A 57333-nucleotide genomic window follows, 5' to 3' on the forward strand; every position below is an offset into this window, starting at 1 on the left:
TCGGTGGCCTTCCGAGTCAGGAGTGCCGGGATCCCGCCCACACACATCATCACTGTGGCCTTCACTGCAGCTAGGGGGTTACCAGGTGGTGGAGGACATCGCCAGCTTCGCGAGCAGTTCGCGGCCGTTCTCGGCGTTACGCGGCTGGCAGAGCACGTCGTACCGGTTGGCCACGAGCTGGCTGTGGGAGACGAAGTCGCGGCGGCCCTTGGTCGCGGCGTACCCCATCGCGGCGAAGGCCAGGCCGAACGCGACACCGGCGACGAGCCCGATCAGGATCGGCAGCAGCCCGGCTCCCGGCGTGAACAAGCTCAGCAGCAGGCCGACGAACAGACCGAACCAGGCACCGGACATCGCGCCGCTGCCGAGCACCTTGCCCCAGGTCAGCCGCGCGGCGACGCGCTCGACGAGCATCGGCTCGACGCCGACGATCGTGACGTCCTGCACGGGGAAGTTCTGGTCGGCGAGGTGGTCCACGGCACGCTGCGCCTCTTCGTAAGTGCCGTAGGAGCCGATGGGCCAGCCGGTCGGCAGGGTCGGCAGCTGCGGCGCCCGCTGTGCCGTGCGGAACGCGGGCTGCGAGAACGCTGTGGTCATGGTGTGCTCACCTCGTGGGCGATACTGGTTGTTGTCCTTACACCCGTTTCAACGTCACGGCGTTCTCGATCAGTGCCCGGTCCGCGAGATTCACAGGGTGCTCTCAGCCACGCTCAGTGCAGTCCCGGCATTCCGTTCGGTGAGCCTGAGGACAGCCACTGGCCGAAGTAGCGCACGGAGAACAGCTCGTCCAGCACCATGTACGCGGCGCCGACGAGCCCGCCCTCCTCGCCGAGGCGCGCACGTTCGATGCGCAGCTCTCGTGTGGACAGTGGCAGCGAACGCCGGTAGATCGTCTCCCTGATCGTGGCGAGGAACAGATCGCCCGCGCCCGCGACCTTGCCGCCGAGCAGGATGATCGAGGGGTTGTAGAAGTTGACCATGGTGGCGAGCATCGCGCCGATGCGCCTGCCCGCCTGCACGAGGAGCTGCACCGCGTGGTGGTCGCCCGCCCTGGCGGCGGCGGTGACGTCCTCGCCGGTGACGGCGCCGTGGTCGTCCAGCGCGGCGGCGAGCGCGGTACTGGCGCCGGAGCGGGCGAGCGCCTCGCCGTCCCTGGCCAGCGCGGCGCCCCCGGCGAGCGCCTCGAGGCAGCCCGTCTTGCCGCAGCGGCAGACCACCGTGCTGTCGTCTGAGACGGCGGCGTGGCCGATGTCGCCGGCGCAGCCCTGCGCGCCCCGGTGCAGGCGGCCCGAGTTGCTGATGCCTGCGCCGATGCCCGTGCCGATCTTGATGTAGAGCAGGTCGCCCGAGGTCGGCAGGCCCGGCGTGCGCAGCTCGCCGAGGCACAGCAGGTTCACCTCGTTGTCCACCCACACCGGCGCGTCGTAGCGCTTGGAGAGACGGTCGCGAACCGGGTAGTTGTTCCAGCCCGGCATGATCGGCGGCTCCGACGGCCGCGCCGTCGCGAACTCGACGGGACCCGGCAGGCCCAGGCCGACGCCCCACACCTCGCCCGGCTCCACTCCGAGGTCGGCCAGCAGCCCGTCGAGGGTGTCCTCCACCTCGGTGAGCACGGGTTCCGGCCCCTGGGCGATGTCGCAGTCGCGGTGGCACATGGTGAGCACGGTGCCCATCAGGTCCGTCACGCCCGCTGTGAAGCTCGTGGCGCCCAGCTCGGCCGTGAGGATGCGCCCGGCGTCGCGGCGGAAGCGGAGCGTTCTCGCCTGCCTGCCGCCGGTGGAGGGGTTGAGGTCGCCCTCCTCGAGCAGCCCGGCGTCGAGCAGCGTCGTGGTGCGCTGCGTGATGGCGGTACGGCCGAGACCGGTGCGCTCGCTCAGCGCCGGTCTGGTGTCCGCCTGGCCGGTCCTGACCAGGTCGAGGAGTCGCGCGTAGCTCTCCAGCAGCTCGGTGCTCGGCTCCTCCACGGGGACCCCCTTATGTGTGATGCCTCGCATCATATATCGGAAAGTGCAAAACTTCTGTTTGTTACATGCATTAGAGGGAAGATCGAAAGCCTAAGAGTCGCCCCCCAAGGCCACCTTTGTTGCGCTCAACGCAACAAAGGTGGCCTTGGGGGCAGTCTGGGGCTGCCTTACCTGAGCGCGACATCCGGGCGAGTGCGCGCGTGGGCGGGCCCACCGTGCGTCAAGGCGGCGTCAACAGACCTCCCCGCCGCGTCAAGGAGCCGTCAGACCCGGTCCGGACCGCCGGGCGCCGGTCGCAGGCTGACCACCGGTCGGGTTCACCAGAAGGGGTGACCCGCGAGGAGGGGTGCATTCATGGCCGATTTCCTGTTCGCCGTTCTGCTGATCGGCGGATTCGTCGTCCTCGCGCTCGCCGTGCGCGGGCTGGAGAAGCTGTGAGCGCCGCGGGCGCCGTGGCCAACGTGGTCGGCGGGCTGCTGGCGCTGGGACTCATCGTCTACCTGTTCGTCGCACTGATCAGGCCGGAGAAGTTCTAGATGCCCGACTCATGGGCCGGCCTCGTGCAGGTGGCCATCCTGCTCGGCGCGCTCGCACTGGTGTACCGGCCGTTCGGCGACTACCTCGCACGCGTTTACACGAGTGAGCAGCACTGGAAGGCCGAGCGCGCGCTATACCGGCTGTTCCGCGTGAATCCTTCTTCCGAGCAGCGCTGGAGCACCTACGCCGTGTCGGTGCTCGCGTTCTCGTTCGTCTCCATCGTGGTGCTGTACCTGCTGCAACGCCTGCAGCCGGTGCTGCCGTGGAACTTCGGCCGCGGCGCGATCGAGCCCGGCATGGCCTTCAACACCGCCATCAGCTTCGTCACCAACACCAACTGGCAGTCCTACGCCGGCGAGGTGGCGATGGGCCACTTCGTGCAGCTGGCCGGGCTGACGGTGCAGAACTTCCTCTCCGCGGCGGTCGGCATCGCCGTCGCGGTGGTGCTGGTCCGCGGGTTCGTCCGGCGCAGCACCGACCGCCTCGGCAACTTCTGGGTCGATCTCACCAGGGGCACGATCCGTGTGCTGCTGCCGATCTCGGTCGTCGTCGCGGTGGTGCTCGTGGCGCTCGGCGTGGTGCAGAGCCTGCGGTCCGGGGTCACCGTGTCCAATCCGGACGGCTCACAGAGCACGATCGCGCTCGCACCCGCGGCGAGCCAGGAGGCCATCAAGGAGCTCGGCACCAACGGCGGCGGCATCTTCAACGCCAACTCCTCGCATCCGTTCGAGAACCCGAGCTCATGGACGAACCTGCTGGAGATCTTCTTGCTGCTGGTGATCCCGGTGTCGATGACGCGTGCGTTCGGCACGATGGTCGGCAGCCGTAGGCAGGGCTACACGCTGCTGTCGGTGATGGGCGTGCTGTGGGGCGTCATGCTCGCGGTCGCCTGGTGGGCCGAGACGCATCCGAACGGACCCGCCGCGCTGCTCGCGGGCGCGAGCCTGGAAGGCAAGGAGCAGCGCTTCGGCATCGGACAGTCGGTGCTGTTCGCCACGAGCACCACGGGAACGTCCACGGGTGCCGTGAACTCCATGCACGACAGCTTCAGCGGGCTCGGCGGCGGCGTCCCGCTGCTGAACATGCTCCTCGGCGAGGTGACGCCGGGCGGCGTCGGCGCCGGTCTTTACGGGATCCTCGTGCTCGCCGTCATCGCGATGTTCCTGGCCGGGCTGATGGTCGGCCGGACCCCGGAGTACCTGGGCAAGAAGCTCGGCCGCCGCGAGGTCACGTGCGCTGCCGTCGCGATGCTGGCCATGCCGACGGTGGTGCTGCTCGGCACCGGCGCGGCCCTGCTGATGCCCGGCGAGCTGGACACGGCGCTCAACAACACCGGCCCCCACGGCCTGTCCGAGGTGCTCTACGCCTACGCCTCGGCGGGCAACAACAACGGCAGCGCGTTCGCCGGGCTCACCGTCACCAGCGACTGGTTCCAGTCGTCACTTGGTATCGCGATGCTGATCGGCAGGTTCATTCCCATCATCGCCGTGCTCTGCCTGGCCGGTTCCCTTGCCGCACAACGGAAGGTCCCCGAAACTCCCGGCACCCTGCCCACCACGAGCCCGCTGTTCGGCTCGTTGCTCGCGGGCACGGTCGTGCTCGTGGCCGCACTGACGTTCATCCCTGCGCTCGCGCTGGGACCCATCGCGGAGGCACTCGCATGACCATCACCACCCAGGACCATCCCGCGCGGGCGAAGCCCGAGCACGCGGGCCGGGTGAGCGCGGGCGTGTTCAGTCCTCGGCAGCTGCTCGCGTCGTTCCCCGACGCGCTGCGCAAGCTCGGCCCCCGTCACCAGCGGCGCAACCCCGTGCTGTTCGTGGTGTGGGTGGGCTCGGTGCTCGTGACCGTCTTCGCGGTCGCGGAGCCGAGCCTGTTCACGATCCTCATCGCCGCGTGGCTGTGGTTCACCGTCCTGTTCGCCAACCTGGCCGAGGCGGTGGCCGAAGGCAGGGGCAAGGCGCAGGCGGAGTCGTTGCGGCGCACCAAGAAGGGGACCGTCGCCAGGCGCCTGCTCGACGATGGCGGCGAGGAGGAGATGCCCGGGGCGCGGCTGCGCGTGGGCGACCGCGTGGTGGTGGAGGCGGGGCAGACGATCCCCGGCGACGGCGACGTGATCGAGGGCATCGCCACCGTGGACGAGTCGGCGATCACGGGAGAATCCGCGCCCGTGGTGCGCGAGTCCGGCGGCGACCGCAGTGCCGTCACCGGCGGCACCACGGTGCTCTCCGACCGCATCGTCGTGCGGATCACCAGCAAGCCCGGCGAGTCCTTCGTGGACCGGATGATCGCACTCGTCGAGGGGGCGTCCCGGCAGAAGACGCCCAACGAGATCGCGCTGACGATCCTGCTCTCGACGCTCACGATCGTCTTCCTCCTCGCCGTGGTGGCGCTGCAGCCCATGGCGGGCTACTCCGGCAGCACGCAGTCGGTGGTGGTGCTGACGGCGCTGCTCGTGTGCCTCATCCCGACCACGATCGGCGCGCTGCTCTCGGCGATCGGCATCGCGGGCATGGACCGGTTGGTGCAGCGCAACGTGCTCGCCACGTCGGGCCGCGCCGTGGAGGCCGCCGGAGACGTGTCGACACTGCTGCTCGACAAGACCGGCACCATCACCTTCGGCAACCGCAGGGCGACCGAGCTGATCCCGTCCTGGTCGTCCACACCGGACCGGCTCGCCGAGGCCGCGCGGCTGGCCAGCCTAGCCGACGGCACCCCCGAGGGCCGCAGCATCATCGAGCTGATCGAACGCGACCACCCCGAGCTGACCGGAGAGCAGGGCGGTGAGTTCGTTCCGTTCACCGCGCAGACGCGGATGAGCGGGCTCGACGTCGGCGGCAGGCAGGTCCGCAAGGGCGCCACCGACGCAGTGCGCGCGTGGGTCGCAAGGCACGGCGGGACCCTGCCCGCGGAGATCACCCACGTGAGCAGGGAGATCGGCGAGCAGGGCGGCACCCCACTCGTGGTCGCCGAGCTGCGCGACGGCACACCCGTGGCGCACGGCGTGATCCGGCTTTCCGATGTGGTCAAACCGGGCATGCGGGAACGGTTCCGGCGGCTGCGCGAGATGGGCATCCGCACGGTGATGATCACCGGCGACAATCCGCTGACCGCAAAGGCCATCGCGGCCGACGCCGGGGTCGACCACTACCTCGCCGAGGCCAAGCCCGAGGACAAGCTGGCGCTGATCCGCAGGGAACAGGAGGGCGGCAGGCTCGTCGCGATGACCGGCGACGGCACCAACGACGCGCCCGCGCTGGCCGCCTCCGACGTCGGCGTCGCCATGAACACCGGCACGTCGGCCGCCAAGGAGGCCGGCAACATGGTCGACCTCGACTCCGACCCCACCAAGCTCATCGAGATCGTCGAGATCGGCAAGCAGCTGCTGATCACCCGCGGCGCGCTGACCACGTTCAGCATCGCCAACGACCTCGCCAAGTACTTCGCGATCCTGCCCGCGATGTTCCTGGCGATCCACCCGCAGCTCGGCGCGCTCAACATCATGCGCCTCGCCACCCCGGAGTCGGCGATCCTCTCCGCGGTGATCTTCAACGCGCTGGTGATCGTGGCGCTGATCCCGCTCGCGTTGCGGGGTGTCCGCTATACCCCGGCCGGGGCTGCCACGCTGTTGCGGCGCAACCTGCTGATCTACGGCCTCGGCGGCATCGTCACCCCGTTCGCCGGGATCTGGCTCATCGACCAGCTCGTCCGTCTCGTTCCCGGAATCGGGTGACTTTTGATGCTGAAGTCCCTGTTCAGCCAGTGCCGCGCGGCCCTGCGGGTGCTGCTGGTGTTCACTCTGCTGCTCGGCGTGGTGTACCCGCTCGGTGTCTGGGCGGTGTCCCGGCTACCCGGGCTGGAGCACCGGGCCGAGGGCTCGCTCATCGAGCGGAACGGCACGGTGGTGGGCTCGTCCCTGATCGGCATCGACCCGGTGTTCGACGGCCCGCCCACGCGCGACCCGTGGTTCCACACGCGGCCCTCGGCGAGCGCGGAGGGCCCGCTGGGCCCCGGTGACCCGTCGGCATCGGGCGGTTCGAACAAGTCCGCGTTCGACCCCGGGCAGGTGGAGCTGGTGCGGCAGCGCAGGCAGCTCGTCGCCGAGCGGGAGAACGTCCCGCCGAGCGCCGTGCCCGCCGACGCGGTCACGGCCTCGGCCTCCGGCGTCGACCCGGACATCAGTGAGGCCTATGCCGACCTGCAGACCGCCAGGGTCGCCCGCAACACCGGGCTGTCCGAGGCGCGCGTGCGCGACCTCGTCGCCGAGCACACGAGCACGCACGGCATCGGCGTGCGGTCGGTGAACGTGCTCGAGCTCAACCTCGCGGTGCGTGACGCGAGGAGCACACTGGTTCCGTGAGCGTGGAGGAAGGCAGCGGTGCGCCGCGCCGGGGAGAGCTGCGAATCTATCTCGGCGCGGCGCCCGGCGTCGGCAAGACCTACGCGATGCTCGGCGAGGCGCACCGCAGGCTCGAACGGGGCACCGACGTCGTGATCGGCTTCGTGGAGTCCCACGGCAGGGCGAAGACGGCGCAGCTGCTCGACGGGCTCGAAGCGGTGCCGAGGCAGACCTTCGTGCACCGGGGCACCGAGCTGCCCGAGATGGACGTCGACGCGGTGCTCGCGCGCAGGCCAGAGGTGGCGGTGGTGGACGAGCTGGCGCACACCAACGCGCCCGGTGCCCGCAACGAGAAGCGCTGGCAGGACGTCGAGGAGCTGCGGAACGCGGGCATCACCGTACTCACCACGGTGAACGTGCAGCACCTGGAGAGCCTGAACGACGTGGTGGAGCGCATCACCGGCGTCCGGCAGCAGGAGACGGTGCCCGACGAGGTGGTGCGCAGCGCCGAGCAGGTGGAGCTCGTCGACATCACGCCAGAGGCCCTGCGCCGCAGGCTCGCCCACGGCAACGTCTACCCGGCCGAGCGGATCGACGCGGCGCTGGGCAACTACTTCCGCGTCGGCAACCTCACGGCGCTGCGGGAGCTGGCGCTGCTGTGGGTGGCCGACCAGGTGGACGTCGCGCTGCAGCGCTACCGCGCCGAGCAGGACATCACCGACACCTGGGAGGCAAGGGAACGTGTCGTCGTCGCCATCACCGGCGGCCCCGAGAGCGAGACGCTGATCCGTCGGGCGCGCCGCATCGCGACGAGGGCGGGTGCGGAGCTGCTCGTGCTGCACGTGCTGCGCGGCGACGGGCTCACCGGCCTTGGGCCGACCGCGGTGGGCAGGTACCGGAAGGTGGCCGACGACGTCGGCGCCACCTTCCACAACGTCGTCGGCGACGACGTGCCGACCGCGCTGCTGGACTTCGCGCGCGGCGTCAACGCCACCCAGCTCGTGCTCGGCACGTCCAGGCGCTCACGGTTCGCGCGGCTGTTCGACGAGGGGATCGGCGCCACCGTGGTGCAGCGATCCGGCCCGATCGACGTGCACATGGTCACCCACGAGGAGGCAGGTGGGCGGCTCCGCGCCCGCTTCGGCCCGAGCGTGCTGAGCGCCGTGCGACGGCTCGGCGGCTGGGCGCTCGCGGTGCTGCTGCCCGCGCTGGCGACCGGGATCGGGGTGCTGCTGCGGGAGGAACTGGACTTCTCCACCGACGTGGTGATGTTCTTCCTCGCGATCGTGATCGTGGCACTGGTCGGCGGGCTCGGGCCCGCCCTGGTGGCGGGGTTGCTCTCGGCGGGACTGCTGAACTTCTTCTTCACCCAGCCGTACCACTCGCTCAAGGTGTCCTCGCCGCGGATCGTCGTGACGCTCGTCGTGATGCTCGTGGTGGCCGTGCTCGTGGCGCTCGTCGTCGGCTCGGCGGCGCGGCGGGCGAGCCTGGCCGCCCGCGCCCGCACCGAGGCGTCGCTGCTCGGCTCCTACGCACGCACGGTGCTCGCCGACCCGAAGCCGCTGGAGCGCCTGCTGGAGAAGGTTCGGGAGAACTTCGGCCAGGTTTCGGTGGGGCTCATGGAGAAACGGGACGGGACGTGGCGGCGCGTCGCTGAGGCAGGGCCGGAACGCTGTCCCGAGCCCGACAAGGCCGACGTCGACATCCCCGTGACCGCCGACGTGCACCTGACCCTGCGCGGCCGCTCGCTGCCAGCCGCCGACCGGGGAGTGCTGGAGGCCGCCGCCGGGCAGGCGCTGCTCGCGCTGCGTCAGCAGCGGATGGCGGTCGCCGCCGCGGCGGCCGAGCGCAAGGCTCACGCCACCGAGCTGCGCACGGCCCTGCTCTCCGCCGTGGGCCACGATCTGCGCACGCCGCTGACCTCGATCAAGGCCTCGATCGGCAGCCTGCGTGCCCCCGACCTCCAGCTGTCCACTGAGGACACCGCGGAGCTGCTGGAGACCATCGAGGTCTCCGCCGATCGCCTCGCGGGGCTCGTCGACAACCTCCTCGACTCCTCGCGCCTGGCGACCGGAGCGGTGCGCCCGCGGCTGCAACCCGTCGGCTACGACGAGGTCGTGGCGCTCGCGCTGTCCAACCTGGACGACGCGGCGGCGGTGCGCGTCGACGTGTGTGAGGACCTGCCGTGGGTGCTGGCCGATCCCGGTCTGCTGGAACGCGTGGTGGCCAACGTCGTGGACAACGCGCTGCGGCACGGCGGGGGAGGCGAGCCGGTGGCGGTGCGGGCCAGCGCGCACGCCGAACAGGTCGAGCTGCGGATCGTCGACCACGGGCGCGGGCTGCCGAAGGGCGCGGCGGACTCGGCCTTCGCGCCGTTTCAGCGGTTGTCGGACCGTACCCCCGGGATCGGCCTCGGGATGTCCGTCGCGAAAGGATTCACCGAGGCGATGGGTGGCACGATCCGTGCCGAGGACACGCCAGGAGGGGGACTCACCGTGGTGATCTCGCTGCCCGCCTACCGCGGAGTGGAGGAGCATGTCTGACAAGGAGCCGAGCAAGGTGCTGGTCGTCGACGACGATCCGCAGATCGCGCGAGCGCTGCGGATCAACCTCTCGGCGCGCGGCTACCAGGTGGTGACGGCGCACGACGGCACGGCCGCGCTCAAGGCCGTGGCCGAGACGCGGCCGGATGTCGTGGTGCTCGACCTTGGCCTGCCCGACCTGGACGGCGTCGAGGTGATCGAGGGCCTGCGCGGCTGGAACAAGGTGCCCATCATCGTGCTCTCGGCGAGGGACGACTCCACGGACAAGGTGCAGGCGCTCGACGCCGGCGCCGACGACTACGTGACCAAGCCGTTCGGGATGGACGAGCTGCTGGCGCGGCTGCGGGCGGCGGTGCGCCGCTCGGGCCTGTCGGCGGCCGACGCGGACGCACAGGTGGAGACCGCGTCGTTCACGATCGATCTCGCGGCGAAGAAGGTGCGACGCGACGGCGCCGAGGTGCACCTGACCAAGACCGAGTGGCGGCTGATGGAGCTGCTGGTGCGCAACCGCGGCCGGCTGGTCACCCAGAAGCAGCTGCTGCACGAGGTGTGGGGGCCGTCGTACGACACCGAGTCGCACTATCTGCGCGTCTACGTGGCGCAGCTGCGCCGCAAGCTGGAACCCGAGCCCTCCCGGCCCCGCCACCTGCTGACCGAGCCGGGAATGGGCTACCGCTTCGAGCCGTGAGGCTCAGGAGGTGGAGGAGCTGCTCCCCGAGCCGCTCGTGCCGGGCGGGTTCTCCGGGTCCGTCGGCGACGAATCGTCCGGCGGAGTGGTGGAGTCCGGCGGGGGTGTCGTCGAAGGCGGAGGCGTCGTGGCCGGAGGGGTGGTCGGGTCAGGCGGGTTCGTGGTCGGCCTGGTGGTCGGGGGTAGCTCGCTGTCCGAACCGCCCGGGGGCGTGTTGCCCGGCCGGGTGTTGGAGGAGGTGCCCCTGGTCGGGGTGATGACGGTGGTCGTGGTCATGCCGTCGGGGCCGACGCTGACGACCGTGGTCGGGGAGGTGGTCGCGGGCGGCAGTGTGCCCGTCACGGCGACGCCGTCGACCATGATCTGCGTCTGGCCGGGGATGGCCTGGCCGGGGACCAGCTCGGGTCCGCCGTTGCCGCCGGAGCTGCCGGTGCTCTGCGAGGCCGTCCGGTCGACGGCGTCCGTGGAGCCGGGCGTGCCGCCCATGACCTGCGCGACGGCGCCGAACGCGGTGGCCAGCACGAGCCCGCTGGCCGCGAGTGCGATGTAGCCCGTGCGCTGGAGTTTTCCGGTGGATTCGCGGGGTGGAGCAACCTCGGCGCGAGGCCGTGACCCTGGGGACGGGGTCATGCATGACTCCTTCGGAGGTGCTGATTGTTCGCCCGTTTGGCGGACCCGGCGGGCACAGTACCACCGCTGGGTGACGAGCTGCGAACCACTCTGTGCTAAAGGGCTCACGCACAGCGACGGCTGGTCCGTGCGGCACGATGGAGCCGTGGCTGACGAACAGGAGACGGCCCGGCTCACCGCGTGGGTCCACGGGACGGTGCAGGGTGTCGGTTTTCGCTGGTGGACGCGGAGCAAAGCGCTGGAGCTGGGGCTTGTCGGCAGCGCGACCAACCTGAGGGACGGCAGGGTCGAGGTCGTCGCGGAGGGGCCCAAGGACAACTGTGAGCGGCTCCTGGCGGCGCTGCGCTCGGATACCTCACCCGGTCGAGTGGATCATGTCGCGGAGCGCTGGTCGGCTCCCCGAGGCGGCCTCCAGGGCTTCGTCGAACGCTGACCCCGCCACCGCACCCCAGCCCCCAGGAAGAGAGCAAGGGAGCTTTACTCCCGTGAAACGAGAGCAAAGCTCCCTTGCTTCGCACTACTGGGGCACGTGTGACGACTGGGGCCAGTGTGGTCACCGCCGAGAAGGATCACGGGCGCGCCCGGCCCCGCGTCCCACGGCCGCGACGGCGCCTTGGGTAGCATCGGCCGACTGAAGAGGGAGTCTCGCCAGTAGGGGAAGGTCGACAGCGCGTGCACCTGAAAAGCTTGACGCTCAAAGGCTTCAAGTCCTTCGCGTCGGCGACCACCCTGCGCTTCGAGCCCGGCATCACCTGCGTCGTCGGCCCGAACGGCTCCGGCAAGTCGAACGTGCTCGACGCGCTCCGCTGGGTGATGGGCACGCAGGGCGCGAAGGACCTGCGCGGCGGCAAGATGGAGGACGTCATCTTCGCGGGGACGGCGGGCCGCGCCCCGCTCGGCCGCGCCGAGGTGACCCTCACGATCGACAACACCGACGGCGCGCTGCCCATCGAGTACACCGAGGTCTCCATCACGCGCCGGATGTTCCGCGACGGCGCCAGCGAGTACGAGATCAACGGCAAGGGCTGCCGCCTCCTCGACGTGCAGGAGCTGCTCTCCGACTCCGGCATCGGCCGCGAGATGCATGTCATCGTCGGCCAGGGCCAGCTCTCCGAGATCCTCCAGGCCAAGCCCGAGGAGCGGCGCGCCTTCATCGAAGAGGCCGCGGGCGTGCTCAAGCACCGCAAGCGCAAGGAGAAGGCCCTCCGCAAGCTCACCGCCATGCAGGGCAACCTCGACCGCCTCAACGACCTCACCGCCGAGCTGCGCCGCCAGCTCAAGCCGCTCGGCAAGCAGGCGGAGATCGCCCGCCGAGCGCAGGTGGTCCAGTCCGAGCTGCGCGACGCTCGCCTGCGTCTCTACGCCGACGACCTGGTCACCCAGCGCGCCGACATCGCCAAGGAGGAGGCCGACGAGAACGCCGCCCGCGCCCGCCGTGCGGAGGTGGAGCAGGCGCTCGAGGTCGCAACCACCGAGGAGACCGAGCTGGAGAGCTCGCTCGCCGAGGACGCGCCGCGCCTGGCCGCGGCGCAGGACACCTGGTACAAACTCTCCGCGCTGGCCGAGCGGCTCCGGGGCACCGTGCGCCTCGCGGTCGAGCGTCAGCGGCACCTCTCCACGGAGGTCGAGACCGGCGGTTCCGGCCGCGACCCCGAGGAGCTGCTGGCCGAGGCCGAGCGCGCCGCGGAGCGGGAACAGGAGCTGAACGAGGCCGTCGTCGAGGCCAGGGCCATCCTCTCCGACGCCGTCGAGCGCCGCGAGCACCTCGAACGTGCCGTGCAGGCAGCCGAACGCGCTCACATGGCCGCCGTGCGCGCCATCGCCGACCGCCGCGAAGGCATCGCGAAGCTCACCGGCCAGGTCGAGGCGCTGCGCAGCAAGAGCGGCGCCACCGCCGAGGAGATCGAGCGCCTCACCACCGGTATTGAGGAGGCCGCCGCCCGCGCCGAGGCCGCCGCGGAGGACCTGGAGCAGGCCCGCGCCGATGGCGGGGTCGAGGAGTCCGACGACGCCGGGCTCCAGGAACGCCACGACCGCGCCGTCGCCGCCAACGACGCCGCCAAGGCCCGCGTCGAGGAGCTCGTCAAGGCCGAACGCGCCGCCGAGCGCGACATCGCCTCCGAGAAGGCCAGGGTCGACGCCCTGTCGATGGGCCTCAGGCGCAAGGACGGCGCGGGCGCCCTGCTCGGCGCAACCGACGAGCTGCCCGGCCTGCTCGGCTCGGTCGCCGCTCTGCTCACCGTCGAAGCAGGCTACGAGGTCGCGCTCGCCGCGGCGCTCGGCCCCGTCGCCGACGCGGTCGCGGTCGCGGCGGGCAACGACGCGCTGGCCGCGCTGAAGTACCTGAAGGACAACGAGTCCGGGCGCGCGGGACTGCTACTCGGCGGCGCCCGGACCACTGTGGACACCACGGGCTGGCCTGCGCTGCCCTCCGGGGCGCGCTGGGCGCGCGAGGTCGTCGCTTCTCCCGAGCCGTTGCGGCCCGCCGTCGAGCGCGCACTGGAGCGCGTCGCCGTCGTGACTGGACTGGACGAGGCCCGCGACCTCGTCGCCACACACCCCGACGTCACCGCCGTGACCACCGACGGCGACGTCTTCGGCAGCCACTGGGCCGCCGGCGGTTCCGCCCGCGACGAGAGCGTCATCGAGGTGCAGGCCGCCGTCGACGAGGCACAGGACCGGCTCGCCGCCGCCGAACGGGCACTGCAGCGCACCATCGCCGAGCTCGAAGGCGCCCGCGCCGAGCAGCAGGATCGGCGCGCCGAGGTCGGGCAGGCCAAGGAGGCGCTCAACGAGGCCAAGGTTCGGCGCGCCCGCTCCTCGGAGCGGCTCAGCAGCCTCGAGCACGCCGCACGCTCGGCGTCTTCGGAGGTCGACCGCCTGCGCAACCAGCGCGCCAAGGTGGAGCAGAACCGCGAGGAGGTCCTCGCCAAGCTCAGCGAGTTCGAGGAACGACTCGCGGCGGTCGCCGACCAGCCCGTCGACGAGGACCCCGACACCACCGAGCGCGACGAGGCCGCCGAGTCGCTGTCCGAGGTCCGCCAGGAGGAGGTCGACGCGCGCCTGTCGCTGCGCACCGCCGAGGAGCGGGCGCGGGGCATCGCGGGCAAGGCCGACTCGCTGCGCCGGGCCGCCGAGGCCGAACGCCAGGCGCGCGAGCGCGCCGAGAAGGCGCGCATCGCGAGGGCCCGGGGCGCCGAGATCGCCGCGGCCGTGGTCAACGGCGGCGAGGTGGCGCTGGAGCGCATCGAGACCTCGTTGCAGCGGGCCGCCGCCGAGCGCGACGCCGCGCAGGCGCAACGGGAGCAGCGGGAGACCGCGCTCGCACAGGTGCGCAGCCGGGTCAGGGAGCTGACCGGTGAGCTGGAGAAGCTCACCGACGCCGTCCACCGCGACGAGGTGCTGAGGGCCGAGCAGCGGCTGCGGCTGGAACAGCTCGAAACCAAGATCACCGAGGAGTTCGGCATCGGGCTCGACGACCTGATCGCCGAGTACGGCCCCGAGGTGCCCGTGCCGCCCGGCGCGGGCGAGCTGGCGGAGTACGAGGCCGCGAAGGAGCAGGGCGAGACGGTGATGGCGCCGCAGCCCATCCCGTACGACCGCGACACACAGGCCCGGAGGGCCAAGCGCGCGGAGAAGGACCTCGCGCTGCTCGGCAAGGTCAACCCGCTGGCGCTGGAGGAGTTCGCCGCGCTGGAGGAGCGCTACAAGTTCCTGTCCACGCAGCTCGAGGACCTCAAGGCGACCCGCAAGGACCTGCTCACGGTGATCAAGGAGGTCGACGACAAGATCCTCGAGGTCTTCACGTCCGCCTACCACGACGTGGCCCGCGAGTTCGAGACCGTGTTCTCCGTGCTCTTCCCCGGCGGTGAGGGCCGCATGGTGCTCACGGAGCCCGACGACATGCTCGCCACCGGTGTCGACGTCGAGGCCCGCCCGCCCGGCAAGAAGGTCAAGCGGCTCTCGCTGCTGTCCGGCGGGGAGAAGTCGCTGGTCGCGGTGGCAATGCTCGTGGCGATCTTCCGCGCGCGGCCCTCGCCGTTCTACGTGATGGACGAGGTCGAGGCCGCGCTGGACGACACCAACATGCGGCGTCTCATCGGCCTGCTGGAGCAGCTGCGTGCCAGCTCGCAGCTGATCATCATCACGCACCAGAAGCCGACGATGGAGATCGCCGACGCCCTTTACGGCGTGAGCATGCAGGGCGACGGAATCACCAAGGTGATCTCCCAGCGCATGCGCGCGGAACAGATCGAGCAGGACGAACCGGCCCCGACCCCGGCGTAACCGCCGCGAGTCCCCCGCCCAGCCCCGCGAGTTGCCCGCCCAGGCGCGCGAGTCCCCCGCCCAGGCGCGCGAGTTCCCCGCCCAGGCTCACGAGTTGCCCGCCCAGGCTCACGAGTTGCCCATTCAGGCGCTCGAGTTGCCCGCTCGGGTTCGCGAGTTGCCCGCGCTCCCGCGTCCGCCGCGCCGATCAAGAGCGCAGCACTCACCGTCCGGAACGCGACACTCAGCGTCCTGAGTGCAGAACTCGCGGGCGGGAGCGGGGGACTCGCGGGCTGGAGCGGGGGACTCGCGGGCCGGAGCCCGCTTCGTCGGCTCCGTCGCGACTGGACTCCCTGCCTAGGACTGGACCGGCGAGCTACCGTCCCACGTGCAGTCGTCGCCGGTCCGGCGCAGCGTGCTCACGTCCATGTCAGGCCGTCTCCTGTGTGCGCTCCGGCGGCGCCGAGGACTCGGCCGCCCGTGGGTCCGGCGTGGAGTGCCGCAGCGACAACAGGCCGCCGACGACCAGCGTGATCACAACGCCCAGCAGCGTGTACCACGGGAACGCGAGCGCCACGGTGGTTTCGGTCGCCTTCGAGAAGTCGATTCCGACGAGCGAACCGCTGGCCTTGTCGAACTTGATCCCCAGGATCACGAACGCCATCACCACGACGGTGGCCGCGAAGGCGATGATCGCGTCGACCTGCCGCGCCTTCTTGACGATCAGCCCGAGCAGGAACGCGCCGAGCAGAGCGCCGTAGGTGTAGCCGGTGATCGAGAGCCCCTGCACGACGATCGGGTCGCTGCTGGAGGCGAACGAGGCGAAGAAGCCCGCGAACACGATCAGCAGGCCCGCCCAGATGACCGTCCACAAGCGACCCTGGCGGAGCCGGTCCTGAGCGGAGAGCTCGCGGCCGATGATGCGCTCGTACACGTCGGTGACGGTGGAGGACGCGAGCGCCCCGAGCGACGAGCTGAGCGCCGCGGCCAGGATGCCCGCGATGACGAAACCGGAGAGTCCGCTCGGCAGCTCGTTGACGATGTAGTTCGCGAAGAGTTCGTCGTTGTTGTTCAGCCCGAGGCCGTCCACCGGGTCCGCGCCCCGGTAGAACGCCCACAGCAGCACGCCGATGAACAGGAACAGCGCGAACTGCAGGAACACGACCACCCCGCTCGCGATGATCGCCTTCTGGCTGGCGCGAAGGTCGTTGGTCGCCTGCAGGCGCTGCACGATCAGCTGGTCGGAACCGTGCGAGGCCATTGACAGCACGGCGCCACCTATGACCGCCGTGACCACCGCGAACTGCCCCGTGAGCGGATTGGAGCTGAAGTCGAGGAGCTGGAACTTGCCCGCGTCGACGGCGCTGCCGAACCACCCGTCGGGCAGGCTGCCCGCGAGCGCCCAGATGACGACGACGGCGCCGAGGACGTACCAGAGCATCTGGATCGCGTCGACCCACACGACCGCGCGGACGCCGCCGAAGAAGCTGTAGAGCACCATCGCGAGCCCGAGCGCCGCGACGATCGTCCAGTAGCCGACGTCGACGCCGTACGCGGCGAGCACGACCTTGATCGGGATCGCGGTGGCGAACAGCCGCAGGCCGTCGGCGAGCAGCCGGGTCAGCAGGAACGTCACCGAGGCGGTGCCCTGGAGGCCGCCGCCGAATCGCTTGCCGAGGAAGGCGTAGGCGGTGACCAGGTTGCCGGCGACGTAGCGGGGGAGCAGCACGAACGCCACCACCACTCGCCCGCAGATGTAGCCGATCGCCAGCGACAGGTACGTCATCCCGCCGGCCTCGGGCGTCGCGAGGTAGGCGACCGTCGGCACCGAGAGCACCGTGAGCGTGGACGTCTCGGCGGAGACCACCGACAGGCACGCGACCCACCACGAGATGCGGCCCTCACCGACGAAGTAGTCGTTGCCCGACTTCTGTCTGCCGCCGATGAGGATGCCCAGCAGTGGCATCCCCACGAGGAAGATCGCGATGATCACGAGGTCGAGTGCCCGCATCTGAAATCTCCTACCGTGTCTCGGCGGTCTTCGCTACCCGCAAGCGTCTGGGCACCGTTCGCAGTGGCGACGGCAGTTCGAGTGGACCGGAACCGGGTGTGATGCTGCCGAGCAGCCGAGGCCCGCGAGCACCGGTCGCGCTCGGCACGTTCGCCGGGACGCCGTGCCAGGTCAGCCAGCCTAGGAGCGCGGTCAGGTACGCCTCCTTGGCGTCGGCGGGCAGGCCGAGCTCGTCGCTGGGCACGACGGTAAGCCTCGCGGCGAGCGCGCGCAGCAGGACAGGGTTGCGGATGCCGCCACCCGAGGCGACGACGGTGCGCACGCCGTGGCGCTCGCACTCGTGAGCGATGGTGGCCGCGGTCAGCTCGGTGAGCGTCGCCAGCAGGTCCTCGTCGGCGATGGCGGGGAGTCCGGCGACCGCGTCGCGCAGGTAGCCGGTGTGGAAGTGCTCCTTGCCGGTCGACTTCGGTGGCGCGGCCGCGTAGTACGGGTCGGCGAGGAGGCGGTCCAGCAGGTCGGGACGGACGCTGCCGCGCGCGGCGAGCGCTCCGCCGGTGTCGCTGCGTCGCGCCCCGCCGGTGAGCTCGCCGACGGCGGCGTCGAGCAGCGCGTTGCCGGGGCCGGTGTCGTAGGCGAGCACGTCGCCGCCGGGGTGGACGACGGTGAGGTTGGCGATGCCGCCGATGTTGAGCGCGGCGGCGGGTGCGCCCTCGTCCTCGGCGACGCCCCGCAGCCACAGCGCGTCGAGGGTGCCGGCGAGTGGCGCACCGTGGCCGCCCGCGGCGATGTCGCGGACCCGGAGGTCGGCGACCACCGGCAGGCCGGTGCGCTCCGCGATCCAGGCGGGCTGCCCGAGCTGGAGCGTGCCGAGGGCTTGGCCGTCCTCGATCCAGTGGAAGACGGTCTGGCCGAGCGAGGCGACGAGGTCCGCGGGGCCGAAGCGGTCGAGCGCCGTGTGCGCCGCTTGGGCGAACGCCTGCCCGACGCACGTGTCGAGCCTGGTCAGCTGCCCGGCGGTGCACGGTCCCGGAGGCAGCGCGGCGAGCAGCTCGTCCCGCAGCGCGGCGGGGTAGGGAAGCTCGAGTGCGCCGAGCGGGGTCAGTACGAGCCCGCTCTCGTCGGTGCGCAGCTCGGCGACCGCGACGTCGATGCCGTCCATCGACGTGCCGGAGATGAGGCCTACGACACGCATTGGAGTGGTCTAGTCCACGTTGTGAGGGCGGCGCAAGACTTTCGGTGAAACTTTGGCTGAAAATATGCCGCGTGCGTGGAGATCCAACGATTCGTTCAGGGGTGACCGGCTCGCCCGGTCGGCGGATGCGAGGATGACAGAGTGTCGAGCACCACCTTGATCTGGATCATCGTCGTCGCGGCCGTCGTGCTTCTGGTCGCGCTCGTCGCCGGGCTCACGATCGCGCGCAAGAAGCGCAGGATCAGCCTGACCGAGGAGCGCGACGAGACGCCCAAGGGCGGCCGCTACCACGCCGGGGGCGGTATCGCGCTGGCCCCCGGTGGTACCGAGGCTCCCGCGCACCCGGTGGAGGAGCGCACCGAGACCGACGGTGAGCCCGGGGTCGGCGACGACGCCGCGGTCCCGAGGGACGCGCCGCGCCGCGGCATCGTGGACGTCGGCCTCCCCGGCGAGCAGGCCCCCACCGCGCCCGCCGAGGAGCCTCCCGCCGCCGAGGCGCCCACTCCCGAGGCGCCGCCCGCCGTGCCGGAGCCCGCTCCCGCGCCGGAACCGGAGCGTGCGCCAGAGCCCGAGCCCGAGCGCGAGGAGGTGCCCCCGGCCGCGGGCCGTATGGAGCGGTTGCGCGGACGGCTGTCGAAGTCGCGCTCGGCGCTCGGCCAGGGCCTGCTCGGCCTGCTCGGTGCGGGTGACCTCGACGAGGACTCCTGGCAGGACGTCGAGGACACGCTGCTCGTCGCCGACCTCGGGGCCGCCACGACCACGGAGATCGTCGAGCGGCTGCGCACGGAGCTGTCCACGCGCGGCGTCCGCACGCCGGACGCGGCGAGGAGCGTGCTGCGCGAGGTGCTCACCGAGGCCTTGCGGCCGGACGCCGACCGCGCGGTGCGCGCGCTGCCGCACACCGTCGACGGCACCAAGCAGCCCGCGGTCGTGCTGGTCACCGGCGTGAACGGAACCGGTAAGACCACCACCACCGGCAAGCTCGCACGGGTGCTCGTCGCGCAGGGCAGGCAGGTGCTGCTCGGCGCGGCGGACACGTTCCGCGCGGCTGCGGCCGACCAGCTGCAGACGTGGTCCGAGCGCGTCGGCGCGGAGGTCGTGCGCGGCAAGGAGGGCGCCGACCCGGCGTCGGTGGCCTTCGACGCGGTCAAGCGCGGCATCGACGCCGGCGTGGACGCCGTGCTGGTGGACACCGCGGGCAGGCTGCACACCAAGACCGGCCTGATGGACGAGCTGGGCAAGGTCAAGCGCGTGGTCGAGAAGCAGGCCAAGGTCGACGAGGTGCTGCTGGTGCTCGACGCGACGACGGGCCAGAACGGCCTCGCGCAGGCGCGGGTGTTCTCCGAGGTCGTGGACGTGACGGGCATCGTGCTGACCAAGCTCGACGGCACCGCCCGCGGCGGCATCGTGTTCCAGGTGCAGCGGGAGCTGGGCGTCCCGGTGAAGCTCGTCGGCCTCGGCGAGGGCCCCGACGATCTGGCCCCCTTCGAACCGGACGCCTTTGTCGACGCCCTCCTGAGCTGACCTACCTGCCCCCAAGGCCACCTTCGGTGCGTTCAACGCAAAAGGTGGCCTTGGGGGCAGTTCAGGCGCTTCAGGCAGTTCAGGCGCTGAGGTCGCGGGTCGAGAGTTGTTCCGACAGGGCCGCCGCTATGCGCTGCACCACCGGAGCGATGCGGGTGACCGCCTCCTTCGTCAGCCTGCCTTCCGGGCCCGACACCGACACCGCCGCGGGTGTCGGCGCGCCCGCCACCGGCACCGCCAGGCAGCGCACCCCCAGCTCCTGCTCGCTCTCGTCGAGTGCGTAGCCCTGTTTCGCGATCTTGCCGAGGTGCCGGAGGAACTTCTCCACGTCGGTGTGGGTGTGCTCGGTGTAGGACGGCATCCCCGTACGCGCGAGCAGCGCCCGCACCTCGTCGGCGGGCAGCTCCGCCAGGATCGCCTTGCCGACACCCGTGCCGTGCGGCAGCAGCCTGCGGCCGACCTCGGTGAACATCCTCATCGAGTGCTTGGACGGCACCTGGGAGACGTAGACCACCTCGTCGCGCTCCAGCACCGCGAGGTTCGCCGTCTCGCCGACCTCGTCCACCAGTTCCGCGAGCAGCGGCCGCGCCCACGTGCCGAACTGCAGGCTCGCGTTCTCGCCGAGCCGGATCAGCCGCGCGCCCAGCGCGTAGCGGCGGTTGGTGTTCTGCCGGACGTAGCCCAGCGCGACGAGCGTGCGGATGAGCCGGTGGATCGTGGGCATCGGCAGTCCCGACGACGTCGCCAGCTCCGAAAGGCTCGCCTCGCCTCCGGCGTCCGCCAGCCGTTCGAGCAGCTCGAACGCTCGTTGCAGCGACTGCACCCCGCCGTTACCTGACCTCTCGGGGGCCACACCGTCTCCTCTCGCGTTGAGCTTCCGCAATGTAGAAACTATAGTCCGAGATGTAAAACAAGATGATCGTTATCCTGACCAGACTCTGAGGTGTTCGCATGTCTGATGTTCGTGTGCTCGGCGACGCCGTCGAGCGCGGCGACGAGGTGCTGACCGAGGAAGCCCTGCAGTTCCTCGGCGGCCTCCACGACGCCTTCGCGACGACGCGGGACAAGCTTCTCGAGGCTCGCACGCAACGCCGCGAGGAGGCCAAGCGCACCGGAAAGCTGGACTTCCTGCCGGAGACGAAGGAGGTCCGCGAGTCGGAGTGGCAGGTCGCCGAGGCGCCCGCCGCGCTGCGCGACCGCCGGGTCGAGATCACCGGTCCCACCGACCGCAAGATGACGATCAACGCGTTGAACTCCGGCGCGAAGGTGTGGCTCGCCGACTTCGAGGACGCCAACACCCCGCACTGGGTCAACGTCGTCTCCGGGCACGTGAACCTCTCCGACGCGATCAGGGGCACGATCGAGCTCGACTCGAACGGCAAGCACTACCAGCTGCGCGACGACATCGAGCACGCCACGATCGTGGTCCGCCCGCGCGGCTGGCATCTCGACGAACGCAACATCGAGATCAACGGCCGTCCTGCCGTCGGCGCGCTCGTGGACTTCGGCCTGTACTTCTTCCACAACGCGAAGGAGCTGCTCAACCGGGGCCGGGGCCCGTACTTCTACCTGCCGAAGATGGAGAGCCACCTCGAGGCACGGCTGTGGAACGACGTGTTCACCCACGCCGAGAAGACGCTGGGCATCGAGCACGGCACCATCCGCGCCACCGTGCTGATCGAGACGATCCCCGCCGCGTTCGAGATGGAGGAGATCCTCTACGAGCTGCGCGAGCACGCCTCGGGCCTCAACGCGGGCCGCTGGGATTACCTGTTCAGCATCATCAAGTACTTCCGCGACGCGGGCGAGAGGTTCGTGCTGCCCGACCGCAACAGCGTCACGATGACCGCGCCGTTCATGCGGGCCTACACCGAGCTGCTGGTGCGCACGTGCCACAAGCGCGGGGCGTTCGCGATCGGCGGCATGGCCGCGTTCATCCCGAGCAAGGACCCCGAGGTCAACGAGAAGGCGATGGCGAAGGTCCACGACGACAAGGCGCGCGAGGCCGGCGACGGCTTCGACGGCTCGTGGGTGGCCCACCCCGGCATGGTCGAGCTCTGCAAGGAGGAGTTCGACAAGGTCCTCGGCGACAAGCCCAACCAGCTCGACCGGCTGCGTGAGGACGTCTCCGTGACCGCTGACCAGCTGCTCGACATCGCCGCCACCGAGGGCTCGGCGACGATGGGCGGCCTGCGTGGCGCGGTGGACGTCGGCGTCCGCTACATCGCCTCGTGGCTGTCGGGCAACGGCGCCGCAGCCATCCACAACCTCATGGAGGACGCCGCGACGGCGGAGATCTCGCGTTCGCAGGTGTGGCAGTGGGTTCGCAACGGCGTCACGCTCGACTCCGGCGAGACCGTCACCGAGGAGCTGGTGCGTTCGGTGCTGGCCGACGTGCGCGGCGAGCTGGAGGGCGCCATCGACGCCGACACGCTCGCCCAGGCGGTGGAGCTGTTCGAGGAGGTCGCGCTCGCCGAGCAGTTCGCCGACTTCCTGACCCTGCCCGCCTACGAGCGGATCAAGTAATGGCCGCAGGCCGGCTCCCCGGGGAGGTCTACGAGCGGATCGACGCGCGCCTCGCCGAGGCCGACGCGCGCGTCGCGGCCGACTACCCCGGCGAGCCGGCCGGGCGGCAGCCCGTGCACACCGTCTACGTGCCCGCGAACGCCTACCACGCGGGGCTTTCCGCCGAGTGGGGCGAGCGGGCGCTGGCCGTGCTCGCCGAGCACGGGACCACGCTCGGCGTCTCCGCCGACGTGCTCGACCGGGTGCGGGAGAAGCTGCGCACACAGCCGATCGAGGACCTGCGCGTGGACTTCGAGGACGGTTACGGCAACCCCGGTGACGACGCCGAGGACGCCGAGGCCGTGCGGGTGGCGGGGGAACTGGCCGCCGACTCGCCGCCGCCGTTCGTGGGCATCCGGTTCAAGAGCTTCGAGGCGCCGACGCGCAGGCGGGCCATCCGCACGCTGGACCTCTTCCTCGGCGGGCTGGGCGAGCCGCCCCCGGGGTTCGTGCTGACGCTGCCGAAGGTGACCGCCGTCGAGCAGGTCGAGGCGTGTGCCGAGGTGCTGGGCGAGCTGGAGAAGGTGCACGGGCTCGCGGCGGGCTCGCTGCGGTTCGAGGTGCAGATCGAGACGGCGCAGTCGGTGCTCGGCGGAGATGGGACGGTCGCGCTGCCGCGCATCGTGCGTGCCGCGGGCGGCCGGTGCAGCGGGCTGCACTTCGGCACCTACGACTACAGCGCGGGCCTTGGCATCAGCGGCGCCTATCAGAGCATGGACCACCCGGCCGCCGACTTCGCCAAGGAGCTGATGCAGGTGGCCGCCTCCGGCACGGGGGTGCGGCTCTCCGACGGCTCCACCAACCGCCTGCCCGTCGGCGACGCCGAGGCAGTGCACGGCGCGTGGGCCGAGCACCTCCGGCTCGTGCGGCGGTCGCTGGAACGCGGTTTCTACCAGGGCTGGGACCTGCATCCGCACCAGCTGCCGAGCCGGTTCGCCGCGACGTACGCGTTCTTCCGCGAGACCCTGCCGTCGGCCGCGGCGCGCGTGCGGGACTACGTGCGCAAGACCGAGGGCGCGGTGCTCGACGAGCCCGCCACGGCGCAGGCGCTGGCCGCCTACCTCGTGCGGGGGCTCGACTGCGGGGCCGTCACACAGGCCGAGGTGACCGAGCTGACGACCCTGGACCGGGCGGCGCTCGACCGGCTGGTGAGGCGCCTACCCTGACGGCGTGACCGACATGGTGATCGACCTCAACAGTGACCTGGGCGAGGGCTTCGGCGCCTGGCCCCTCACCGACGACGAGGCGCTGCTCGACATCGTGACAAGCGCGAACGTGGCGTGCGGTTTCCACGCCGGGGACCCGTCCGTGCTGCGCAAGGTGACCGAGCTGGCGGCCGAGCGCGGTGTGGTGATCGGGGCGCAGGTCGGTTACCGGGACCTCGCCGGGTTCGGGCGGCGGTTCATCGACATGGACCCGCACGAGCTGGTGAACGACGTCCTCTACCAGATCGGCGCGCTGGAGGGCTTCGCGAAGATCGCGGGCACGCGGGTGCGCTACGTCAAGCCGCACGGCGCGCTCTACAACGCCGTGGTGCACCACGCCGAGCAGGCCGCGGCCGTGGTCGACGCCGTCAGGCGGTACGACCCGAGCCTGCCGATTCTCGGACTGCCCGGCTCCGAGCTGCTGCGGCAGGCCTCGGCCGAGGGGCTGACCGCCGTGGAGGAGGCCTTCGCCGACCGCGCCTACACGCCGGAGGGCAGGCTCGTGTCGCGCCGTCTGCCCGGTGCCGTGGTGCACGAGCCGGAGGAGGTGGTGCGGCGCAGTGTGCGCATGGCCACCGAGGGCACGGTCACCGCCATCGACGGCACCTCCGTTGCCGCGCTGCCGCGGTCCCTGTGCGTGCACGGCGACACGGCCGGTGCGGTTGAGATCGCCCGCCAGGTCCGCAAGGGCCTCCTTGCCGCGGGCGTGGAGGTCCGCCCCTTCGCCTAGCCGGGTGGAGCCAACTGCAGTGAAGGCCACCTTCACTGCGTTGAACGCAGTGAAGGTGGCCTTCACTGCGGACGGTGGGTCAGTTGTCCACTGACAGGGCCAGGTAGACGTCCACCTGCGTGCGGAAGTCCGTGAGGTCGGCGCCGAGCAGCTCGCCCGCGCGCGCGAGCCGGTACCGCAGTGTGTTCACGTGGACGTGCAGGGCCTTCGCCGCCCTGGCGGGCGAGCCGGAGCACTCCAGGTACACGCGAACGGTGCGGAGCAGCTCGGGATGCCCCGCCAGCGGGCCGAGCGTGCGCTCGCGCAGGGCGCGGCGCAGCTCGTCGGGCGCGCCCGCGAGCAGCAGCCGGTGGACGCCGATCTCCTCGCCGGACAGCACGGCCACGCGCTCGGCCCGCCGCGCCGCGGCACCGAGGGCGTGCCTTGCCTCCTCGCTCGCGCCGCGCAGGCCCGGCATCGTGGCCGGCCCGCCGATGCCGATGAGGACGCGACCGCCGCCGAGCCGCTCCAGCGCCCGCGTCGCCGTGGCGGGCCAGTCGGACGGCCAGCCGTCGTCGGCGGGCACGAGCGCGCACGCCTCACCCGCATCGCCGAGCTCACCGATGAACACGGGGCCGCGATGCTCGGCGAGCAGCTCGCCGAGGATGTCGCCCGCGCCGGGAGCGCGGGCCAGCAGCACACGCAGGGGGAGGTCGGCGGGCAGGCCGGTCGCGGCGAACGCCGTGGCCAGCTCGGCCGCACTGCCCGCCGGGTCGGCCAGCAGCGCGAGCAGCGGCGCGGCGACGCGCATGCGGACCCGGCGCACCTCGTCCTCCCGCGCCCTGGCGAGTCCGACGAGGCTCGCCAGCTCCTCGGCGACCTCGGTGAGTCCCGGTCCCAGCTCGGCGCCGACGACGAGCGACCACGGCACGGCGCTGCGCCCACCCACCGGCAGCACCGTGCGTTCCTGCGGAGCGCCGGATGCGCTCGCGGCGACGACGCGGCCGGTCGCAGAGCACACCCAGCAGTCGGCGCCCAGCTCCGTCGCGGCGTGGGTGAGCAGCGTGGGCAGCGAGGCGTCCTCGGCGGCAGCCGACAGCAACCGTTTGCGTGCCCCGCCGGACTCGTCGGCCAGCGCGAGCACCACCCGCTCGGTGACCACGGCGAACGACAGGTCGGCTGGCACCTCCAGCAGCGGCATCCGGTGCCGCTCGCACGCGGCCACCAGCTCGTCGGGGATGCCGCCGGTGTCGGCGCCCGACGCCGCCAGCGCGGCGCACCGGGCGTGAGCGAGCGCGGCGACGAACGGCTCCGCGTCATCCGGCCCACGCCACCAGAGCAGCCCGCTCAGCACGAGTTCGCCCGCCGAGAGGTAGCGGCTCGGATCGGGCAGCTCGGTGCCGTAGATGCGGGTCACCACGCGGTCGAGCAGGTCGCCGCCCGCGCGCAGCCGCATCCGCAGCTCAGGGATCTCCAGCAGGGTTCTCACCAGCGTCATCAGGTTTGTAGGAAAGCACGAAAGCGCCTCGGTGCGCTGCCCCTTCTTTCATGCTCCCGGGCCGTTGCCGCCACCGGCGCCCGGGCGGTGTACTGGGTCACACCCCGATTTCCTGGAGCGTCTCGTGGACTTCCTCCGACCGACCAGCCTCGACGAGGCCCTCGCCATCAAGGCGCAGCGGCCGGACGCGGTGCCGATCGCGGGCGGCACCGACGTCATGGTCGAGCTGAACTTCGACCACCGGCGCCCCGAGGCGCTGCTTGATCTGACCCGTATCGGTGAACTCGCCGAGTGGTCCACTTTGGATGGGACGGTGACCCTCGGCGCTGGCGTGCCGTACGCGCGGGTGATCGACGAACTCGGTGACGCGCTGCCGGGCCTCGCGATGGCGGCGCGCACGGTCGGCTCGCCCCAGATCCGCAACCGGGGCACGGTCGGCGGCAACCTGGGCGCCGCGTCCCCGGCAGGTGACACCCACCCCGTGCTGCTCGCGACCGGCGCGCGCGTGGAGGTCGCCTCCGTGCGCGGGCGGCGGTTCATCGCGGCCGAGGACTTCTACACCGGCGTGAAGCGCAACGCGCTGGAGCCGGACGAGCTGATCACGGCCGTGCGCCTGCCCGCGGCCACGGGAGGGGAGCAGTTCGCGAAGATCGGCACCCGCAACGCGATGGTGATCGCGGTGTGCTCGTTCGCGATCGTGCTCCGGGAGGGACACGTCGGCGCCGCGATCGGCTCGGCGGCGCCCACTCCGCGGCGGGTCGGCGAGGCCGAGAGGTTCCTGCTCGACGAGTTGCCGTGGGACGCGCCCGCGCCGCTGGCCGACTCGCTCAAGCGCCGCTTCGGGGACCTCGTCGCGAGCGCGGCGACCCCGATCGACGACGTGCGCGGCAGCGCCGCCTACCGCACACACGCCCTGTCCGTCCTCGCGCGCAGGACGCTGACGTGGGCCTGGGACGGCTACCGAGGGAGTGTCCTGCAATGCGCCTGAACGTGACGGTCAACGGGGAGCGGCGACAGGCCGACGACGTGTGGGAGGGCGAGAGCCTGCTCTACGTCCTGCGCGAGCGGCTGGGCCTGCCCGGCTCCAAGAACGCCTGCGAGCAGGGCGAGTGCGGCTCGTGCACGGTGTATCTGGACGACGTGCCGGTGTGCTCGTGCCTGGTCGCGGCGGGGCAGGCCGAGGGCCGCGAGGTGCGCACCGTCGAGGGCCTGGCCGAGGGCGACGCGCTCGACCCGGTGCAACAGTCCTTCGTGGACGCGGGCGCCGTGCAGTGCGGCTTCTGCACGCCGGGCCTGGTCGTGGCGGCCCACGACCTGCTCAACCGGGTGCCCGAGCCGAGCGACGAGGAGATCCGCGAGGCACTGGCCGGAAACCTCTGCCGCTGCACGGGATACGAGAAGATCCTCGACGCGGTCCGGCTGGCGGCGGGTGCCCGATGATCGTCATCGACAACGCCGCGATCGCGACGGTCGACGCGGACGGCACGGAGTACCGCAGCGGGCACGTCGTCGTGGACGGCGAGCACATCGTGGCCGTGGGAGAGGGACCCGCGCCCACCACGGATGGCAGGCGCGTGGACGGCAGCGGCTGTCTCGTCACGCCCGGCCTCGTCAACACCCACCACCACCTGTACCAGTGGGCCACGCGCGGGCTCGCCGCCGACTCGACGCTGTTCGAGTGGCTGGTGGAGCTGTACCCGGTCTGGGGCGGGCTCGACGCCGAGATCACGCACGCGGCCGCCACGGCGGGGCTCGCGCGGCTCGCGCTCACCGGCTGCACGACCGTGGCGGACCACCACTACGTGTTCCCCCGCGATGGCGGCGACCAGGTGGAGGCGCTGGTCTCCGCCGTCACGCGGATCGGCGTGCGCGGGCACCTCGTGCGCGGTTCGATGGACCGCGGCGAGTCCGACGGCGGGCTGCCACCCGACCACCTCGTGGAGGACATCGAGTCGGCCCTGCGCGGCACCGAGCACGCCATCGACACCTACCACGATCCCTCGCCGAACGCGCGGATCCGCATCGCGGCCGGTCCGTGCTCGCCGTTCACGGTCACCGAGCGGCTGATGAAGGAGGCCGCGGAACTGGCGCGGCGCAAGGGAGTCCGGCTGCACACGCACCTCGCGGAGACCCTCGACGAGGAGCGCCAGTGCCTCGCCGAGGTGGGCTGCACGCCCGCCGAGTACGCCGACTCGCTCGGCTGGCTCGGCGACGACGTGTGGCTCGCCCATACCGTGCACCTGGCCCCCGGCGCGATCCGCAGGCTCGGTGAGACCGGCACCGGATCGGCGCACTGCCCCACGTCCAACGGCAGGCTCGGCACCGGCATCGCACCCGCGCGCGAGTTGCTCGAGGCCGGTGCGCCAGTCGGTCTCGGGGTCGACGGCGCCGCGTCCAACGAGTCCGGCGGCCTCGGCGAGGAGCTGCACCAGGCGCTGCTGCAGGCCCGCCAGCGCGGCGGGCCGCAGGCGCTGACCGTGCGGCAGGCCCTGTGGATGGGCACGATGGGCGGCGCGCGGTGCCTCGGCAGGCAGGACGAGCTGGGCTCCCTGGAGCCGGGCAAGCTCGCCGACCTCGCCGTGTGGCGGCTCGACGGCCTTCGTCACGCCGGGATCACCGACCCGGTGGCCGCGCTGGTGCTCGGCGCCGTGCCGGACATCGAGCTGCTGCTGGTGGGCGGCGAGACCGTCGTGGAGCGCGGCGAGCTGCGCACCGCCGACGAGTCCGCGATCGCCACCGAACTGCGTACCGCGAGCGGGAGACTGCGATGACCATCTCCACCGAGACCACGGGCGTCACCGAGGCGCAGGGCATCGGCGCGAGCCCCGTGCGCCCCGACGGCACGATGAAGGTGCGCGGCGAGTTCGCCTACTCCTCGGACCTGTGGCACGAGGACATGCTGTGGGGCGCGACCCTGCGCAGCCCGCACCCGCACGCGCGGATCACGGGCGTCGACATCGCCGCCGCGCTCGCGGTGCCCGGCGTGTACGCGGTGCTGACCCACGCCGACGTGCCGGGCGTGAACCGCTACGGCCTCGAACACCCCGACCAGCCCGTGCTGGCCGAGGACGTCGTGCGCTACCAGGGCGAGCCGATCGCGCTCGTCGCAGCCGACCACCCCGAGACCGCGCGCCGCGCGATGAAACGCATCGAGGTCGGCTACGAGGTGCTCGAACCGGTCACCGACTCCGAGGCCGCCGTCGCGGGGCAGGGACCCGCGCTGCACCCCGGTGGCAACGTGGTGCGGCACGTGCCGATCCGGCGCGGCGAACAGAATGTGACCGCCGACGTTGTGGTCACCGGAACCTACGAGGTCGGGATGCAGGACCAGGCGTTCCTCGGCCCGGAGTCGGGGCTCGCCGTGCCCGCCGAGGACGGCGGTGTCGATCTCTACGTCGCGACGCAGTGGCTGCACGTCGATCAGCAGCAGATCGTCGCCGCGCTGGGCCTGCCGCCGGAGAAGGTGAGGCTGACGCTCGCCGGGGTGGGCGGCGCGTTCGGCGGCAGGGAGGACCTGTCGATACAGGTGCACGCGTGCCTGCTGGCGCTGCACACCGGCAAGCCGGTGAAGATGGTCTACAACCGCGAGGAGTCCTTCTACGGCCACGTGCACCGGCACCCGGCGCGGATGTACTACGAGCACGGCGCCGACCGCGACGGCCGCCTCGTGTACGTGAAGGCGAAGATCTACCTCGACGGCGGCGCCTACGCCTCCACCACCGCGGCCGTGGCCGGCAATGCGGCGACGCTCGGCGTCGGACCCTACGACGTGCCCAACGTGACCGTCGACTGCTGGGGCACCTACAGCAACAACCCGCCGTGCGGGGCGATGCGTGGCTTCGGCGCCGTGCAGGCGGCGTTCGGCTACGAGTCGCAAATGGACAGACTCGCCGAGGCGTGCGGGCTCGACCCGGTGGAGGTGCGGCTGCGCAACGCGATGAGCGAGGGCACCGTGATGCCCACCGGCCAGGTGGTCGACTCGGCGGCGCCCGTGGAGGAGTTGCTGACGAGGCTGCGGGCCATGCCGCTGCCCGCCGAGCGCTCCGGCGAGCTCGACCTGCGACGCCTGCCCGGAGGGGTCTCCAACACCACCCACGGCGAGGGCGTCGTGCGCGGCGTCGGCTACGCGGTGGGCATCAAGAACATCTGCTTCTCCGAGGGCTTCGACGACTACTCGACGGCGCGCGTGCGGCTGGAGGCCGTCGGCGGCGAGCCCGCGGCGACCGTCCAGACGGCGGCGTGCGAGGTCGGCCAGGGACTCGTGACGATCCTGCAGCAGATCATCCGCACGGAGCTGGGCGTGGAGCAGGTGACGATCCTGCCGATGGACACCTCGATCGGCAGCGCGGGTTCGTCGTCGGCATCGCGGCAGACCTACATGACCGGGGGCGCGGTACGCGCGGCGGCACTGAAGGTGCGGGCGGCGCTCGTCGCGCACGCCGCCCGCGTGCTCGGCCATGAGCACACCGAGCTGAGCGTCGCGGGCGGCAAGGTGGTCTCTCGGCACGACGGGGTGCTCGCCGACCTCGTGGACGTGCTCGACGGCGAGGCGTTCGACGAGACCGTGGAATGGCGGCACCGGCCCACCGAGGCACTCGACCCCGAGACCGGGCAGGGCAACGCCCACGTGCAGTACGGCTTCGCCGCCCACCGCGCCGTTGTGGACGTGGACACCGAGCTGGGCCTGGTGAAGGTGGTCGCGCTCGACTGCGTGCAGGACGTCGGCAAGGCACTCAACCCGCAGGCGGTCCTCGGCCAGATCCAGGGCGGTTCGGCGCAGGGGCTCGGGCTCGCGGTGATGGAGGAGATCCAGACGCGGGGCGGCGTCATCCGCAACCCGTCGTTCACCGACTACCTCATCCCGACGGTGCTGGACATGCCGCCGATGCGGATCGAGGTGCTGGAGCTGGCCGATCCGCACGCCCCGTACGGCCTGCGGGGAGTCGGGGAACCCCCGACGATCTCGTCGACACCCGCGATCGTGGCCGCAATCCGCGCCGCGACGGGACTGGCGCTCGACCGGGTGCCGGTGCGCCCGGAACACCTCACCGGTACCTGATTTCCGCTTCTGTGCCCCGCGGGTGCCCTCACCGGGCACTCGCGGCGGTGCCGCGCGCCCTCGACCACGTACCCACGACGTAGTGGAGTCCGTCATGACGCAGCTGCGCACTGATCGTCCTCACGGCAAACCGGAACCGCGTCTCGACCGGTTCTTCCGCATCTCCCAGCGGGGCAGCACGATCGGCCGCGAGGTGCGCGGCGGAATCACGACGTTCGTCGCGATGTGCTACATCGTGCTGCTGAACCCGCTCATCCTCGGGGCCTCCGCCGACATCACCGGCGCGCGGCTCACCACCGAGGAGGTCACCACGGCCACCGCGCTCGCGGCCGGGGTGACGACCGTCCTCATGGGACTGATCGGCAACGCGCCGCTCGCGCTGGCCGCGGGGCTGGGAGTGAACGGCATCGTGGCGTTCCAGCTGGCACCGGCGATGACATGGGCGCAGGCGTTCGGGCTCGTGGTGGTGGAGGGGTTCTGCATCGTCCTCATGGCCGTCTCGGGCGTGCGGGAGCGGATCATCAACGCGATCCCGGCCGCGCTCAAGACCGCCATCACCGTGGGCATCGGCCTCTACATCGCTCTGGTGGGCCTGGTCAGCGCCGGGTTCGTCACGCGAACACCGGACGCGGAGAACTCCACCGTGCCCGTGCGCATGGGCACCGACGGCCATCTCGCCGGGTGGCCCGTGGTGATCTTCTGCGCCGGGCTGCTGCTGATGATCGTGCTCGTGAGCCGGGCGGTGCCCGGTGCGGTGCTGCTGAGCATCCTCACCGCGACCGTGCTGGCGATCGTCGTCAACAGCGTGTTCGACGTCGAGGGCTGGGGGCTCGTGGAGCCCACCGTGCCCGACCACGTCGTCGCGTCGCCGGACTTCGGCCTGCTCGGGCGGATCGACCTTCTCGGCGGTTTCGCCTCGGCGGGCGTGGTGACGGCGAGCGTGTTCCTGTTCACCCTCGTGTTGTCGGGTTTCTTCGACGCGATGGGCACGATCACGGGGGTGTCGCAGGAGGCGGGCCTGGTGCGCGACGGCAAGGTGGAGGGAATGGGCCGCATCCTCGTCGCCGACGGCATCGGCGCGGTGGCGGGCGGGCTCACGGGCTCGTCGCCGAACACGGTGTTCCTCGAATCGGCGGCCGGGGTGGGCGAGGGCGCGCGCACCGGCCTGGCGAGCGTGGTCACGGGCGGGCTGTTCACGGCGACGCTGTTCCTCACGCCGCTGGCGGCGGTGGTGCCGGCGCAGGCGGCGGCACCCGCGCTGGTGGTGATCGGCGGCATGATGATGTCGCAGTGCCGCCGGATCCCCTGGCAGGACACCGATGTGGTGATCCCGGTGTTCCTGATCGCGGCCCTGATCCCGTTCACGTACTCGATCACCAACGGCATCGGCGCCGGCCTGGTCGCCTACGTGGTGATCAAGCTCGGCCGGGGCAAGGCGCGGGAGGTCGGCTGGCTGGTGGGCACCCTGGCAGCCGTGTTCCTCGCCTATTTCGCCATGGGCGCCCTCGTCGGCTGACCAACTGCAGTGAAGGCCACCATGCCTGCGTTCAACGCAGTGAAGGTGGCCTTCACTGCATCGGTGAACCGCTCCACAGCTCGCGGGCGAGGGTGGCCACCGTGGTGCCCGCGACCCTCAGGGGTTCCGTGTCGCGCAGGGCCCGGCTCAGCACGAAGGCGCCCTCCAGGCTCGTCACCGCGGCGATGGTGAGGCGGCGGGCGTCCTCGGTGGACAGTCCGAACCGCTCGAAGGTCTCCGTGCCCTTGTCGATCCACGCGGTGAAGACGTCGGCGGTGGCCCTGCGCAGGGTCTCGTTGGTGCTCGCGACCTCCAGCGCGACCGTGGCGATCGGGCAGGCGTCGGCGTAGCCGGTCTCGACGAGCGTGTCGGCCGCCGCCGCGAACGCCGCCTCGACGCCGCTGACCGGGTCCGGCGCGGGGGCGATGAAGATGTCGAACAGCTGGCCGTAGAGCATCCCCGACTCGCGGATCACCTCGTCGCCGAGCTGTTCCTTGCCGCCGGGGAAGAAGTGGTACAGCGAGCCGAACGGCGCCTGCGCCTCGGCGACGATCTGCTTGAGCCCGGTGCCGGTGTAGCCGTTGCGCCGGAACAGGTCGGCGCTCGCCCGCATGATGCGTTCCCTCGTACTCGCCACGAGCCCGATCCTAGGCTACGCTCCCAGTAGAGCGATCTATCAAATCGCAGTGGGGGTGGCCGTGATGCCCGAGGTGGAACTGTCGGCGGGTCCGATCGAGTACACCGACACCGGCGGAGACGGGCCGGTGCTCGTCTTCCTGCACGGCGTCACGATCGACTCCACCGTGTGGCGCAACGTCGTCGCCGAGCTGGGCGATAGCTACCGCTGCGTGCTCCCGACCTGGCCGCTCGGCAGCCACCGCAAACCGATGCGACCCGACGCCGACCTGAGCCTGCGCGGGCTCGGCCTGCTGGTCGGTGAGTTCCTGGAGCGGCTTGACCTGCGCGACGTCACGCTCATGCTGAACGACTGGGGCGGCGGCCAGCTCCTGCTCACCGAGGGCCGCACCGAGCGACTCGCCCGCGTGGTGCTCACCGCGTGCGAGGCGTTCGACAACTACCCGCCGGGCCTGCCGGGACGGATGCTGGCGCTCACCACGAAGGTGCCCGGCGGGCTCAAGGTCCTGTTGTCGCTGCTGCGGTTCCGGTTCGTCCAGCGCGCGCCGGGCGCCTGGGGCTGGATGTCGAAACGGCCGGTGCCCGCCGAGGTGATGCACGGCTGGTTCGAGCCGGCGAGGTCGCGGCCGGAGATCCGCCGCGACCTCGCCCGCTACGGCGCCTCGATGCCGCCGAAGCGCACCCTGCTCGACTGGGCCGAGCGCATGCGCTCGTTCACCGGCCCCGTGCTGGTCGTGTGGGCGACCGAGGACAAGCTCATGCCGCGTGAGCACGGCAGGCGCCTCGCTGAGCTGTTCCCCGACGGCAGGCTCGTGGAGGTCGAGGACAGCTACACGCTCGTCCCCGAGGACCAGCCCGCGCTGCTCGCCGAGACGATCCGGAAGTTCGTGGTGGACACTCCCGTCATGCGGGCTCGCGACTGAGCTCCCGCTCGCGCACGCGTTTCACCCGGTCGCCGAACACGAGGTTCAGCACCACCGCGGCGATGCAGCCCGCGCTGATACCCGAGTCGAGCACGGTGCGCAGGGCCGAGGGGAAGTGGTCGTAGAACTCCGGCGCCGCGATGGGAATCAGGCCGATGCCGAGCGCGGCGGCGGCGATCGTGATGTTGGCAGGCCGCTCGAACGACGCCTTCGCGAGCGTGCGCACCCCCGCCACCGCGACGCTGCCGAAGAGCACCAGGCCGGCGCCGCCGAGCACGGGCTGCGGCACGAGTGCCACGATGCCGCCCGTCACCGGGAACATGCCGAGCAGCACCAGGATCGCGCCGCTTGCCGCCACCACGTAGCGGCTCACCATGCGCGTCAGCGCCACGAGCCCCACGTTCTGGGCGAACGCCGTGCACGCGAAGCCGCCGAACACGGTGGCGAGCGCGGTGGCGAAGCCGTCGGCCCGCAGCCCGTCCGCCAGCGTCCGTTCGCTCGTCGGCCGTTCGACGATCTCGCCGAGCGCGAGCATGTCCGCGGTGCTCTCGGCCATCACCACGAGCATCACGATCGCCATCGAGATGATCGCCGCCGCCTCGAAGTGCGGCGTGCCGAAGTGGAACGGCGTCGCGATGCCGAACGCGGGCGACTCCGTCAATGTCGATGTGTCGACCTCGCCGAGCGGCCACGCGACGAGCGTGCCCACCACCAGGCCCAGCAGCAGCGCGATCCGGCTCCAGAAACCGGAGAGGAACCGGTTGAACGCGAGCACCGCGACGAGCGTGATGCCGGCCAGCAACAGGCCGGTGCCGTTCGCGGATGGCTGCTGGTTCGCGATCCAGCCGACCGCCACCGGCAGCAGCGAGACCCCGATGAGCGTGATGACGGTCCCGGTCACCAGTGGCGGGAAGAACCGCGTGAGCCGGGAGAAGAACGGCGCGGCGAGCACCACGAGCAGCCCACCCACGAGCGTCGCGCCGTAGACGACGCCGAGCGCGTCGCCTGACCCGTGCTGCTCCACGATCGCGAGCACCGGAGCCACGGTCGCGAACGTGACGCCGTTGACGAGCGGCAGCCGGGCGCCGAACCGCCACACGCCGAGCGTCTGCAGCAGCGTCGCGAGCCCCGCGGTGAACAGGCTCGCGCTGATCAGGAGACTGAGCTGGCCCGGCGAGAGACCCACCGCCGCACCGATGATGAGCGGGGGAGCCACCACGCCGGCGTACATGGCGGCGACGTGCTGCAAACCTCCCGCGAGCAGTTGAGGCAGCGGCGGTTTCCGGTCGACGGGGTGCATCTGAGCCTCCCTAGAAGGCGGGCAGCGTGTACCAGGCGAGCTCGGCGTCCTTCGGGTCCTCGTCGTCGCGCAGCACGGTGCCCTCGATGAGCCCGTACGGCCGGTCGGCGGCGTAGAAGACCTCGTTGTCGTTGGTGAGCCCGAACGGGCCCAGATCCACGAGGAAGTGGTGCTTGTTCGGCAGGGAGAGGCGGACCTCGGCGACCTCGTCCCGCGCCTCGAGCACGGCCTCGCCCATGGCGTACAGGGTCTGCTGCAGCGACAGGCTGTGCTTGGTCGCGAACGTCTCGAGCAGTATGCGGCGGATCTCGGTGAACGAGCCGCTCCAGTCGAGCTCCGTCGAGCGGTAGCGCCAGCGCGCGGTGACGGCGGTCGCCAGTATCCGGTCGTCGGTCTCGGCCAGAGTCGTGTACCTGTCGCGCGGGAAGCCGTGGAACTCCGAGCCCGTGGACTTGAGCACCACGAGGTCCGTCAGTCCCGACACCACCCACGCCCGGTCGTTCTGGATCGTCACCGCGGTGGTGCGCTGCTCGCCGGTCGCCCGCGAGAACGCGTGGTCGTGCGGTCTGCCGCCGACGTCGATGCGGTCCCAGCCGTGCTCGGAGATGAGCACCCTGGCGCCGTTGATCTGCTCGAAGGAGCCGACGAAGTGCCTGCCCAGCCGCAGCGCGAAGTCCTCGATCTCGCCGACGCGCTTCTCCTTGGCGAAGGCGTAGACGGTGTTCTTCTGCGTGTCTGTGGCGACGACGTCGGTGTTGTCCCCGGTGAGATGGGTGCGCTCCAGCCTGCCGCGCAGCGACGTCGACACGGTGAGGTCCTTCAGGTGGTGCACGGGGCCCTCGCGCTCCACGGTGACGAGCCGGACCTCTGCCTTGCCGTACTGGTTGGGGCCCAGACTGATGGCCACGCGGATCAGCTCCCTCGGTAGGTGGAGTAGGCGAACGGGCTGAGCAGTACGGGCACGTGGTGGTGTGCGTGCGGGTCGGTGATGCGGAAACACACCGTGATCTCGGGGAAGAACGCCTCGGGGCCCAGGTAGCCCGCGGTGTCGAAGACGAGCCGGTACACGCCCACGGGCAGCGCCTCCGGGCCGAGTTCGCGCACGCGTCCGTCGTCGTCGGTGCGGTCCTGCGCGAGCGTGGTCCACTCGCCGTCGAGCGCCTCCAGTCGCACGGGAATCCCCGCCGCGGGCCGTCCTCTCGCGTTGTCGAGAACGTGTGTGGTCACGAGGCTCATTCGGCCACCGCCTTCTCCAGTCGCAACCGGGCGATCTTGACCAGTTCCTCACCTGCGATCGCCAGTTCGGTTTCCGGGTCGTTGCCGAGACGCTTCCGCAGAATCTCCAGCAGTTCCTCGCCGCTGCGGCCGCTGGCGCACACCAGGAAAACGTGGCCGAAGCGGTCCTCGTACGCCGCGTTGGCCGCGCGGAACCGGCGCGCCGCCTCATCGTCCACACCGGACTGCTCGGTGCGTGACGCTCCACTCGCCGGTTTTTCGCCGATGCGCGGGTGTTCCGCCATCGCGATGTGGATCTCGTCGGGTCGCAGCACCAGGTTCGTGGCGGCGAGCAGGGCCGACCGATCACCGTAGGGGCGGCCCGCGAGCACGTGCTCCACCCACCTCGGCACCGCGAGGCAACTGGTCAGGAGTGGACGGAGCCGATCGGGATCGGCGGAGTTGAACTCGGTCAGCCGGAGTTCGCTCATTCCGGAGAAGCTAAGGCGAGGAGGAGCCGTGAGTCAACAATTTGTTGAAACGATCAGTGCTCGCGGTTCAGATAGTTGTAGACCGTGAAGCGCGTGACGCCGAGCGTTTCCGCCACCGCGGCCACCGATTTCCTGAGCTGGAAGGCGCCCCGCTCCTCGAGCAGCCGCACCGCTCGCTGCTTGCCGGGCCGGTCCAGCTCCCGCAGTGGGGAGCCGAGTTCGGCCTCCACCTCGCGCACCATCCGGTCGAGCACGCTGCCCGGTTCGGACGGCGTCGCGCCGTTTTCGCCGGGCCGCTGGATGCGCAGCGTCAGGCGCGTCGCGCCGCCGTCGAGTGCGGCCCGCACGATCGCGGGCAGCGCGTCGAGCAGCGCGTCCGCATCCCCCCTCGCCGACGTGCCGAGCGGGCCGAAGTCGGTGCTCAGGCCCGCGTGGCCGGCGGCCCGCATGGCCTCGACCGCGTGCGCGGGCGGCTCCCCCTCGCCCCGGAACGGCTCGCTCGTGAACTCCGCTTCCAGCTCCACGCCTGCAACGTATCTCCCGTCCGGACCGTTGACGAGGCCAGGATCACATCGCTACTGTCATAGTACGAAAACTTACTTCCACAATACGAAAAACTAGCGTAAACGGGCAAAGCCAGAAAGCGTGGTCCCATGTCCGAACGAACCGGCGCACGGCACGACCTGCGCTACGACATCAACCTGTCCATGCTGTTCACCGAGCTGCCGCTGCTGCGGCGGCCCGCCGCCGCGCGCGCCGCGGGGTTCACCGCCATCGAGTTCTGGTGGCCGTTCACCGTCGCGGTGCCCGCGGACGCCGAGGTCGACGCGTTCGTGACCGCGGTGAACGACGCCGGGGTCCAGCTCGTCGGGCTGAACTTCTTCGCGGGTGACATGCCAGCGGGCGACCGGGGGCTGGTGTCCTGGGTGGGCAGGGAGTCCGAGTTCCGCGACAGCGCCGACGTGGCGCTGGGCATCGCCGAACGGCTCGGCTGCCGCACCTTCAACGCCCTGTACGGCAACCGGCTCGACGGCGTCGAGCCCGCCGAGCAGGACGAGCTCGCCCTGTCCACCCTGGACCAGCTGGCCACCGCGGCGGCGGGCCAGGACGCGCAGGTGGTGCTGGAGCCGCTCTCCGGCGCGCCTCGCTACCCGCTGCTCACCGCGGCCGACGCGCTCGCGGTGATCGACAAGGTCGGCAGGCCGAACGTCACGCTGCTCGCCGACTTCTACCACCTCGCCGTCAACGGCGATGACGTCGCGGCCGTGATCGCCGAGCACACCGGGCGCATCGGGCACGTGCAGATCGCCGACGCCCCAGGTCGCGGCGAGCCCGGCAGCGGGGAGCTAGACCTCGACGGGCACCTCGCCGCGGTCGAGGCCGCCGGGTACACCGGCTGGGTGGGTATCGAGTACAAGCCGACCAGCGACAGCGAGACGTCCCTTGCCTGGCTGCCGCGCGAGAGGAGGGCAGCGTGAAGATCGCTTTCATCGGCCTCGGCATCATGGGCATGCCGATGGCGAAGCACCTGGTGGCAGCGGGGCACACCGTCAGCGGCTACAACCGTAGCCGGGCCAAGGTGGACGAGTTCGCCGCCGACGGCGGCACCGCCGCGGCCTCGGTCACCGACGCCGTCCAGGGCGCCGACGTCGTGATCACCATGCTGCCCAACCACCCCGAGGTGGAGGAGGTCGTGCTCGGCCAGGGCGGCGTGCTGGAGTCGGCCGAACCGGGCGCGCTGCTCATCGACATGAGCACCATCCGGCCGGAGACGTCCATCGCCATCGCCGAGGCCGCCCGGGACAAGAACGTGCGGGTGCTCGACGCGCCGGTCTCCGGCGGCGAGGCCGGGGCCAAGCAGGCCGCGCTGTCGATCATGGTCGGCGGCGAGGAGGCCGACTTCGCCGCGGCAAGGCCGGTCTTCGAGGCGCTGGGCAAGACGGTCGTGCACGTCGGCCCCCATGGAGCGGGCCAGGTGGTGAAGGCCGCCAACCAGCTCGTGGTCGGCGGCATCTACGGGCTGGTCAGCGAGGCCATCGTGCTCATGGAGGCCTCCGGCGTCGACGCCAAGACCGGCCTCGACGTGCTCGCCGGAGGGCTCGCCGCCAACCGCATCCTCGACCTCAAGCGCGAGTCGATGGTGGCGCGGCAGTTCCAGCCGGGCTTCCGCATCGACCTGCACCACAAGGACATGGGCATCGCCACCGACGCCGCCAGGCAGGCCGACGTGGCACTGCCCATGACCGGGCTCGTCGCCCAGCTGCTCGCCGCCGCGCGGGCCATGGGCCACGGCTCGCTCGACCACTCCGCCCTGCTCAAGGTGGTCGAGCAGCTGTCCGGCCGCGCCTGACGCGGCCCACTTCTCACAGGTCACGGGCGGCCGTACCACGCCGGCAAGCACAGGGACGGCCGCCCGCTCCCCGAAAGGTGTGTACATCATGCCGAAGGTTCCTGTCATGCAGGCCGTCGTCGACGTGCTGATTTCCGAGGGCGTCGACACCGCGTTCGGCTGCCCGGGCGCCGCGATCCTCCCGCTGTACCAGGCGATGCAGGGCAGCGGGATCGAGCACCTCGTGGTCCGCCACGAGGAGGGCGCCACCCACATGGCCGACGGCTGGTCGCGCACCACCGGCAACGTCGGCGTCGCGATCGGCACGTCGGGGCCCGCGGGCACCAACATGATCACCGGCCTCTACACCGCGCAGGCCGACTCGATCCCGATCCTGTGCATCACCGGGCAGGCGGTGTCGACGAAGCTGCACCAGGAGGCGTTCCAGGCGGTCGACATCGTGGAGATCGCCAAGCCCGTGACGAAGTGGGCCGTGCAGGTCAAGGAGGCCGCGCAGGCGCCGTGGATCTTCCGCGAGGCGTTCCGGATCGCGCGCTCGGGCAGGCCCGGTCCGGTACTCATCGATCTGCCGCTCGACGTGCAGAAGCAGGAGATCGAGTGGGACGCCTCGATCGACGCGCCGTTCCCCGTGGTGACTCCCGCCCCATCGCCGGCGCGGGTCGAGCGGGCGCTGGACCTGCTGCTTGCGGCCGAGCGGCCGCTGATCCTCGCGGGCGGCGGAGTCACGCTGGGCGAGGCGAGCGAGCCGCTGCGCGCGGTCGCCGAGCGGCTCGGCGTGCCCGTGGGCGTGACGCTCATGGGCAAGGGCAGCTTCCCCGAGGACCACCCGCTGTTCGCCGGGATGGCGGGGATACAGACGTCGCAGCGGTGGGCCAACGCGGCGTTCCTGGAGGCCGACCTGGTGCTGGCGCTCGGCGCGCGCTTCGGCGACCGGCACACGGGCGCGCTCGACGTCTACCGAGGCGACCGGAAGTTCATCCACGTCGACATCGAGCCGACGCAGATCGGCAAGGTGTTCGGCCCCGACCTCGGTGTGGTGTCCGACAGCAGGGCGTTCCTGGAGGCCCTGCTCGCGGCGGCCGACGAACGGGGCGCGCCGATCGACCCGAGGGTGCCCGTGTGGGTCAACCGGATCGCGGAGCTCAAGCGGGAGCTGCCGAGGCGGGAGGACTTCGACACGGTGCCGATCAAGGCCCCGAGGGTGTTCAAGGAGATCAACGAGCTCTACGGCGAGGACACCTACTTCGTCACCGCGATCGGGCTGTACCAGATCTGGTCGGGCCAGTTCCAGCGCGCGCACAGGCCGAGGCACTACCAGGTGTGCGGGCAGGCGGGCCCGCTCGGCTGGGAGATCCCGGCCGCGATCGGGGTCAAGAAGGCGCGCCCCGACGCCGAGGTGGTGGGCGTGGTCGGCGACTACTCGTTCCAGTTCCTGGTGGAGGAGCTGGCCGTGGCGGCGCAGTACGAAGTGCCGTTCGTGCTGATCATGCTCAACAACGAGTACCTGGGGCTCATCCGGCAGGCCGAGCTCGGCTACGACATGAACTTCCAGGTGGATCTGCACTACGACGAGTACGGCACGGACAACGTGAAGATCATGGAGGCCTACGGCTGCTCTGGCACGCGCGTCGTGGAGCCGTCGGAGATCCGCGGCTCGCTGGAATGGGCGCGCAAGGAGGCGGATCGCACGGGCCGCCCGGTGCTCGTGGAGATCATGATCGAGCGCGAGGCGAATGCCTCGATGGGCACCGCTCTCGACAACGTCAAGGAGTTCGAACCCACGCCGTGACCGGAGCCCTCACCCGTCTGCAGTGAAGGCCACCATGCCTGCGTTCAACGCAGTGAAGGTGGCCTTCACTGCAGTCGTCACGGAAGGTTGACCCACACGGCTACCGCGGGGATGTCGCCTGCGTTGCGGACGCGGTGCGGGGTCGTTGAGGGGAACCGGATCGAGTCGCCGGGGCCCAGTTCGTAGTGGTCGAAGCCGAGGTCGACGGTCAGCGTGCCGGACAGCACGCTGCCCAGCTCGTGCCCGTTGTGCCGCAGGTACTCGCCGTCCTGGCTGGAGGTGGACCCCGGCGGGTAGGTCGACTCGTAGATCTCCACGCCCGGGATGGGCGTCGCGGTGAGCCTGCGGTACTCCACGCCGTGGCCGAGCGAGATCGCGGGCACCTCGCCCGCCCTCGTCACCACCACCTCGTCGGACCCGGCCGCGGGCTCCTCGGGTTCGGGCGCCGCTTCGCCGAACGCCGCCGCCAGCGGCACCTCCAGGATCGACACGATCTGGAACAGCCGCGTCACCGACGGCCGCATCTTGCCCCGTTCCATCTGCGACAGCGCGCTCGGGCTGACGCCGAGCTCGCCTGCGAGCGCGCGCAGCGACATCCCGCGTTCGATGCGGAGTGCCCTGATGCGGGCCCCGAGTTCCTCGTCGTCGGGCGGCGCGCCGGGGAGCATGCGTCGCAGTCTACGCCGGATGAAGGAACTTCTTCACGGGTGTTCAGTTATGGCTTCACACTCGCTACGCTGGTGAGCCATGGACCTGGTGCTGCGAGCGCGAAGGGCGATCACCGCCGACGGCGAGACCGCCTGCGCCGTCGGCGTCCGGGACGGCCGGATCGTCGTCGTCGAGCCCTACGACACCGCGCTCGTCGGTGACCAGCTGGTGGAGCTGGGCGCCGACGAGGTGCTCCTGCCCGGGCTCGTCGACAGCCACGTCCACGTCAACGACCCCGGCCGCAGCGAGTGGGAGGGCTTCGAGACGGCCACGCGCGCGGCGGCCGCGGGCGGGGTAACCACGATCGTCGACATGCCGCTCAACAGCCTTCCGCCGACGGTCGACGTCGCCGCGCTGGAGGTCAAGCGCAAGACCGCGCTCGGCCGCGTGCACGTCGATGTCGGCTTCTGGGGCGGCGCGATCCCCGGCAACGCCGCGCAGCTGCGCCCGCTGCACGACGCGGGCGTGTTCGGCTTCAAGAGCTTCCTGCTGCACTCCGGCGTCGACGAGTTCCCCCCGCTCGACACCGAGGGGCTGGAGGAGGCGATGCGGGTCCTGCGCGAGTTCGACGGGCTGCTGATCGTGCACGCGGAGGACGCCGAAACGATCGACCGCGCGCCCAACCCGCACGGCCCGCACTACAGCGGCTTCCTCGCCTCGCGCCCGCCAGAGGCCGAGCACGCCGCGATCGCCAGGGTGCTCGAACTGGCCAGGCGCACCGGGGCCCGCGTGCACATCCTGCACCTCGCGTCGGCGCGGGCCCTGCCACTGATCGCCGAGGCCAAACGCGACGGCGTGGCGGTCACCGCCGAGACGTGCCCCCACTACCTGAGCTTCACGGCCGAGGAGATCGGTGACGGCGCCACGCAGTTCAAGTGCTGCCCGCCGATCCGCGAGGCCGCCAACCGCGAGCTGCTGTGGCGGGGACTCGCCGAGGGCGTGCTCGACTGCGTCGTCAGCGACCACTCGCCGTGCACGCCCGAGCTGAAGCGCTTCGACAGCGGCGATTTCGGCGAGGCGTGGGGCGGGATCGCGGGCCTGCAGGTGGGGCTGCCAGCCGTGTGGACGGGCGCGCGGCAGCGCGGCTTCGGCCTCGCCGACGTGGTGCGCTGGATGGCGCACGGACCCGCAGCGCAGGCCGGGCTCCCGCGCAAGGGGCACCTCGCGGCGGGCTACGACGCCGACTTCTGCGTGTTCGCCCCCGACGAGGCGTTCGTCGTGGACGCCGCGAAGCTGCGGCACCGCAACGCCGTAAGCGCCTACCACGACCGGCCGCTGGCCGGGGTCGTGCGGAGCACGTGGCTGCGCGGAGCACAGGTGACCGGGCGGTCGCCGCACGGGCGGCTGCTGACGAGGGGAGAGCGGTGAACGACCGTCCGGAGTGGACTCAGCTGACCGACCTGGCCTCCCGCCGCTTCGGGGGCACCGTCATGTGGGCGAGCGACGAGCTGTTCGCCGAGAAGGAGAACCTCGTCAACCCGTGGCGGCCGCGGCACCAGCCGGAGACGTTCGGCCCGAAGGGGCAGCTCTACGACGGCTGGGAGACCCGCAGGCACCGCGAACCCGGCGACGACCAGGCGATCCTGCGCCTCGGGCTGCCCGGCGCGGTTACCGGCGTGGTGGTGGACACCGCGTTCTTCAAGGGCAACTACCCGCCTTTCGTCACGGTCGAGGCGCTCGCCGCGGAGGGCTACCCGAGCGTGGCCGAACTGTCCGGAATGGACTGGGACGTGCTCGTCGACCACGAGCCGGTGGCGGGCGACGCGGAGAACTTCTTCACCGTCGGCTCGCGGAAGCGCTACACCCACACCCGGCTCACCATGCACCCCGACGGCGGGGTCGCGCGGCTGCGCGTGCACGGCGACGTGATCCCCGACCCGCGGCTGCTCGACCCTGGCGCGCTCGATCTCGCCGCGCTGGAGAACGGAGCGGTGTGCACCGGGTGCAGCGACATGTTCTACTCGTCGCCCGCGAACATGCTCGCGCCCGGGCTCGCCGCCAACCAGGCCGAGGGCTGGGAGACCGCGCGCAGGCGTGACGGCGGCAACGACTGGGCGGTGATCCGCCTCGCGGGGGCGGGCAGGGTGCGCTTCGCCGAGTTCGACACCAGCAACCTGCGGGGCAACGCGCCGGGCTGGGTGACACTGAGCGGCTCGGCGGATGGGCACACGTGGTTCGAGCTGTTGCCGAGGACCCGCCTGCAGCCCGACACCCGGCACCGGTTCGCCGTCCCGGAACCGCGCGAGGCCGCCCACGTCCGGCTCGACATCCACCCCGACGGCGGCATGGCGCGCCTGCGGCTGTTCGGTGCGCTGACCGATCAGGGCCTCGCCGACCTGGTGAGCCGCTTCGAGGAGAGCTGACCCCTTCCTGCCCAGTCGACTGCAGTGAAGGCCACCATGCCTGCGCCCACCCGTCTCCCGCCACCACCCAAACGGAGGCGCTCCGCGCCGCTGTGTTCGATTCCACGCAGTGAAGGTGGCCTTCACTGCGGCCGCGGTACCGCCTCAGCCGAGGAGGGCCCGGATGCGTTGTTCTCGGTCGGCGGGCGTCTGGCGGGGGCAGCTCGCGCACTTCTCGCCCCCTGTCGCCTCGTAGATGAGGCAGCACGATGAGCGCCGGACCACCTCGTGCGGTCCGATGTGGACATACCGGGGCGGCGGCATCCGGTGGCCGATCGAGGCGGCGAGCGGGGCCGCGAGGTCGGTCCGCCCCGCCCACAGCAACCTGGTGCCGATCGAGTCGGCGGCGATCGCCCACAGCGAGCGCGTGGTCGCCCCGGACACGTGTGCGATCATCTCCACGATCCGGTCGAGAGCGTCGCCCAGCGCGCCGCCGAGAGCGGTGAGGTCGTCGCCGAGCATGCGCTCGGAGCGCGCGTCAAGGTACCGGCCGTCGGGATGCATCGTGAACGTGACGGCCTCCAGCGCGGGATCGAGCGCGGTGCCCGTGCGCGCGAACGACTCCAGCGACGGGCCGACGAGCACCGACGACGCCGAGTACCACCGGATCGTGCCCAGCACCCGTTCGCTCGCCCGGCCGTACAGGTTCGCCGCGCCCTTCAGGTCCTCGCGCAGCCACGCGGGATCGGCGAGCACCGTCGCCGGCACCTCGACGCTCATGGCAGCCTGCGGTAGGTCGACACGGAGAACGCCGTGGTGACGTCCATGGCCTCGGTGAGCGAGCCGAGCCGGTCGGCGAGCCCGCCGCGGTGCAGGTGGTGGGCGTTCGGGCCCATCAGCACCGCCCTGCGCACGTCGTCGGGGCCGAGCTTCACCGTGCCCCCGCACTGCCTCCTGCCGACGAGCTCGAAACCGTCGGCCAGTGCCGCGTCGAGGCGCTGCTCCTTGTCCTCGCCGATGTCGAGCAGGTCCAGCTTCCGGGACAGCTCGCCCAGATGGCCGCTGCCGGGGGAGGCGACCACCACCGTGCCGCCCGGCCGCAGCACCCGGTGGAACTCTGCGGCGTTGCGCGGCGCGAAGACGTTGAGCACGGTGTCGGCGACGCCGGAGCCCACCGGCCACGGCTCCCAGAGATTCCACACGGCAGCCCCGATCCTCACGTGGGCCTTCGCCGCGCGGCGCAGGGCGGGCGCCGACACGTCGAGCGCCAGGCCCTCCGCGCCGGGCAACGCGTCGAGCACCTTCGCCAGGTAATAACCGGTGCCTGCCCCCGCGTCGACCACGAGGCCGCCCGTCGCCTGCTCGGCGAGGGCCTCCGCCAGCGGCGCGTAGAAACCCGCGGCGAGGAACTCGGCCCGCGCGGCCACCATCTCGGCCGTGTCGGCGGTGCCCGCGGCCACCTTCGCGTGCAGCAGGTTCACGTAGCCCTGCCTCGCGAGGTCGAACGAATGGAGCCGCTCGCATCGCAGCGTGTGACCGGCGAGCTCCACGCCGCCGCCACAGACGGAGCAGCGCAGCGCCGCCAGCACAGCGGACGGTAGCGGTTTCGCAGTCGTTTCAGGCGAGGTCACGCCTGCTATTCGACCACGACGTTTCGCATCCGGACGAATCGGCACAGGTCACGGGAAACGCGTCCGTAACATGACGGCCCGTTTGGTTCACCACGTCGAAACCTGAGAATCCACTCCGTGCAACACGCCTTCCCGATGCTGTGCCGCAATTGCGCGTTCTGCGATCCGGCTCTCGAAGGAGGAGAAGCGTGGAAGGGAATACGGCCTGGTTGCTCACCAGCGCCGCTCTGGTGCTGCTGATGACACCGGGATTGGCGTTCTTCTACGGCGGCATGGTGCGCTCCAAGAGCGTGCTGAACATGCTGATGATGTGCTTCGGGGCCATGGGGCTCATCGGGGTGCTGTGGGTGGTCTACGGCTACTCGATGGCCTTCGGCGACGACGTCGGCGGTGGGCTCCTCGGTGATCCGTTCGAGGCGCTCGGGCTCTCCGGCCTCATGGGCGGTGACGCGCTGAGCACCACGGGCTTCGTGGCGTTCCAGGGCATGTTCGCGATCATCACGGTCGCCCTCATCGCCGGTGCCGTCGCCGACCGCATGCGGTTCGGCGCGTGGCTGCTGTTCGCTGGACTCTGGGCCACGGTCGTGTACTTCCCCGTGGCGCACTGGGTCTTCGCGTTCGACAACGAGGACTCGGGCGTGGTCGGTGGCTGGATCGCCAACGACCTCGGCGCGCTGGACTTCGCCGGTGGCACCGCGGTGCACATCAACGCCGGTGCCGCCGCGCTGGCGCTCGTGCTGGTGCTCGGCAAGCGTCGCGGCTGGCCCAAGGAGCCGATGAAGCCGCACAACCTGCCCTACGTGATGCTCGGCGCCGGCCTGCTGTGGTTCGGCTGGTTCGGGTTCAACGCCGGTTCCGCGCTGGCCGCGAACGAGATCGCCGGCGTCGCCTTCGTCAACACCCTCACCGCGACCTGTGCCGCGATGCTCGGCTGGCTGCTCACCGAGCGCCTTCGCGACGGCAAGGCGACGAGCCTCGGCGCCGCTTCCGGTGTCGTGGCCGGCCTGGTGGCCATCACCCCGGCGTGTGCGTTCGTCGACACCTGGGGCGCGCTGTCCATCGGCGCCATCGCGGGCATCCTCTGCGCGCTGGCGGTGGGCCTCAAGTACCGCTTCGGCTACGACGACTCGCTCGACGTCGTCGGCGTCCACCTCGTCGGTGGTCTCGTCGGCACGCTGCTGATCGGCTTCTTCGGCACCACCAACGTCAACGAGGGCAGCGTCGACGGCCTGTTCTACGGCGGCGGCGCGAGCCAGCTCGGCATCCAGGCGGTCGGCGCGATCGCGGTGCTGCTGTACTCCTTCGTGGTGGCCGCCATCCTGGCGCTCATCATCAAGTACACGATGGGCCTGCGGGTCGCCGCCGAGGACGAGACCACCGGCATCGACGAGGCGGAGCACGCCGAGTCGGCGTACGACTTCGCCGGTGGGCGTGGTGGCCGTGCCGCCTCGGTGGACACCGGGGCCCCGAGCGGTAACGCGAAGAAGCTCGAGGAGAGCAAGTCATGAAACTGATCACGGCGATCGTCAAGCCGTTCACGCTCGACGACATCCGGTCCGCGCTCGAGCAGCTCGGGGTGCTCGGCATGACCGTCAGCGAGGTGCAGGGCTACGGCAGGCAGAAGGGCCACACCGAGGTCTACCGCGGCGCCGAGTACGCCGTCGACTTCGTGGCCAAGCTGAAGATCGAGGTGGTGACCGACGACGCCAACGTCGAGAAGGTCATCGACGCGGTCGTCAGCGCCGCGCACACCGGCAAGATCGGCGACGGGAAGGTGTGGGTGACCCCCGTCGACACGGTCGTCCGCGTCCGCACCGGCGAACGTGGCGCCGATGCTCTCTAAGAGACTGCCGTGGTCGTAGGGGGGCTTGTCGAGGCGGCCAACCGGCTGCTGGAGGGTCGCCACGGAAGGCTCGGCGCGACCGCGCTGCGAGCCGCTCTGGTCGACCTGTACGAGTTCTGGCTGAACAAGGCCGCCGCGGCGGCCGGCATCGACATCACAGGCACCGCGTCCTGCGATGTCGCGCTGGTCGCCGTCGGCGGCCTCGGCCGTCGGGAGCTCGTGCCCTTCTCCGACCTCGACCTGGTGCTGGTGCACAACGGAAACCCGGACATCGGGGAGATCGCGGACGCGCTCTGGTACCCGCTGTGGGACGCCAGGGTCGGTCTCGATCACTCGGTGCGCACGCCGGGGGAGGCGCTCAAGGTCGCCTCCGAGGACCTGCGTACCGCCATGGGACTGCTCGACGCCCGGCACCTCGCCGGTGACGCCGAACTCACCGAGCGGCTGGCCTCCGCCGCGCGCGACCACTGGCGGCGCACTGCCCGCAAACGGTTGCCCGAGCTGGCGGAGGCGACGCGCACGCGCTGGCGGCGCAGCGGGGAGATCGCGCAGTCGGCCGAACCCGATCTGAAGTACGGCCGCGGCGGCCTGCGGGATCTCGGGCTGCTGGACGCGCTCGCGGTCGCCCAGCTCACCGACCGCCCGAACGAGGAGCTGCGCGCGGCCCGCGAGCTGCTGCTCGACGTCCGCACCGAGCTGCGCAGGGAGCTGCGCCGCGACCGCGACGTGCTTGGCGCGGGAGACGCAGAGCTGGTGGCCGCCGAGCTGGAGCTGGGCGACCGGTTCTCACTGGCGCGGAGGCTCTCCGGCGCGGGCAGGGCCGTCGGCTACGCCGTAGACGTCGCCCTGCGGGCCGCGACCGAACCACCGAGGACACGGTTCGGCAGGCGGCCGAGCCGCACCCCCCTCGACGACGGCGTAGTCCTGCACGGCGACGAGGTCGCGCTCGCCCGCGACGCGGTGCCCGCTCGCGACGCAGGGCTGCTGCTGCGGGTCGCCGCGGCGTCGGCCCGCACCGGCAAGCCCATCGCGCACGGCACGCTGCGGACGCTCGCCGACTCCGCGCCTGAGCTGCGCGCGCCGTGGCCGGAACCCGCCCGGCAGGCGCTGACGGAGCTGCTCGGCGCGGGTGAGGGACTCGTCGACGCCGTCGAGGCGCTCGACCGGACGGGCCTGTGGGCGCGGCTCTTCCCGGAATGGGGCGCCGTGCGCGACCTCCCGCCGCGCGAGCCGGTGCACGCGTGGACGGTCGACCGGCACCTGGTGCAGGCGTGCGTCGAGGCGGCGCGGCTCACCACCACGGTCTCGCGGCCCGACCTGCTGCTGCTCGGCGCGCTCCTGCACGACATCGGCAAGGGCCGCGACGCGGACCACTCCGAACTGGGGGCCAAGCTCGCCGCGCAGGTGGCCGTCCGCATCGGACTGTCCGATGAGGACGTCGCCACGGTCGCGGGCATGGTGCGGCACCACCTGCTCCTGCCGCACACGGCCACGCGACGCGACATCAGTGAGCAGGAGACCGTCGAACGGGTCGCCAAGACCGTCGACGGCAGCCCGCTGCTGCTCGACCTCCTGCGGGCGCTCGCGCAGGCCGACTCGCTCGCGACCGGGCCGGGTGTGTGGACGGAGTGGAAGGCGGGACTCATCTCCGAGCTGGTGAGCCGTTGCCGGCATCTGTTGCACGGCAAGGGGTTCTCGGCGCCCGAGCCGATCGACGACACCCAGCGCGCCCTGGTGGCCGAGGCGGTGCGGACCACGCGCGGCGAGGTGCGCGTGACCGCAGCGGGCAAACTCGCCACAGTGGTGCTCGCCGTGCCCGCCAACGCCGATCTGCTCACGCCCGCCGCGGGCGTCCTCGCGCTCAACTCGCTCGAGGTGCACACGGCGATGCTGCACAGCCACGGCGGGGGCCGGGTCGGCGTCTTCACGGCGTCGCCGAGGTTCGGCACGCTGCCCGACGCGGGGCTGTTGCGCGAGCAGTTCGCCAGGGCCGTCGCTGGCGGGCTTCCGTTGAGCCAGAAACTCGCCGAGAAGGAGAAGGCGTACGACACGCCGGTGCCGGTGCCTGCGTCGCCGAAGGTGCTGTGGTTCGACGACGAGACTGCGGCCCCCGGCTCCGTCGTGCTCGAACTGCGGGCGGTGGACCGGATCGGCCTGCTTTACCGGGTCGCCGGTGCGCTGCGCCGGTGTGACGCCGAGGTGCGCTGGGCGAAGGTCTCCACGCTGGGGGCCAGGGTGGTCGACTCCTTCGCCGTGTCGCCGAGGCAGGGCGCGCTCGACCCGGCGTGGCGGCGGCGGGTCGAACAGGCGGTGCTCGCCGCGGCCACCTGAGCCGGCTTCCGCGTGTCGGCGCCGCCCGAGCGCGGGGCGGTCGGGTGACACGCTGATCGAGGCCAGGATCGAGGGCCGGGATGTGGTCCAGCCCATAGCGGCCAGGAGCAGGAGTCCGTGCGCAAGGCGCGACGCGGGGCCTCCGGCAAGGCGCGCTCGGCGCCCAGGTCCGATCACTGAGTACCCCTGGGTAGTTCTACGCAGAACGGATGCGGTGTCTTCACGCTGCCATGACCACCGCGCCTCCGGGCAGGCTGAGACCTGCCCGGGTGAGGTGCCGGGGTCGGCGCGGATCGCCTGGTACTGGGGGTCTGGCGAACACGCCGGCCGCACAGGGCACCCGCTTGGGCAGCCCGCCGCCCGGCCGGACCAGGGGAGGTGACCGGCCGGGCGGTCCCGCGGGATGACGCGGCCAGTACCCTGGGATGTTGTCGGCCCGTGAGCCGGCTGAGTATCCACGACCTGCTGGAGCGTGCACCCCGTGTTCGACACACTCTCCGATCGGCTCACGTCGGTCCTGCAGAACCTCCGCGGCAAGGGCAAGCTCTCCGATGCCGACATCGACGCCACCGCGCGCGAGATCCGTATCGCGCTGCTCGAGGCCGACGTCGCGCTGCCCGTGGTCAGGGAATTCATCGGCCACGTCAAGGAGCGCGCCAAGGGCGCCGAGGTGTCCGAGGCCCTCAACCCCGCGCAGCAGGTCATCAAGATCGTCAACGAGGAGCTCATCGGCATCCTCGGCGGCGAGACCCGGCGGATCAACCTCGCCAAGAACCCGCCGACGGTCATCATGCTCGCCGGTCTGCAGGGTTCCGGTAAGACCACGCTGGCGGGCAAGCTCGCGCTCTGGCTGAAGAAGCAGGGCCACGCGCCGCTGCTCGTGGCGTGTGACCTCCAGCGCCCCAACGCGGTGACGCAGCTGCAGGTCGTCGGCGAGCGCGCCGGGGTGGCCACGTTCGCCCCCGAGCCGGGCAACGGCGTCGGCGACCCGGTGGACGTCGCGCGGCGCAGCATCGAGGAGGCCAGGCACGCTCAGCACGACGTGGTCGTGGTCGACACCGCCGGCCGTCTCGGTGTCGACGAGGAGCTGATGAAGCAGGCCGCGGACATCCGCGACGCCGTGACGCCCGACGAGACGCTGTTCGTGGTCGACGCGATGATCGGCCAGGACGCCGTGACCACGGCCGAGGCGTTCCGGGACGGCGTCGGCTTCTCCGGCGTGGTGCTCACCAAGCTCGACGGCGACGCCCGCGGTGGTGCGGCGCTGTCCGTGCGGCAGGTCACCGGCCAGCCGATTCTCTTCGCGTCCAACGGCGAGAAGCTCGAGGACTTCGACGTCTTCCACCCCGACCGCATGGCCAGCCGGATCCTCGGCATGGGCGACATGCTCACCCTGATCGAGCAGGCCGAGCAGGCCTTCGACCAGGAGAAGGCGGAGAAGGCGGCGGCCAAGCTGGGCAGCGGCGAGCTGACCCTGGAGGACTTCCTCGAGCAGATGCTCGCGGTGCGCAAGATGGGCCCGATCGGCAACCTGCTGGGCATGCTGCCCGGCGCGGGGCAGATGAAGGACCAGCTCGCCAACGTCGACGACAAGCACCTCGACCGGCTGCAGGCGATCATCCGGGGCATGACCCCCGCCGAGCGGGCCAACCCCAAGATGATCAACGCCTCCCGCAGGCAGCGCATCGCGCGCGGATCCGGTGTCGCCGTGCGCGACGTCAACGACCTGGTCAACCGGTTCTTCGAGGCCCGCAAGATGATGCAGCAGATGGCGGGCCGGTTCGGCTTCGGTGGCGGCGGCAGCGCCACGAAGAAGCAGCACGTGCGCAAGGGAAAGAAGGGCAAGAAGGGCAAGAAGGTCCAGCAGAAGGCGCGCGGCGGCTTCCCTGGCGGCATGCCCGGCGGGTTCCCGCCCGCGGCGGGCGGCGGGATGCCCGACCTGTCGCAGCTCGGCGGCGGCCTCAACGACCTGCCCCCCGGATTCGACCCGTCGAAGCTGAACTTCCCGAAGAACAAGTAGCCCATGTACCACCTGCGCGGGGTCGTGCTGCCCGACGGTGACGAGCGCGACGTCTGGATCGGCGACGGCCGGATCTCGTTCGATCCGGTGGACGGCGCCCGTTCGCTCGACGGCGCGTTCCTCGTGCCGGGGCTCGTGGACGCGCACTGCCATCCCGGCATCGGCGTGCACGGCCCGACGACGCTGGAGGAGGCGACCGAGCAGGCGCTGACCGACCGGGACGCGGGGACCCTGCTCATCCGCGACTGCGGCGTGCCGATCGACATCCGGCCGTTGCAGGAGCGCGCCGACCTGCCCCGGATCATCCGGGGCGGGCAGCACCTGGCGCTGCCGAAGCGCTACGTGCCGAAGCTCGGCATCGACCTCGAGCACCCCGACCGGCTGCCCGGAGCCGTCGCCGAGCAGGCCAGGGCCGGAGACGGCTGGGTGAAGATCGTCGGCGACTGGATCGACCGCGCGGTCGGCGACCTCGCGCCGCTCTGGCCGGACGACGTGCTTGCCGAGGCGATCAAGGTCGCCCACGAGGAGGGCGCGCGGGTCACCGCACACGTGTTCGGCGAGGCCGCGATGCCGGGGCTGATCAACGCGGGCATCGACTGCCTCGAACACGGCACCGGGCTGTCGGCCGACCTGCTCGCCGAGATGGCGCGACGGGGCACCGCACTCGTGCCCACGCTGATCAACATCGAGAACTTCCCCGGCATCGCCGACCAGGCGGCCAAGTACCCGGTCTACGCCGCGCACATGCGGGCGCTGCACGCCGGGGTCACCGACATGGTCGGCGCGGCGCTGGACGCCGGTGTCGCGGTTTACGCGGGCACCGACGCGGGTGGCATGGTCGAGCACGGCAGGCTCCCCGACGAGGTCGAGGCGCTGCATCGCGCGGGCATGTCCGAGGAGCAGGCGCTCGCGGCGGCGTCATGGGCGGCCCGCGAGTGGCTGGGCTTCGAGGGGATCGCCGACGGCGCGCCGGCCGACCTCGTGGTGTTCGACGCCGACCCTCGCGAGGACCTCTCCGTGCTGCGCCGTCCCCGGCACGTCATCCTGCGCGGCACCCTGATCAGGTGAGCCCCTTCTGCGCATCGCTGCGCTGCGCCCACGCAACTAAAGTGCCCTTGGGTGCAGATCATCGGTGACGGGGAGGTGCGGTGGATCGCGGTCAGGAGGATCCTCCGCCGATCCGCGCCGGGTTGGTGCTCGGCGCGCACTGGGGCTTCCTCGCGTTCTTCGCGGGCCTCGCGGCGTACTACCTGCTCTCGCTGCTGCTGACCGCGTTCGCGATCGGAGGGGACGGCGAGGTCGGCTCGCTCCGGTTGCCCGAGCTGGGCCCGCTCGTACTGCTCGCCTTCGTACCCAACATCCTGCTCGGCCTCGCACCCGTGCTCGCCGCCCGCCGCTGGGGACAGGGCGTGCTCGCCGAGTTCCGGCTGATCCCCAACGCCAGGGACGTCAAGGTCGGCCTCGCGTGCGGCGGCTTCGCGCTGCTCACCGGCTATCTGCTCAACGTGGTCCTGCTGGAGGTCTACGGCACCGACCGGCTTTCCGACCCGCTCACCGAGGTGTTCGGTGGCATCGCCTCCAACACCGGCTGGCTCGTCGTCGCCGCGCTCATCGTGGTGGTGGCCGCGCCGCTCACCGAGGAGCTGTTCGTCCGCGGCGCGCTGTGGAATGGCCTCGCCCACCATCGGGTACCACCATGGGTGGTCCTCGTGCTGACGGCGCTCGTGTTCGCGCAGTTGCACGGCGAGCCCAGCCGCACGATCGCGTTGCTCGGCCAGGGGATCGCGATCGGAGCAGCCCGGTTGATCACCGACCGGGTGGGTGCGAGCGTCGTGGCGCACGCGACCAACAACCTGCCGCCCGCCCTTCTGCTGTTCGGCGGCTCGTGACCGGGTGTGTGCGCACAGTAGGCTCACCGGGTCGAAGGCGGCGGGTTGATGGAGGATGGGCGTGACGTCACCGAACGCGGGAGATCCGGTGCCCGGCGTCGAACAGTCCACCTCCGGCACGCAGACGGTGACCGCGCCGCCCGCCCATCGCTGGGGCTTCGGCGCGTTCCTGTTCGTCGAGGCCGTGCTGCTGGCCTCGGCCGCGCTGGTGGGCGCGCTGCTGGTCAAGGGCGGCAACGCCGAGTCGCTGCCGGTGCGCGACGTGCTGATCGGCACGATGACGCCCACCGTGATCGCGGCGCTCACTGCGCTGGCGATCACCAAGCTGCGGGGCAACGGGCCGCTGGCCGACCTGCGGCTGTCGTGGCGCTGGGACGACGTGAAGCTCGGGCTCAAGTTCGGCGTGCTCGGCTTGGTCTGCACCAGCGTCGGTGTGTTCGTCTGGACGAAGGTGGTCGGCGAGCAGAACTCCAGTTCCGCGATCAGTGCGCTCGTCGAGGACAAGCCGATGTCGGTGTCCGCCGCGGTGGTGATGTTCCTCTACCTGTGGCTGCTCGGCCCGATCTGTGAGGAGATCATCTACCGCGGCCTGCTGTGGGGCGCGACGGAGCGGCTGCAGTGGAACAACGAGAAGTGGGGCCGGTTCGCCGCGTTCCTGCTCTCCACGGCGGTGTTCGCGATGAGCCACCTCGAACCGCTGCGGACCACGCTGCTGCTGGTGATCGCGGTGCCGATCGGGCTGGCGCGCCTTGTCACGGGGCGCCTGCTCGGCAGCATCGTGGCCCACCAGATGAACAACTTCCTGCCCGCGCTGGCGATCCTGCTCACCGCGCTCGGCGTGGTGAGCTACTGAGTCTTCGCCGCCTGCTCCTGCGCCGCGAGCAGCCGCTCCCTGCTGTTGGTCAGGTGCACGCGCGCGGCTGCGCGGGCGGCCTCCGCGTCCTGCCGCTCGATCGCCGCGTAGACGTTCTCGTGCTCGCCGGCCGTCCGCGCGAACCGCTCGGGGTTCGCCGGCATCCGCTCGCGGTGCATGATGATCATGCCGGGCCCGAAGGACCGGAGCAGGTCGGCGAAGTAGCGGTTGTCCGCGGCGAGGGCGATTCGCAGGTGGAAGGTGAAGTCGGCGCGCACGGCGGCGCTGGGGTTGCCCGCGCTCGCCGCGAACTCGTCGAGCGCCTCCCGCAGGTCGGCCAGCTGCGCCTCGGTGCGCCTGCGGGCCGCGAGGGCGGCGGCCTCGACCTCCAGCGCCGTGCGGAACTCGATGAGTTCCAGCGCGCCCTCGATCGTCAGCTCGCCCGCCTCTTCGACCTCGAACGGGGTGGTGCTCGGCTGGGCCAGCACGAAGCTGCCGCGCCCGTGCCGCGTCTCGACCAGCCCGGCGGCCTGCAGCCGCGAGATCGCCTCGCGCACCACCGTGCGGCTCACGCCGTAGGTCTGCACGAGGCTGCCCTCGGTCGGCAGCCGCTCGCCGGGCTGGATGACGCCTTCCTGGATGCGCGCCGTCAGCCGCGCGACCAGCTCCTGGGTTCTGCTCAAGCGGTCACCGTAACGCTGTCGACCGTCCACGCCCTCGCCTGGTCGCTCACGGTCAGGCCGAGGCCGGGGCGGTCCGGCACCAGCATGCGCCCGTCCTTGATCTCCATGCGCTCGTTGAACAGCGGTTCGAGCCACTCGAAGTGCTCGACCCACGGCTCCTGCGGGTAGGTCGCCGCGAGGTGCAGGTGGATCTCCATCGCGTAGTGCGGGGCGAGCTGGAGCCTGTGGTGCTCGGCGAGCGCGGTGAGCTTGAGGAACTGCGTGATGCCGCCGATGCGTGGCGCGTCGGGCTGGATGATGTCGGCGCCGCCCGCCCGGATCAGCTCGGCGTGCTCGGCGACGCTGGTGAGCATCTCGCCCGTGGCGATCGGGGTGTCGAAACCACGGGCGAGCGCGGCATGCCCCTCGTGGTCGTAGGCGTCGAGCGGCTCCTCGATCCACACGAGGTCCAGCGGTTCGAGCCTGCGGCACATGCGCTGCGCGGCAGGGCGGTCCCACTGCTGGTTGGCGTCGACCATCAGCGGCACGTCGTCGCCGAGGTGCTCGCGGACCTTGGTCACGCGCTCGACGTCGACGCGCCAGTCGGGGTGGCCGACCTTGAGCTTCACACCGCCGATGCCGCGTTCCCGGGAGGCGGTGGTGTTCTCCAGGACCTCCTCGATGGGAATGTGCAGGAAACCGCCCGAGGTGTTGTAGCAGCGCACGGAGTCGCGGTGGGCGCCGATGAGCTTGGCCAGCGGCAGCCCGGCACGCTTGGCCTTGAGGTCCCACAGCGCCACGTCGATGGCGGCGATCGCCTGTGTCGAGAGCCCGCTGCGGCCAACCGACGCGCCTGCCCACACGAGCTTCGTCCACAGGCGGTCGATGTCGCTGGGGTCCTCGCCGATCAGCTCGGGGGCGATCTCGCGGGCGTGTGCGTACTGGCCGGGGCCGCCCGCGCGCTTCGAGTAGCCGAAGCCGAAGCCGTCGTGGCCGGACTCGGTGCCGATCTCGGCGAAGAGCAGAGCGACCTCGGTCATCGGCTTCTGCCGTCCGGTGAGCACCTTCGCGTCGCTGACGGGGGTGCGCAGCGGGAGGGTGACGGACGAGATCCGGACGGAGGTGATGCGATCGGAGGTCATGGCGAGAGATCGTACAACTCGCTCAGAGGTCATACAACGATCAGATCGCGGAGAGCCACAGGTGCACGGCGAGCCCGAACCCGGCCAGCGCGATCACGACCCGCAGCGGACGCTCTGGCAGCCGCCGGACGATCGACGGCCCGATCCAGCTACCGACCAGTGCCCCCGCGCCGAGCGCCGCGGCGGCGAGCCAGTCGACGGGGGCGAGGAACGCGAACGCCACCGCGGCCGTCACGTTGGCCGCACCCGTCGCGACGTTCTTGACCGCGTTGGTGATCGGCAGCGGCTCGGTGACCGACACCGAGAGCACGGCGAGCATCAGCACCCCCGCGCCCGCGCCGAAGTACCCGCCGTAGACGCCGACTGCCAGCACCGCCAGCGCGACGGGGAGCGCCGAGCGCGGGCCGCGGCGGGTGCGTGACCTTCCGTCGGCGGCCTCCCTCAGCCGGTCGCGGAACAGCAGCAACGCCGAACCGAGCGCGATGAGCCACGGCACGATCAGCTCGAACGTCGACGCGGGCGTGGTCAGCAGGAGCACGGCGCCGAGTGAGCCGCCGAGTACCGCCATGAGGCCGAGCCGGAGCAGGCGTGCCCGCTGCCCCCGCAGCTCCCTGCGCGAGCCGCCCGCGGCGCCGACCGTGGTGGAGAACATGGCCACGGTGTTGGTGACGTTGGCGGCGATCGGCGGCAGTCCTGCGGCGAGGAGGGCGGGGTAGCTGAACAGAGAGGCGAGGCCCGCCATCGAGCCAACGAGGCCCGCGGCGACCCCCGCCAGCGCCAGCAGCGCGGCGGCGTCGAGTCCCAAACTCAGTGCCCCGCGGTGAGATCCGCCGTCGCGGCGAGGTCGACCGGCGCCATGCGCTCAATCGCGAGCCGCGTGCGCTGCATCGCGTCGATGATCTCCTCGCGGCGCGCCTCGGTGAGGCCGGAGATCGGCACCGAGCAACTGATCGCGTCGGTCG

The 57333-nt window shown here is 71.4% G+C and carries 50 protein-coding genes (1 of these 50 only partly in view); 30 read left to right on the forward strand and 20 right to left on the reverse strand.

Annotation, left to right across the window (positions count from 1 at the left end; all coding sequences use genetic code 11):
• Positions 1–78 precede the first annotated feature (78 nt).
• Together FCN18_RS11020 and FCN18_RS11025 are read right to left on the reverse strand one after the other, a co-directional pair.
• On the reverse strand, positions 79–597 hold the full coding sequence (locus tag FCN18_RS11020) for a general stress protein (protein WP_112271876.1): 519 nt from the start codon (positions 595–597) through the stop codon (positions 79–81).
• Between the two features lie 113 nt (positions 598–710).
• Positions 711–1964, reverse strand: a complete 1254-nt coding sequence (locus FCN18_RS11025) for an ROK family protein (RefSeq protein WP_137094819.1) — start codon at positions 1962–1964, stop codon at positions 711–713.
• 434 nt (positions 1965–2398) lie between these two features.
• On the opposite strand from FCN18_RS11025, the gene kdpF reads away from it, so the two are divergent.
• From kdpF to FCN18_RS11055, 6 genes are read left to right on the forward strand one after another with little or no spacing between them, the layout of a single operon-like run.
• Complete coding sequence (gene kdpF, locus FCN18_RS11030) at positions 2399–2500, forward strand: K(+)-transporting ATPase subunit F (protein ID WP_112271878.1); 102 nt, start codon at positions 2399–2401, stop codon at positions 2498–2500.
• Positions 2501–4165 (forward strand): potassium-transporting ATPase subunit KdpA, encoded by a 1665-nt coding sequence (gene kdpA, locus FCN18_RS11035; protein WP_112271879.1) that lies wholly within the window; start codon positions 2501–2503, stop codon positions 4163–4165.
• Complete coding sequence (gene kdpB / locus FCN18_RS11040; protein WP_137094821.1) at positions 4162–6234, forward strand: potassium-transporting ATPase subunit KdpB; 2073 nt, start codon at positions 4162–4164, stop codon at positions 6232–6234. Before kdpA ends, kdpB begins: the two co-directional genes overlap by 4 nt.
• Before the next feature lie 6 nt (positions 6235–6240).
• Positions 6241–6861 carry a potassium-transporting ATPase subunit C gene (locus tag FCN18_RS11045; protein WP_112271881.1) on the forward strand — a complete coding sequence of 207 codons (621 nt, stop codon included), beginning with the start codon at positions 6241–6243 and terminating at the stop codon, positions 6859–6861.
• Positions 6862–6863: 2 nt separating this feature from the next.
• On the forward strand, positions 6864–9383 hold the full coding sequence (locus tag FCN18_RS11050; RefSeq protein WP_170200546.1) for a sensor histidine kinase: 2520 nt from the start codon (positions 6864–6866) through the stop codon (positions 9381–9383).
• Positions 9376–10071 carry a response regulator gene (locus FCN18_RS11055; RefSeq protein ID WP_112271884.1) on the forward strand — a complete coding sequence of 232 codons (696 nt, stop codon included), beginning with the start codon at positions 9376–9378 and terminating at the stop codon, positions 10069–10071. Before FCN18_RS11050 ends, FCN18_RS11055 begins: the two co-directional genes overlap by 8 nt.
• Before the next feature lie 3 nt (positions 10072–10074).
• On the opposite strand, the gene FCN18_RS11060 is transcribed toward FCN18_RS11055, so the two are convergent.
• On the reverse strand, positions 10075–10701 hold the full coding sequence (locus tag FCN18_RS11060; RefSeq protein ID WP_137094825.1) for a hypothetical protein: 627 nt from the start codon (positions 10699–10701) through the stop codon (positions 10075–10077).
• 145 nt (positions 10702–10846) lie between these two features.
• On the opposite strand from FCN18_RS11060, the gene FCN18_RS11065 reads away from it, so the two are divergent.
• Entirely contained in the window at positions 10847–11134 is a 288-nt protein-coding gene (locus FCN18_RS11065; protein ID WP_228713869.1) for an acylphosphatase, read from the forward strand.
• Between the two features lie 239 nt (positions 11135–11373).
• Positions 11374–14988 (forward strand): chromosome segregation protein SMC, encoded by a 3615-nt coding sequence (smc, locus tag FCN18_RS11070; RefSeq protein WP_137094830.1) that lies wholly within the window; start codon positions 11374–11376, stop codon positions 14986–14988.
• Between the two features lie 409 nt (positions 14989–15397).
• Here the strand turns inward: smc and FCN18_RS11075 are convergent, their stop codons facing one another.
• Together FCN18_RS11075 and FCN18_RS11080 are read right to left on the reverse strand one after the other, a co-directional pair.
• Positions 15398–16978, reverse strand: coding sequence for a sodium:solute symporter (locus FCN18_RS11075; protein ID WP_112271892.1), 1581 nt, complete (start codon positions 16976–16978; stop codon positions 15398–15400).
• A gap of 10 nt (positions 16979–16988) precedes the next feature.
• Entirely contained in the window at positions 16989–18170 is a 1182-nt protein-coding gene (locus FCN18_RS11080) for an anhydro-N-acetylmuramic acid kinase (protein WP_137094832.1), read from the reverse strand.
• Between the two features lie 141 nt (positions 18171–18311).
• On the opposite strand from FCN18_RS11080, the gene ftsY reads away from it, so the two are divergent.
• The gene (ftsY, locus tag FCN18_RS11085; protein ID WP_137094834.1) at positions 18312–19694 is read left to right on the forward strand and encodes a signal recognition particle-docking protein FtsY; all 1383 of its coding nucleotides are present in this window, start codon (positions 18312–18314) and stop codon (positions 19692–19694) included.
• A 79-nt stretch (positions 19695–19773) separates the two neighbouring features.
• Here the strand turns inward: ftsY and FCN18_RS11090 are convergent, their stop codons facing one another.
• Positions 19774–20547 (reverse strand): IclR family transcriptional regulator, encoded by a 774-nt coding sequence (locus tag FCN18_RS11090; RefSeq protein ID WP_112271898.1) that lies wholly within the window; start codon positions 20545–20547, stop codon positions 19774–19776.
• A 98-nt stretch (positions 20548–20645) separates the two neighbouring features.
• On the opposite strand from FCN18_RS11090, the gene aceB reads away from it, so the two are divergent.
• The 3 genes from aceB to FCN18_RS11105 are packed head-to-tail and all read left to right on the forward strand — an operon-like array spanning position 20646 to position 24194.
• The gene (gene aceB / locus FCN18_RS11095) at positions 20646–22220 is read left to right on the forward strand and encodes a malate synthase A (protein ID WP_112271899.1); all 1575 of its coding nucleotides are present in this window, start codon (positions 20646–20648) and stop codon (positions 22218–22220) included.
• Positions 22220–23425: a DUF6986 family protein gene (locus FCN18_RS11100; protein WP_137094837.1), complete on the forward strand. Its 1206-nt coding sequence runs from the start codon at positions 22220–22222 to the stop codon at positions 23423–23425. Before aceB ends, FCN18_RS11100 begins: the two co-directional genes overlap by 1 nt.
• A 13-nt stretch (positions 23426–23438) precedes the next feature.
• Positions 23439–24194, forward strand: a complete 756-nt coding sequence (locus FCN18_RS11105) for a LamB/YcsF family protein (RefSeq protein WP_112272110.1) — start codon at positions 23439–23441, stop codon at positions 24192–24194.
• A gap of 79 nt (positions 24195–24273) precedes the next feature.
• Here the strand turns inward: FCN18_RS11105 and FCN18_RS11110 are convergent, their stop codons facing one another.
• Positions 24274–25671 carry a PucR family transcriptional regulator gene (locus tag FCN18_RS11110; RefSeq protein WP_112271903.1) on the reverse strand — a complete coding sequence of 466 codons (1398 nt, stop codon included), beginning with the start codon at positions 25669–25671 and terminating at the stop codon, positions 24274–24276.
• Positions 25672–25795: 124 nt separating this feature from the next.
• Between FCN18_RS11110 and FCN18_RS11115 the strand changes: the two genes are divergently transcribed.
• The 5 genes from FCN18_RS11115 to FCN18_RS11135 all read left to right on the forward strand — a co-directional run bounded on the left by FCN18_RS11115 (position 25796) and on the right by FCN18_RS11135 (position 32246).
• On the forward strand, positions 25796–26659 hold the full coding sequence (locus FCN18_RS11115) for an FAD binding domain-containing protein (protein ID WP_112271905.1): 864 nt from the start codon (positions 25796–25798) through the stop codon (positions 26657–26659).
• Positions 26650–27111: a (2Fe-2S)-binding protein gene (locus FCN18_RS11120; RefSeq protein ID WP_112271907.1), complete on the forward strand. Its 462-nt coding sequence runs from the start codon at positions 26650–26652 to the stop codon at positions 27109–27111. Before FCN18_RS11115 ends, FCN18_RS11120 begins: the two co-directional genes overlap by 10 nt.
• On the forward strand, positions 27108–28442 hold the full coding sequence (locus FCN18_RS11125; RefSeq protein ID WP_112271909.1) for an 8-oxoguanine deaminase: 1335 nt from the start codon (positions 27108–27110) through the stop codon (positions 28440–28442). The genes FCN18_RS11120 and FCN18_RS11125 overlap by 4 nt, the downstream gene beginning before the upstream one ends.
• Positions 28439–30730, forward strand: coding sequence for a xanthine dehydrogenase subunit D (gene pucD, locus FCN18_RS11130; RefSeq protein ID WP_137094838.1), 2292 nt, complete (start codon positions 28439–28441; stop codon positions 30728–30730). Before FCN18_RS11125 ends, pucD begins: the two co-directional genes overlap by 4 nt.
• Positions 30731–30824: 94 nt before the next feature.
• Entirely contained in the window at positions 30825–32246 is a 1422-nt protein-coding gene (locus FCN18_RS11135; protein ID WP_113642335.1) for an NCS2 family permease, read from the forward strand.
• A gap of 52 nt (positions 32247–32298) precedes the next feature.
• Here FCN18_RS11135 and FCN18_RS11140 read toward each other — a convergent pair whose 3' ends face one another.
• Entirely contained in the window at positions 32299–32883 is a 585-nt protein-coding gene (locus FCN18_RS11140) for a TetR/AcrR family transcriptional regulator (protein ID WP_456107162.1), read from the reverse strand.
• 64 nt (positions 32884–32947) lie between these two features.
• On the opposite strand from FCN18_RS11140, the gene FCN18_RS11145 reads away from it, so the two are divergent.
• A complete protein-coding gene (locus tag FCN18_RS11145; protein WP_137094840.1) occupies positions 32948–33805 on the forward strand; it encodes an alpha/beta fold hydrolase in 858 nt (285 codons plus the stop codon).
• Here the strand turns inward: FCN18_RS11145 and FCN18_RS11150 are convergent.
• From FCN18_RS11150 to FCN18_RS11170, 5 genes are read right to left on the reverse strand one after another with little or no spacing between them, the layout of a single operon-like run.
• Positions 33786–35105: a nucleobase:cation symporter-2 family protein gene (locus FCN18_RS11150; RefSeq protein WP_137094842.1), complete on the reverse strand. Its 1320-nt coding sequence runs from the start codon at positions 35103–35105 to the stop codon at positions 33786–33788. The two genes, FCN18_RS11145 and FCN18_RS11150, sit on opposite strands and share 20 nt — an antisense overlap.
• A 10-nt stretch (positions 35106–35115) precedes the next feature.
• The gene (gene pucL, locus FCN18_RS11155) at positions 35116–36012 is read right to left on the reverse strand and encodes a factor-independent urate hydroxylase (protein WP_113642338.1); all 897 of its coding nucleotides are present in this window, start codon (positions 36010–36012) and stop codon (positions 35116–35118) included.
• A 5-nt stretch (positions 36013–36017) separates the two neighbouring features.
• Positions 36018–36341, reverse strand: a complete 324-nt coding sequence (gene uraH / locus FCN18_RS11160; RefSeq protein ID WP_113642339.1) for a hydroxyisourate hydrolase — start codon at positions 36339–36341, stop codon at positions 36018–36020.
• A complete protein-coding gene (gene uraD, locus FCN18_RS11165) occupies positions 36338–36811 on the reverse strand; it encodes a 2-oxo-4-hydroxy-4-carboxy-5-ureidoimidazoline decarboxylase (protein WP_137094844.1) in 474 nt (157 codons plus the stop codon). Before uraD ends, uraH begins: the two co-directional genes overlap by 4 nt.
• A 53-nt stretch (positions 36812–36864) precedes the next feature.
• Positions 36865–37335, reverse strand: a complete 471-nt coding sequence (locus FCN18_RS11170; protein ID WP_137094846.1) for a helix-turn-helix domain-containing protein — start codon at positions 37333–37335, stop codon at positions 36865–36867.
• A gap of 129 nt (positions 37336–37464) precedes the next feature.
• Here FCN18_RS11170 and FCN18_RS11175 point away from each other — a divergent pair, with 129 nt between their 5' ends.
• From FCN18_RS11175 to gcl, 3 genes are all read left to right on the forward strand, one after another.
• Positions 37465–38289, forward strand: a complete 825-nt coding sequence (locus tag FCN18_RS11175; RefSeq protein WP_112271926.1) for a hydroxypyruvate isomerase family protein — start codon at positions 37465–37467, stop codon at positions 38287–38289.
• Positions 38286–39161, forward strand: a complete 876-nt coding sequence (locus tag FCN18_RS11180) for a 2-hydroxy-3-oxopropionate reductase (protein ID WP_228713871.1) — start codon at positions 38286–38288, stop codon at positions 39159–39161. Before FCN18_RS11175 ends, FCN18_RS11180 begins: the two co-directional genes overlap by 4 nt.
• Before the next feature lie 88 nt (positions 39162–39249).
• The gene (gene gcl, locus FCN18_RS11185) at positions 39250–40950 is read left to right on the forward strand and encodes a glyoxylate carboligase (RefSeq protein WP_137094849.1); all 1701 of its coding nucleotides are present in this window, start codon (positions 39250–39252) and stop codon (positions 40948–40950) included.
• A gap of 77 nt (positions 40951–41027) precedes the next feature.
• Here gcl and FCN18_RS11190 read toward each other — a convergent pair whose 3' ends face one another.
• Positions 41028–41618, reverse strand: coding sequence for a helix-turn-helix domain-containing protein (locus FCN18_RS11190; RefSeq protein WP_112271932.1), 591 nt, complete (start codon positions 41616–41618; stop codon positions 41028–41030).
• A 79-nt stretch (positions 41619–41697) separates the two neighbouring features.
• Between FCN18_RS11190 and allB the strand changes: the two genes are divergently transcribed.
• Both allB and alc read left to right on the forward strand, forming a co-directional pair.
• Entirely contained in the window at positions 41698–43026 is a 1329-nt protein-coding gene (gene allB, locus FCN18_RS11195; protein WP_137094851.1) for an allantoinase AllB, read from the forward strand.
• Positions 43023–44021: an allantoicase gene (gene alc, locus FCN18_RS11200; protein ID WP_137094853.1), complete on the forward strand. Its 999-nt coding sequence runs from the start codon at positions 43023–43025 to the stop codon at positions 44019–44021. The genes allB and alc overlap by 4 nt, the downstream gene beginning before the upstream one ends.
• Positions 44022–44165: 144 nt before the next feature.
• Here the strand turns inward: alc and FCN18_RS11205 are convergent, their stop codons facing one another.
• Both FCN18_RS11205 and FCN18_RS11210 read right to left on the reverse strand, forming a co-directional pair.
• Entirely contained in the window at positions 44166–44780 is a 615-nt protein-coding gene (locus FCN18_RS11205; RefSeq protein WP_137094854.1) for a (2Fe-2S)-binding protein, read from the reverse strand.
• Positions 44777–45631, reverse strand: a complete 855-nt coding sequence (locus tag FCN18_RS11210) for a putative RNA methyltransferase (protein WP_137094856.1) — start codon at positions 45629–45631, stop codon at positions 44777–44779. Before FCN18_RS11210 ends, FCN18_RS11205 begins: the two co-directional genes overlap by 4 nt.
• 188 nt (positions 45632–45819) lie before the next feature.
• On the opposite strand from FCN18_RS11210, the gene FCN18_RS11215 reads away from it, so the two are divergent.
• The 7 genes from FCN18_RS11215 (at position 45820) to FCN18_RS11245 (ending at position 54567) form a co-directional block, all read left to right on the forward strand.
• Positions 45820–47139, forward strand: a complete 1320-nt coding sequence (locus FCN18_RS11215; RefSeq protein WP_112271942.1) for an ammonium transporter — start codon at positions 45820–45822, stop codon at positions 47137–47139.
• Entirely contained in the window at positions 47136–47474 is a 339-nt protein-coding gene (locus FCN18_RS11220) for a P-II family nitrogen regulator (RefSeq protein WP_113642350.1), read from the forward strand. The genes FCN18_RS11215 and FCN18_RS11220 overlap by 4 nt, the downstream gene beginning before the upstream one ends.
• A gap of 9 nt (positions 47475–47483) precedes the next feature.
• Positions 47484–49805, forward strand: coding sequence for a [protein-PII] uridylyltransferase (locus FCN18_RS11225; RefSeq protein ID WP_137094858.1), 2322 nt, complete (start codon positions 47484–47486; stop codon positions 49803–49805).
• 481 nt (positions 49806–50286) lie between these two features.
• Positions 50287–51825: a signal recognition particle protein gene (ffh, locus tag FCN18_RS11230; protein WP_113642354.1), complete on the forward strand. Its 1539-nt coding sequence runs from the start codon at positions 50287–50289 to the stop codon at positions 51823–51825.
• Between the two features lie 3 nt (positions 51826–51828).
• Positions 51829–52893 (forward strand): amidohydrolase family protein, encoded by a 1065-nt coding sequence (locus tag FCN18_RS11235; protein ID WP_112271949.1) that lies wholly within the window; start codon positions 51829–51831, stop codon positions 52891–52893.
• A gap of 80 nt (positions 52894–52973) precedes the next feature.
• Positions 52974–53714, forward strand: a complete 741-nt coding sequence (locus FCN18_RS11240) for a CPBP family intramembrane glutamic endopeptidase (RefSeq protein WP_112271951.1) — start codon at positions 52974–52976, stop codon at positions 53712–53714.
• Between the two features lie 55 nt (positions 53715–53769).
• Positions 53770–54567, forward strand: a complete 798-nt coding sequence (locus FCN18_RS11245) for a CPBP family intramembrane glutamic endopeptidase (protein WP_112271953.1) — start codon at positions 53770–53772, stop codon at positions 54565–54567.
• Here FCN18_RS11245 and FCN18_RS11250 read toward each other — a convergent pair.
• The 4 genes in view from FCN18_RS11250 to FCN18_RS11265 are tightly spaced (at most 40 nt apart) and all read right to left on the reverse strand, a layout consistent with a single transcriptional unit that may run on beyond the window.
• Positions 54561–55250, reverse strand: a complete 690-nt coding sequence (locus FCN18_RS11250; RefSeq protein WP_206077868.1) for a FadR/GntR family transcriptional regulator — start codon at positions 55248–55250, stop codon at positions 54561–54563. The genes FCN18_RS11245 and FCN18_RS11250 overlap by 7 nt on opposite strands.
• Positions 55247–56371 (reverse strand): L-talarate/galactarate dehydratase, encoded by a 1125-nt coding sequence (locus tag FCN18_RS11255; RefSeq protein WP_113642361.1) that lies wholly within the window; start codon positions 56369–56371, stop codon positions 55247–55249. Before FCN18_RS11255 ends, FCN18_RS11250 begins: the two co-directional genes overlap by 4 nt.
• A gap of 40 nt (positions 56372–56411) precedes the next feature.
• Positions 56412–57182 carry a sulfite exporter TauE/SafE family protein gene (locus tag FCN18_RS11260; RefSeq protein WP_369973584.1) on the reverse strand — a complete coding sequence of 257 codons (771 nt, stop codon included), beginning with the start codon at positions 57180–57182 and terminating at the stop codon, positions 56412–56414.
• Positions 57179–57333: the 3' end of an IclR family transcriptional regulator gene (locus tag FCN18_RS11265; protein ID WP_170200539.1), read on the reverse strand. 655 nt of this gene lie beyond the right edge of the window; 155 of the gene's 810 nt are visible here — the last part of the coding sequence; the start codon falls outside the window, past its right edge; it ends in the stop codon at positions 57179–57181. Before FCN18_RS11265 ends, FCN18_RS11260 begins: the two co-directional genes overlap by 4 nt.

Source organism: Prauserella endophytica (assembly GCF_005146945.1).
Classification (GTDB): domain Bacteria; phylum Actinomycetota; class Actinomycetes; order Mycobacteriales; family Pseudonocardiaceae; genus Prauserella_A; species Prauserella_A endophytica.

Coding starts and splice junctions, on each gene's coding strand:
- pucD (WP_137094838.1), top strand. CDS start 28,439: ATGACCATCTCCACCGAGACCACGGGCGTCACCGAGGCGCAGGGCATC.
- FCN18_RS11175 (WP_112271926.1), top strand. CDS start 37,465: ATGTCCGAACGAACCGGCGCACGGCACGACCTGCGCTACGACATCAAC.
- aceB (WP_112271899.1), top strand. CDS start 20,646: ATGTCTGATGTTCGTGTGCTCGGCGACGCCGTCGAGCGCGGCGACGAG.
- FCN18_RS11110 (WP_112271903.1), bottom strand. CDS start 25,671: ATGACGCTGGTGAGAACCCTGCTGGAGATCCCTGAGCTGCGGATGCGG.
- FCN18_RS11060 (WP_137094825.1), bottom strand. CDS start 10,701: ATGACCCCGTCCCCAGGGTCACGGCCTCGCGCCGAGGTTGCTCCACCC.
- FCN18_RS11100 (WP_137094837.1), top strand. CDS start 22,220: ATGGCCGCAGGCCGGCTCCCCGGGGAGGTCTACGAGCGGATCGACGCG.
- FCN18_RS11075 (WP_112271892.1), bottom strand. CDS start 16,978: ATGCGGGCACTCGACCTCGTGATCATCGCGATCTTCCTCGTGGGGATG.
- FCN18_RS11045 (WP_112271881.1), top strand. CDS start 6,241: ATGCTGAAGTCCCTGTTCAGCCAGTGCCGCGCGGCCCTGCGGGTGCTG.
- FCN18_RS11190 (WP_112271932.1), bottom strand. CDS start 41,618: ATGCTCCCCGGCGCGCCGCCCGACGACGAGGAACTCGGGGCCCGCATC.
- uraH (WP_113642339.1), bottom strand. CDS start 36,341: ATGAGCCTCGTGACCACACACGTTCTCGACAACGCGAGAGGACGGCCC.
- FCN18_RS11205 (WP_137094854.1), bottom strand. CDS start 44,780: ATGAGCGTCGAGGTGCCGGCGACGGTGCTCGCCGATCCCGCGTGGCTG.
- FCN18_RS11145 (WP_137094840.1), top strand. CDS start 32,948: ATGCCCGAGGTGGAACTGTCGGCGGGTCCGATCGAGTACACCGACACC.
- allB (WP_137094851.1), top strand. CDS start 41,698: ATGGACCTGGTGCTGCGAGCGCGAAGGGCGATCACCGCCGACGGCGAG.
- uraD (WP_137094844.1), bottom strand. CDS start 36,811: ATGAGCGAACTCCGGCTGACCGAGTTCAACTCCGCCGATCCCGATCGG.
- FCN18_RS11125 (WP_112271909.1), top strand. CDS start 27,108: ATGATCGTCATCGACAACGCCGCGATCGCGACGGTCGACGCGGACGGC.
- kdpB (WP_137094821.1), top strand. CDS start 4,162: ATGACCATCACCACCCAGGACCATCCCGCGCGGGCGAAGCCCGAGCAC.
- gcl (WP_137094849.1), top strand. CDS start 39,250: ATGCCGAAGGTTCCTGTCATGCAGGCCGTCGTCGACGTGCTGATTTCC.
- FCN18_RS11255 (WP_113642361.1), bottom strand. CDS start 56,371: ATGACCTCCGATCGCATCACCTCCGTCCGGATCTCGTCCGTCACCCTC.
- FCN18_RS11150 (WP_137094842.1), bottom strand. CDS start 35,105: ATGCACCCCGTCGACCGGAAACCGCCGCTGCCTCAACTGCTCGCGGGA.
- FCN18_RS11135 (WP_113642335.1), top strand. CDS start 30,825: ATGACGCAGCTGCGCACTGATCGTCCTCACGGCAAACCGGAACCGCGT.
- FCN18_RS11055 (WP_112271884.1), top strand. CDS start 9,376: ATGTCTGACAAGGAGCCGAGCAAGGTGCTGGTCGTCGACGACGATCCG.
- FCN18_RS11245 (WP_112271953.1), top strand. CDS start 53,770: ATGGGCGTGACGTCACCGAACGCGGGAGATCCGGTGCCCGGCGTCGAA.
- kdpA (WP_112271879.1), top strand. CDS start 2,501: ATGCCCGACTCATGGGCCGGCCTCGTGCAGGTGGCCATCCTGCTCGGC.
- FCN18_RS11105 (WP_112272110.1), top strand. CDS start 23,439: ATGGTGATCGACCTCAACAGTGACCTGGGCGAGGGCTTCGGCGCCTGG.
- FCN18_RS11220 (WP_113642350.1), top strand. CDS start 47,136: ATGAAACTGATCACGGCGATCGTCAAGCCGTTCACGCTCGACGACATC.
- FCN18_RS11235 (WP_112271949.1), top strand. CDS start 51,829: ATGTACCACCTGCGCGGGGTCGTGCTGCCCGACGGTGACGAGCGCGAC.
- FCN18_RS11020 (WP_112271876.1), bottom strand. CDS start 597: ATGACCACAGCGTTCTCGCAGCCCGCGTTCCGCACGGCACAGCGGGCG.
- FCN18_RS11080 (WP_137094832.1), bottom strand. CDS start 18,170: ATGCGTGTCGTAGGCCTCATCTCCGGCACGTCGATGGACGGCATCGAC.
- FCN18_RS11120 (WP_112271907.1), top strand. CDS start 26,650: ATGCGCCTGAACGTGACGGTCAACGGGGAGCGGCGACAGGCCGACGAC.